40 protein-coding genes are annotated in these 53,252 nt (G+C 70.1%); 21 read left to right on the top strand and 19 right to left on the bottom strand.

All coding sequences use genetic code 11. The features are described 5' to 3' along the window. Positions 1 to 233, top strand: a 233-nt coding sequence (locus tag Q0066_RS11285) for a hypothetical protein (protein WP_298132945.1), incomplete at its 5' end; no start/stop codon positions are given. A 16-nt stretch (positions 234 to 249) separates the two neighbouring features. Here Q0066_RS11285 and Q0066_RS11280 read toward each other — a convergent pair. From Q0066_RS11280 to Q0066_RS11260, 5 genes are all read right to left on the bottom strand, one after another. After that, positions 250 to 585, bottom strand: coding sequence for a hypothetical protein (locus Q0066_RS11280; protein WP_298132950.1), 336 nt, complete (start codon positions 583 to 585; stop codon positions 250 to 252). Beyond that, the gene (mobF, locus tag Q0066_RS11275; protein ID WP_298132943.1) at positions 497 to 1,375 is read right to left on the bottom strand and encodes a MobF family relaxase; all 879 of its coding nucleotides are present in this window, start codon (positions 1,373 to 1,375) and stop codon (positions 497 to 499) included. The genes Q0066_RS11280 and mobF overlap by 89 nt, the downstream gene beginning before the upstream one ends. Before the next feature lie 9 nt (positions 1,376 to 1,384). Further along, positions 1,385 to 2,509 carry a fatty acid desaturase gene (locus tag Q0066_RS11270; RefSeq protein WP_298132941.1) on the bottom strand — a complete coding sequence of 375 codons (1,125 nt, stop codon included), beginning with the start codon at positions 2,507 to 2,509 and terminating at the stop codon, positions 1,385 to 1,387. A gap of 493 nt (positions 2,510 to 3,002) precedes the next feature. Then, positions 3,003 to 3,533, bottom strand: coding sequence for a hypothetical protein (locus Q0066_RS11265; protein WP_298132939.1), 531 nt, complete (start codon positions 3,531 to 3,533; stop codon positions 3,003 to 3,005). A gap of 429 nt (positions 3,534 to 3,962) precedes the next feature. Further along, complete coding sequence (locus Q0066_RS11260) at positions 3,963 to 4,289, bottom strand: Lsr2 family protein (protein ID WP_298132937.1); 327 nt, start codon at positions 4,287 to 4,289, stop codon at positions 3,963 to 3,965. Positions 4,290 to 4,607: 318 nt separating this feature from the next. On the opposite strand from Q0066_RS11260, the gene Q0066_RS11255 reads away from it, so the two are divergent. The 4 genes from Q0066_RS11255 to Q0066_RS11240 all read left to right on the top strand — a co-directional run bounded on the left by Q0066_RS11255 (position 4,608) and on the right by Q0066_RS11240 (position 10,099). Next, positions 4,608 to 5,420, top strand: coding sequence for an alpha/beta hydrolase (locus tag Q0066_RS11255; protein WP_298132935.1), 813 nt, complete (start codon positions 4,608 to 4,610; stop codon positions 5,418 to 5,420). A 172-nt stretch (positions 5,421 to 5,592) separates the two neighbouring features. After that, positions 5,593 to 6,639 carry a GNAT family N-acetyltransferase gene (locus Q0066_RS11250; protein ID WP_298132933.1) on the top strand — a complete coding sequence of 349 codons (1,047 nt, stop codon included), beginning with the start codon at positions 5,593 to 5,595 and terminating at the stop codon, positions 6,637 to 6,639. A 50-nt stretch (positions 6,640 to 6,689) separates the two neighbouring features. Continuing rightward, positions 6,690 to 7,310 carry a TetR/AcrR family transcriptional regulator gene (locus Q0066_RS11245; protein ID WP_298132931.1) on the top strand — a complete coding sequence of 207 codons (621 nt, stop codon included), beginning with the start codon at positions 6,690 to 6,692 and terminating at the stop codon, positions 7,308 to 7,310. 122 nt (positions 7,311 to 7,432) lie between these two features. Continuing rightward, on the top strand, positions 7,433 to 10,099 hold the full coding sequence (locus Q0066_RS11240) for a LuxR family transcriptional regulator (protein ID WP_298132929.1): 2,667 nt from the start codon (positions 7,433 to 7,435) through the stop codon (positions 10,097 to 10,099). Here Q0066_RS11240 and Q0066_RS11235 read toward each other — a convergent pair. Further along, the gene (locus Q0066_RS11235) at positions 10,056 to 11,315 is read right to left on the bottom strand and encodes a dipeptidyl aminopeptidase (RefSeq protein WP_298132927.1); all 1,260 of its coding nucleotides are present in this window, start codon (positions 11,313 to 11,315) and stop codon (positions 10,056 to 10,058) included. The genes Q0066_RS11240 and Q0066_RS11235 overlap by 44 nt on opposite strands. A 276-nt stretch (positions 11,316 to 11,591) precedes the next feature. Here Q0066_RS11235 and Q0066_RS11230 point away from each other — a divergent pair, with 276 nt between their 5' ends. Both Q0066_RS11230 and Q0066_RS11225 read left to right on the top strand, forming a co-directional pair. Next, a complete protein-coding gene (locus tag Q0066_RS11230) occupies positions 11,592 to 12,812 on the top strand; it encodes a hypothetical protein (protein WP_298132948.1) in 1,221 nt (406 codons plus the stop codon). Next, positions 12,809 to 16,543, top strand: a complete 3,735-nt coding sequence (locus Q0066_RS11225) for a hypothetical protein (protein WP_298132925.1) — start codon at positions 12,809 to 12,811, stop codon at positions 16,541 to 16,543. Before Q0066_RS11230 ends, Q0066_RS11225 begins: the two co-directional genes overlap by 4 nt. A gap of 26 nt (positions 16,544 to 16,569) precedes the next feature. Here the strand turns inward: Q0066_RS11225 and Q0066_RS11220 are convergent, their stop codons facing one another. Both Q0066_RS11220 and Q0066_RS11215 read right to left on the bottom strand, forming a co-directional pair. Beyond that, on the bottom strand, positions 16,570 to 17,466 hold the full coding sequence (locus Q0066_RS11220; protein ID WP_298132923.1) for a hypothetical protein: 897 nt from the start codon (positions 17,464 to 17,466) through the stop codon (positions 16,570 to 16,572). 230 nt (positions 17,467 to 17,696) lie between these two features. Further along, the gene (locus Q0066_RS11215) at positions 17,697 to 18,326 is read right to left on the bottom strand and encodes a hypothetical protein (RefSeq protein ID WP_298132922.1); all 630 of its coding nucleotides are present in this window, start codon (positions 18,324 to 18,326) and stop codon (positions 17,697 to 17,699) included. A gap of 178 nt (positions 18,327 to 18,504) precedes the next feature. Between Q0066_RS11215 and Q0066_RS11210 the strand changes: the two genes are divergently transcribed. From Q0066_RS11210 to Q0066_RS11200, 3 genes are all read left to right on the top strand, one after another. Beyond that, on the top strand, positions 18,505 to 20,559 hold the full coding sequence (locus tag Q0066_RS11210; RefSeq protein WP_298132921.1) for a sensor histidine kinase: 2,055 nt from the start codon (positions 18,505 to 18,507) through the stop codon (positions 20,557 to 20,559). Beyond that, a complete protein-coding gene (locus Q0066_RS11205; protein ID WP_366521518.1) occupies positions 20,559 to 21,218 on the top strand; it encodes a response regulator transcription factor in 660 nt (219 codons plus the stop codon). Before Q0066_RS11210 ends, Q0066_RS11205 begins: the two co-directional genes overlap by 1 nt. Before the next feature lie 170 nt (positions 21,219 to 21,388). After that, entirely contained in the window at positions 21,389 to 22,498 is a 1,110-nt protein-coding gene (locus tag Q0066_RS11200; protein WP_298132919.1) for a hypothetical protein, read from the top strand. An 84-nt stretch (positions 22,499 to 22,582) separates the two neighbouring features. On the opposite strand, the gene Q0066_RS11195 is transcribed toward Q0066_RS11200, so the two are convergent. After that, positions 22,583 to 22,849 carry a DUF4342 domain-containing protein gene (locus Q0066_RS11195; RefSeq protein ID WP_298132918.1) on the bottom strand — a complete coding sequence of 89 codons (267 nt, stop codon included), beginning with the start codon at positions 22,847 to 22,849 and terminating at the stop codon, positions 22,583 to 22,585. A 199-nt stretch (positions 22,850 to 23,048) separates the two neighbouring features. Between Q0066_RS11195 and Q0066_RS11190 the strand changes: the two genes are divergently transcribed. Further along, positions 23,049 to 23,711: a response regulator transcription factor gene (locus Q0066_RS11190; protein ID WP_298132916.1), complete on the top strand. Its 663-nt coding sequence runs from the start codon at positions 23,049 to 23,051 to the stop codon at positions 23,709 to 23,711. Between the two features lie 10 nt (positions 23,712 to 23,721). On the opposite strand, the gene Q0066_RS11185 is transcribed toward Q0066_RS11190, so the two are convergent. Next, positions 23,722 to 24,162 carry a universal stress protein gene (locus tag Q0066_RS11185; RefSeq protein ID WP_298132914.1) on the bottom strand — a complete coding sequence of 147 codons (441 nt, stop codon included), beginning with the start codon at positions 24,160 to 24,162 and terminating at the stop codon, positions 23,722 to 23,724. 198 nt (positions 24,163 to 24,360) lie between these two features. Here Q0066_RS11185 and Q0066_RS11180 point away from each other — a divergent pair, with 198 nt between their 5' ends. Beyond that, complete coding sequence (locus Q0066_RS11180) at positions 24,361 to 25,722, top strand: sn-glycerol-1-phosphate dehydrogenase (protein WP_298132912.1); 1,362 nt, start codon at positions 24,361 to 24,363, stop codon at positions 25,720 to 25,722. Here the strand turns inward: Q0066_RS11180 and Q0066_RS11175 are convergent. Continuing rightward, a complete protein-coding gene (locus Q0066_RS11175; protein ID WP_298132910.1) occupies positions 25,706 to 26,656 on the bottom strand; it encodes an NAD(P)-dependent oxidoreductase in 951 nt (316 codons plus the stop codon). The genes Q0066_RS11180 and Q0066_RS11175 overlap by 17 nt on opposite strands. A gap of 415 nt (positions 26,657 to 27,071) precedes the next feature. On the opposite strand from Q0066_RS11175, the gene Q0066_RS11170 reads away from it, so the two are divergent. From Q0066_RS11170 to Q0066_RS11155, 4 genes are all read left to right on the top strand, one after another. Beyond that, positions 27,072 to 27,611, top strand: coding sequence for a sigma-70 family RNA polymerase sigma factor (locus Q0066_RS11170; protein ID WP_298132908.1), 540 nt, complete (start codon positions 27,072 to 27,074; stop codon positions 27,609 to 27,611). Beyond that, positions 27,604 to 29,016, top strand: a complete 1,413-nt coding sequence (locus tag Q0066_RS11165) for a hypothetical protein (protein WP_298132906.1) — start codon at positions 27,604 to 27,606, stop codon at positions 29,014 to 29,016. The genes Q0066_RS11170 and Q0066_RS11165 overlap by 8 nt, the downstream gene beginning before the upstream one ends. Before the next feature lie 7 nt (positions 29,017 to 29,023). Continuing rightward, a complete protein-coding gene (locus tag Q0066_RS11160) occupies positions 29,024 to 30,529 on the top strand; it encodes a glycosyltransferase family 39 protein (protein WP_298132905.1) in 1,506 nt (501 codons plus the stop codon). Between the two features lie 106 nt (positions 30,530 to 30,635). Further along, positions 30,636 to 32,978, top strand: coding sequence for a FlgD immunoglobulin-like domain containing protein (locus Q0066_RS11155; RefSeq protein WP_298132903.1), 2,343 nt, complete (start codon positions 30,636 to 30,638; stop codon positions 32,976 to 32,978). 12 nt (positions 32,979 to 32,990) lie between these two features. Here the strand turns inward: Q0066_RS11155 and recD are convergent, their stop codons facing one another. From recD to Q0066_RS11135, 4 genes are read right to left on the bottom strand one after another with little or no spacing between them, the layout of a single operon-like run. After that, positions 32,991 to 34,745 carry an exodeoxyribonuclease V subunit alpha gene (gene recD / locus Q0066_RS11150; RefSeq protein ID WP_298132901.1) on the bottom strand — a complete coding sequence of 585 codons (1,755 nt, stop codon included), beginning with the start codon at positions 34,743 to 34,745 and terminating at the stop codon, positions 32,991 to 32,993. Further along, entirely contained in the window at positions 34,742 to 37,948 is a 3,207-nt protein-coding gene (locus tag Q0066_RS11145) for a UvrD-helicase domain-containing protein (protein WP_298132899.1), read from the bottom strand. Before Q0066_RS11145 ends, recD begins: the two co-directional genes overlap by 4 nt. Further along, entirely contained in the window at positions 37,945 to 41,046 is a 3,102-nt protein-coding gene (locus tag Q0066_RS11140) for an exodeoxyribonuclease V subunit gamma (RefSeq protein ID WP_298132897.1), read from the bottom strand. Before Q0066_RS11140 ends, Q0066_RS11145 begins: the two co-directional genes overlap by 4 nt. Before the next feature lie 47 nt (positions 41,047 to 41,093). After that, on the bottom strand, positions 41,094 to 41,363 hold the full coding sequence (locus Q0066_RS11135; RefSeq protein ID WP_298132895.1) for a hypothetical protein: 270 nt from the start codon (positions 41,361 to 41,363) through the stop codon (positions 41,094 to 41,096). Between the two features lie 227 nt (positions 41,364 to 41,590). On the opposite strand from Q0066_RS11135, the gene Q0066_RS11130 reads away from it, so the two are divergent. Beyond that, a complete protein-coding gene (locus Q0066_RS11130; RefSeq protein WP_298132892.1) occupies positions 41,591 to 43,654 on the top strand; it encodes an ATP-dependent DNA helicase UvrD2 in 2,064 nt (687 codons plus the stop codon). A 1-nt stretch (position 43,655) separates the two neighbouring features. Here the strand turns inward: Q0066_RS11130 and Q0066_RS11125 are convergent, their stop codons facing one another. From Q0066_RS11125 to Q0066_RS11115, 3 genes are all read right to left on the bottom strand, one after another. Further along, on the bottom strand, positions 43,656 to 44,981 hold the full coding sequence (locus tag Q0066_RS11125) for an AarF/ABC1/UbiB kinase family protein (RefSeq protein WP_298132890.1): 1,326 nt from the start codon (positions 44,979 to 44,981) through the stop codon (positions 43,656 to 43,658). A 34-nt stretch (positions 44,982 to 45,015) separates the two neighbouring features. Next, positions 45,016 to 45,891, bottom strand: coding sequence for a hypothetical protein (locus Q0066_RS11120; protein ID WP_298132888.1), 876 nt, complete (start codon positions 45,889 to 45,891; stop codon positions 45,016 to 45,018). A gap of 268 nt (positions 45,892 to 46,159) precedes the next feature. Continuing rightward, positions 46,160 to 46,321 carry a DUF5679 domain-containing protein gene (locus Q0066_RS11115; RefSeq protein WP_298132887.1) on the bottom strand — a complete coding sequence of 54 codons (162 nt, stop codon included), beginning with the start codon at positions 46,319 to 46,321 and terminating at the stop codon, positions 46,160 to 46,162. A gap of 281 nt (positions 46,322 to 46,602) precedes the next feature. Here Q0066_RS11115 and Q0066_RS11110 point away from each other — a divergent pair, with 281 nt between their 5' ends. Then, complete coding sequence (locus tag Q0066_RS11110; protein WP_298132885.1) at positions 46,603 to 47,133, top strand: M48 family metallopeptidase; 531 nt, start codon at positions 46,603 to 46,605, stop codon at positions 47,131 to 47,133. A gap of 105 nt (positions 47,134 to 47,238) precedes the next feature. Here Q0066_RS11110 and Q0066_RS11105 read toward each other — a convergent pair whose 3' ends face one another. Next, entirely contained in the window at positions 47,239 to 48,582 is a 1,344-nt protein-coding gene (locus tag Q0066_RS11105) for a zinc-dependent metalloprotease (protein ID WP_298132883.1), read from the bottom strand. 128 nt (positions 48,583 to 48,710) lie between these two features. Here Q0066_RS11105 and Q0066_RS11100 point away from each other — a divergent pair, with 128 nt between their 5' ends. From Q0066_RS11100 to Q0066_RS11090, 3 genes are read left to right on the top strand one after another with little or no spacing between them, the layout of a single operon-like run. Then, positions 48,711 to 49,760, top strand: a complete 1,050-nt coding sequence (locus Q0066_RS11100; protein ID WP_298132881.1) for a S16 family serine protease — start codon at positions 48,711 to 48,713, stop codon at positions 49,758 to 49,760. Further along, the gene (locus Q0066_RS11095; RefSeq protein WP_298132879.1) at positions 49,757 to 50,266 is read left to right on the top strand and encodes a PPA1309 family protein; all 510 of its coding nucleotides are present in this window, start codon (positions 49,757 to 49,759) and stop codon (positions 50,264 to 50,266) included. Before Q0066_RS11100 ends, Q0066_RS11095 begins: the two co-directional genes overlap by 4 nt. Positions 50,267 to 50,287: 21 nt before the next feature. Continuing rightward, positions 50,288 to 53,131 (top strand): UPF0182 family protein, encoded by a 2,844-nt coding sequence (locus Q0066_RS11090; protein ID WP_298132877.1) that lies wholly within the window; start codon positions 50,288 to 50,290, stop codon positions 53,129 to 53,131. Positions 53,132 to 53,252: the final 121 nt, after the last annotated feature.

Genomic DNA, 53,252 nt, shown 5'->3' with positions numbered 1-53,252 from the left:
TCGGATTCGTGCTTTCGGCAGCTCGCATCATGTCATCCTCGATGTGGCCGGCAGCTTGGGCACACGCGCTCATGAACTCAACTCTCGTCTTTGCTGAGTCCAACCTGACCACCCCGGCCCGGGAGCTTGCCAACGGTCCCTTCTGGGCCATGCAAGCCCTCACTTGGGCGGTAGTCGCCCTGGCAGCAGCAGCAACCATGACGCTCGCGACAAAGGTGAAACGTGACCAGTAACCGTGGCCACAACCGGTCAACGCCGCAGCTTGCTGAGATGAAGAGGAAGATCGGAGAGGGTGCGTCGTCGCTCGTCGAGCGGAAGAAGATATCCCGAGGCCTCGCAATCGCATACTCGCCTCGCGCTTGATTCCGCATGCGCGGGCACCTCGGCATTGCTGATCACGGTGGCGGCCAGCCGGCCGTACCAGGCGTCGTCGAGGGTCCGCGCGGCCAGGCGTTGCTGGTCGAACACACGGCGATACACGGCCTGCAGCTCGCGTTCACCGAGCAGGCCAACGGCTTGCTGCCACCAGACGGCTCGCTGCTCGCTGCGGGATCGCGGCTCGTGCTTGGCCTCTCGGGTCTCCAAGGTGGCCTGCTGGTACAGCTCCTGCCGCTCCGCCGGGGTTGGGCGGCCGGCCGTGCTCGTTGTGGAAGGTGTTGCCCAGTTCGCCGGCCCGGGCGCTGATCTCCCGACGTCGGGTCGACCACAGCTGGACCAGACCGGGATCGACACCGGCGATCTCGCGGACCCGCCGTCGGCCGTCCATCCCGAGCACGTCGACGAACCGCACCCCCAGCGCCGCGCCGAGATGGGCTTCCAAGGCGGTGCTGGACGTCTCCGAGGCGGCCGTGATCGCCTTGTGCATCGCCCTACCGTCAATCGCCCGCCACTGTGCGTCGGCGAGCGTCTGTACCTTGTTCGCGACCGCGACGTGGGTGTGCAGATCCGGATCGCCGGCCCGGTTGTCACGGTGGTGAACGCGGCGGCCACCAGTCCGGTGACGTCGACCTGTTCGACCCCGGCGCGGCCCTTGCGGGTCTTCAGCACCTCGGCCTCGATGAACCGCAAGTGCGTCGGTGACCGCCGCACAGTGCGCCCTCTCGATCAGGGCCGCCGTCTGTCGGTCCGCGATGGCCCACAGTGACGACACCGACTTCACCGGCGAGAGAGTGAGGTCATACCCGGCCACCGAGGTCGCTGGCGGTCGGGACATGCGGGTGATGAACCCCGACAGTTCGCGAGTGTTCGGCGCGGGACGCTCCATGGCCGTGAACCACTCCGCAGCCAGGTCGGTGCGCAGCCTTGCGCGGACCTGATCCCCGCCTTCGTCCGAGAAGCGCCCACTCCAGCGCCTGCATACCGCCCAGTGAGCCACCCAGCGCGATCAACAGTCGGTCGACGCCGAGGTGGAGTCCCCGCGGCGGTCATCTTCGTGAGCCACACTGCCGACGGGATGCTCACCGGGCAGGGGACGCGGAGCCCGCCATAGTTCGATGACCGCGGCGATGAGCCCGGAACTTTCGGTAAGGCGGTAGGCGGAGTTGGCAGGAAGCACGGCGGTCAGGCGCCTGTGCGCCTCCGCGAACGCGTGGTAGGGCAGCGCCGGAACGAGGTGGTGTAGTGCATGCATGCGCAGCCCGACCGGCCCCCAGAAGAATCCGGCGATCGGCGCCGACGGATAGTTGATGGTGTCGATCATCTGGAGGACGATGCTCGCGTCGGAATCATGGCCGAGGTAGCGGTGTGCTCCCAATAGCCGCATGGTGTCCAAGGACGAGACCCCGGCGAACATCAGGTACCAACAGACCAGGAGAACCCACGGCAGGGCTCCGACGCCGACCGCGATGCCAACAGTCCATACGATGACGAAACAGGCGAACTCCTGGACGAACCACGGCAGGCGCTGCGATGGCCGTGGCGGGTGACCCACGTATTCCAGGTCAAGCTTGATCGAGGAAGCGCGCGCGTAAACCCAGTTTCGAGTTGCCGGCACGCACCAGGAAACGGGGGCGAGGATTCCGAACCGGATCGGGCCGAACAGCGGAAGCAACAAGGCCGACGCGCCGACCTTCACTATTTCCCACCGCGAGAGTCGCGCAAAGGGGATGTACTCACCGTCGAGGGCGGTGCCGTAAACGCGGCGACTGTGATGCTCGGCGTGTCCCTCGTACATGAAGTAGGGGATGAGTAGCCAGACTCCGACGAGTGCGTTCCAGCCGCGGCCGAACGTGCGGGTGTGTGCCCTGCTGCGAAAATGCACCACCTCGTGGATGAAGAGCGCACCGCGATAGAGCGCCACCACGGCGACGATCAGCCCCACGATCCCGAGTGGGTGGAGAGGGGTGAGGACGACCGACAGCGCGAACCCGCTCCAGCCGATCACGGCAGTGATCAACAGATCGGTCCAGTAGATACTCAGCCGCGGTACCAGCAGATCCTTCACCGTTGCGTGGGCGAGCCTGACGTCGAACGTTTGTGCCGCCACCCATCGGTCACGGTAGGTCGTCACGGGTTCTCTCCGCGGTCGATACTCCTCGCCTGCGGCAGCGTAAGTGGGGCGTCCGGCTGGGGGAGTCTGCTCGTTCGGGTCAACATGGGATCCTCGGGGGTGTGGCTATCGTGTTCGCAACTCGGCAGCCCTGGACCTGGGTGTGTGGGTCGATGTTGGGCGACCGCGGGATGGTTCGGAAGGATATCAGGCACCTCGCGCGCCTTGAATCTCCGATATGTGATCTCGAGGCGTGCGGAGCGGAATCCGACTCCGATCTCCGCTAGCAGTCTGGACTGCTTCTGCACGCGATCCATCTACGCGCACATAGCCGCTACCTCTGCTTGCCGATGGGCGAGGTTGGACGAATCTAAGCTGAATCGCGAAAGGCGCACGAGTGCGCGGCCTCATCTTAAGAACCTCGCTCTGGTTCAATCACGAATATGTCTGGGACTCCAACGCCGGCATGATCCCACCCTGCTGCCAACGTGGCGCGACGACGACGATCATCCGGTCACGCGGAGGATGGGGTCTCCCACCAGATCCAGCCGCCGGAGGCCAGCCGCTCGCCGAGCATCCGGTAGAAGTGCGTCATGGAGACGCGGGTTCTCTCGTCGTCGACCGGCCACGAGTCGTACCCGACTGGGAGGTAGTCGGTGCCGTCGAGTCCGATGACGAGCACGGTGCGTGCCGAGGCGGACGCGACGGTGCTGCGGATCGTGACGCTGCCCGACGAGGTCTCCGACCGGAGCGCTCGTGAGCGCAGTCCGGCTCCTGGTGCGCCCGGCTGTGGAGGCGGGCAAGGGGACGCGATGACACGGTGATCCGCCTCGCCATAGCCTCGATCGGCGACGACGGCGCCGTCCGCTACGACGACGACCGGGCCGCCGTCGTAGCGGCGAGTGGCGGCCGCGCTCAGCAACGCCGGGATCACCGTGGCGTCCGGCACGACGCTCGACATCGTGGCCCACTCGATGGGCAGGCTGGTCAGCCGGTGGATGATCGAGCGGGTGCCTTCGTCGCCGCCGGTCGCACGGCTGGTCACCGCGGGTACCCCCAACGGCGGATCGCCCTGGCCGACGTGGCAGAACTGGGCCCACAGTCGTTCTGACCTTGGGGCTCAACCGGCAGCGGGCATGCGGTCCCCGCCGGGCGCAACCCTGCCCCGGTGATCCCAGCACCCGTCGCGTGCGATCACCTCACCTACTTCAGCAGGCACGCCGGCAGCCAGGCCCTGCAATTGGCGCTGGGCAGCCCAGCGAACCCGAGTGTCTGAGCCGCCGGCCGACCTGGTCCGTTCGTCGGTGGTGGCGGAGTGGGTCGGTACCTCGGGAGTTCACCTGAGTACCTGGCCGCGAAGGCGTTCGATGCGCATGCTGGACGGGTCGAGGAGGTGATCGCTCGGGAGAAGCGGATCGCGCCTCCGGTGGAGCCCGAGGGGCGACCCTGGCAGCGTCGTCATCACATCCTCAAACTATCGGGCGGTGTTGTATGCCTCTCGGACGGCTTTGCTGATGCGGCCGCGATCGGAGACCTCGAAGCCGTTCTCACGCGCCCAGCGACGCATGGCGTCGAGTTGTTCCTTGTCCGTTCGGGCAGGTCCGCTGCCGTGTGGCCTGATCTGCCCGCCTACGCGACGGCCGCCACTGATATAGGTGCTGAGCGCTCCACGGAGAGCCGCCGCGTTAGCCGAGCTGAGATCGATCTCGTAACTGACCCCGTCGACTGCAAAATTCACCGCTTCATCGGCAACGGTGCCGTCGAGGTCGTCAATCTGGGTTACCACTGTCGTGCGCGCCATGCGTGAAGCTCCTGTCCCTGGTTGCTGGCTTGGCGAACTAGTCGGTAGACGAGCCTACGGGACTGCCTCCGTGGATTCCCCGGCGTGCGTCGCGTGCTCAGAGTGGCCAGGGGCAGGCGAGCCGCGTTCTCCGGCACAGCCCTTTGCTCGAGCGGTCACCGTGGGTAGCCTGACGGTGGACTGTGACTTCAGAAGGAGGTGAGACCCATGAAACGACGGATTGATGTGGGTGCTCCCTCGTCGTCACGGTCGGGCGATTGACGTAGGGGTCGCCGGGAGCGCTGCGAACAACGAAGCACTCCTTGAAAGGCATGACCTATGCACACCTTGAAGTTCCTTGCCGAGGTATCTGCGAACGGTGTCGTCGAGCGCGACTTCATCGTCGACGGAGTCCCCGGCGTGATCTGGTCGCCCACCTCCGGCGCTGAACAGGCGGCCGTTGTGCTGCTCGGCCACGGCGGCGGCCTGCACAAGAAGACGCCGGCGCAGGTGGCACGGGCACACCAGTATGTGACTGGCTGCGGTTATCACGTCGTGGCCATCGATGCTCCGGGACACGGTGATCGTCCGCGCTCGGCGGCCGACGAGCAGGCCCGTGCCGAACTCCGCCAGGCGATGCTGGCCGGCGACACCGAGCAGGTTTCCGCCGTCAGCCGTCGCTATGGCGCCTCGCTCGCCGAACGTGCCGTCCCGGAATGGCGGGCGACTCTGGATGCCCTGCAGGAACTGCCGGAGATCGGCCACGAGGCGCCGATCGGCTATGGCGGCGGCATCACCCTCGGGACCGGGATCGGAATCCCGTTGACGGCGGTCGAACCTCGGATCAGGGCCGCGATCTTCGGTGGTGGTTTCGCCGTGGACGACGCGCTGATTGAGGCCGCCCGGAGGATCTCCGTCCCGGTGCAGTTTCTGCTTCCGTGGGACGACGAGCACGTCGACCGCCAATCGTCGCTGGCGTTGTTCGATGCCTTCGCGTCCGAGGAGAAGACACTGCATGCCAATCCGGGCGATCACCGGACCATCCGTTGGTTCGGTCTCGACACCGAGTTCCTGCCTCGTCACCTGGGGCGACCATCAGTTGACGCCTCGTCCCTCCTGGTGAACGCGGACGAACAGGGTCCCCGGGTCTAACCCCGGCAGCCGTAGGGATCAATGCCGAGCACGACGGGGCCAGGTGGTGTCGTTGCCGGCCTCAGGCTGGCGGAAGGCCGTCCGCATGTACCCGGGGGCCTGGACGGCGGTGCGAAGATGACCGCATGACCGCCATCGAGCAGCCGGACTCGCGGACCGTCCGGCCAGTGTCGTGACGAGCGGGGGATTCCTGCTCCGCGCCGCCGAGCCGGATGACCTTGATGAGGTGGAGGCGCTCGGAGCCCTGAGCGCCGACGGCGGGGCGGTGGCATTCCGGATCCACACCCATGTCCGCGCGGAGGGGCCGGGGCTCACCCGTTCCGTCGGCGTCGTCGCGGTGGACGAGGGGGACGGCACCCTGGTCGGCTCCGCACGGATGACCCTCGGCAGGTGCTGGTACGAGGGAGCGGAACGGTCCTACGCCGTGCTGGGGTCGCTCGTCGTGCACCCCGAGCAGCGCCGCCGTGGCATCGGAGCGGCGCTCGGCCGCTGGCGCATCGAGCGGGCCGAGCAGCTGGTGGGGGCGGATGTCGTCGTTCTCGCCGACATCCAGAAGGGCAACGCCGGCTCACTCGCCGCTGCACGCCGCTGGGCGAGCGCCTTCGTCGGACCGTCGTCCAGCGTGCCGGTCCCGATGCGCTCTCGCCGGGTGCGCCCGCCGCGCGGACTGGAGATCCGAGCGGCGTCCCCGGAGCAGCTGCCCGAGATCGCGGACCGGGTCACCGCGGCCACCGCCGACTGCAACTTCGCGCGTGTCTGGACGCCGAGCGCATTGCGGCAATGGTTGGAATGGGCCCCGACCGGCATACCCGTCCACCACTACCGTCTCGCGATCAGCCCGTCCGGTGCCGTCCTCGCGGGCCTGGCGCTGCGACAGGAGGGGTTGCTGCGGAGCATGGAGGTGGTGCGGATGCCTCCTGCCATCCGCCTCGCGAACAGCGTGCTCCACGTCGTCCCCAGGGACGGCATTCTGCGCAACATCGGCGTCGAGCACGTCTGGTACCTCCCCGGCCAGGAACGAGCGGCTGCCGCGCTGTGGGAGGACACCCGGTGGAGCTTCCGCGATCGCGGCAGCGGCCTGCTGCTCACGGTCGATCGGCGAAGCCCGCTCCGGTCCGTCCTGGGCGTCCGCCCGTGGATGCCGGCCACCTCGATCATGACGGCGGTCCGGGCCGACCCGTCGCCGTCCCCGAAGCGGTTGATCGCTCCGCCGGAGTGACCACTCGTTCACCGAGCGTTAGTGTATCGCTGTTATGTTATTGTCGCCGCATGAGTCCTCGCATGGCCGACCCGGCGGTCCGCACCGCGCTGATTGAGGCTGCCGCCCGACTGCTGGCCGACGAGGGGCCGACGGCGTTGAGCACCCGGCGTTTGGCAACCGAGGTGGGGACATCGACCATGACCATCTACACCCACTTCGGCAGGATGAGCGAACTGCACGCGGCCGTCCGTAGGGAGGGTTTCGCGCGGCTGGCGGCAGCGATGGAGCAGTCGACCGGAGCCGATGATCCCGTCGCGAAACTGGCGGACGGGTGTGCGGCCTACCTGCGCGCCGCGGTCGGCGAGCCCGAACTGTATTGGGCGATGTTCAACCACCGGCCGCCCACCGAGGACGACGCCGGCGGCGAGGTCTTCGCGAAGCTCCGGCAGGGCGTCGACGACTGCGTCGAGGCAGGGCGATTCTCCGACCCCGGTCCGGACGGCAGCTTCCTGTGGGCGGGCGAGATCTGGGCGGCCCTGCATGGTCTGATCGTCCTCACCCTGGCGCGGACGGTGACCGACCAGACAGTGCGGTTCATGCTCGCCGACCTGCTGCTGCGGCTGTGTGTCGGATTCGGGGACGACGCGGCCGGTGCTCGGCGGTCGATCGACTCCGCGCACCTATCGTGACCACGCGATAGCCGACCCGCTTCACACGCCAGGACGATCCAGCGCTGCCGGAAGACGATCTGGGTATTTCGCCGAGGCTGCCGCGTGGCCGTGACAGACTCTGGCCAAAGCTGGAGGAGCCGATGCCACCATTGCGGGACGCCCACCGCCTGCTGTTGGACGCCGCGGTGACCGATGCGCGGGCCGGGACCCCGTCGGTGCTTCTGGTCGAGGGCGAGCCGGGCAGCGGCAAGACGACCTTCTTGGCGCATTGTCGGAGGCATGCGTCCGATTTCGTCGTGGTCGCCCCGGACGTGTTGGAGCCGGAGATCGCGGCCGCGCCCTATTCGGTGTTGCGGGACCTGGGGGTCGATCTGGGAGCGGCGGTCCCACCCGCTGCGCTGGCCGCTCAGGCGTTCGCCGAGTGGGTGGACGAGCACACCCGCTCAGGTCCGCTGCTGCTGTGCCTGGACGACGTCCAGTGGGCCGATGAACAGTCGATCCAAGCGCTTCGCTTCGTGCTGCACCGGCTGGAGGGCACAGCGATCCTGGTCGCGCTCGGCCGCCGCTCCGGCGGCCCGGCGAGCACGCTGCCGCTGGACGAGTTGGCGCGCTCCCGCTCACGGCTGCACCGGATCAGCCTCGGCGGGCTGTCCATCGAGGAGACCTCCGACCTGGTGCGCGACCGGCGTCCCGAGATTCCGGACGGCACGATTCCGGAACTGTGGCGCCACACCGGCGGCAATCCGCTCTACCTGACCTCGCTGCTGGAGGAACTCAGCGCGTCCGAACTGGAGGATCTGGCCGGCAGTTGGCCGGTTCCGCGGGCGTTCTCTTCGTCGGTGGAGCGCCGGGTGCAACGACTCAGTCCCGCGACTCGGGCCGTCGTCGAAGCCGTGGTCGTGCTGAGCCCGGGCTATTCCACTCTGCCCGACATCGTTGCGGTCTCCGGATGTGCAGAGCCGCACCAGGCACTCCAGGAGTTGGTCGACGCCGACCTGGTGCAGGTCAGTCAGGCCGGACTGCTGACGGCGCGGCCGACCCATGCGCTGACCCGTGCCGCTGTGCTGGAACTGATCCCGGTGCCACGCCGGCGTGAACTGCACCGGATGGCAGCGACCCTGAGCAGCGGCCAGGACGCCCTGGACCACCGGCTGGCGGCGCTCGCTTCCACCGACGACGACCTGGCTGCCGACCTTGCCGAGCGCGCCGCGGTGCTGCATGGCGACAGCGCCTATCGCCAGGCCGCGCACTACTACCGTGCCGCGGCCGGCATCACAGCCTCCCCGGACGAGCGGCGACGCCGCCGGCTGGAGAGCTTGTGGGACGCGGCACTGGCCGGATCTCGCCGGGCCTTGGACGTGACCGCGCCCGAGTCCGCGGCGGAAGCTGCGACGGTCGCACTGACCCGATTCCGGGCCGGTGAGATCGCGGCGGCACTGGAGTTGCTGGAGAGCGTCCCGGCGCCACAGTGGGCCGATTCCGATCCGGTGGTCCGCCTGCGGGTGGCCATCCTGCGGGCGTATCTGCGGATGCTGACCGGGCAGGCCACCGAACGCATCGAGGAACAGCTCGCCCTCGCAGACGCCGCCGAGGCGTCCGACCCGGCGCTGCGCGGGATCGACTCGCCGACCCGCGGCTTCGTGGCCAGCCGGCGCTCGACCAGCGACGCCGAACTCGTCGGATTCTTCTCGTCGCTGCCGGACGTCCCCACCACCGTGCCCGAGGAACTGCTCGGCCTGCTGGGGTGGCGTGCGGTCTACCGGCTCTACGCCCTCCACGTGCGCGAGGCGGCACGCGACTTCGAGACGCTGGTGGGCCGGCTCGGGCGGTACCGCGACGTGTCGGCCTTCCGCACCCAACTGGGCCTCGCCCAGTGGCTGGCGGGCGAGTGGCCGTTGGCCAGGGTCGCCGCCGGCCTTGCTGCCGACGCGTCCGAGCCGTTGCGCTGGGCGCCCGATTTCGGTCCCGCGCTGGTCGATTCCGGCCTGGGCCGCTTCGCCGACGCGGACCGGCACCTCGGCGTGGCGATCGCCATGTCACGAAAGGCGCCCTGGCCGGAAGGCCGGCTGATGCTGCTGGTGGCGCGGGTGGTGCGCGTCCACAGCGCCGGTGAACTGCCCCACGAAGTGGCTGATCTGGTGGCCGACTATCGCGATCTGGACGCACTCATCGAGCTCGTCACCAACCCGTCGGACGGGCTGCTGCTCCTGCACGCAGGCCTGCTGGCGCTCTGGGCCGGCAAGCCGGAGGTGACCCGGCGGTGCGTCGAGATCATGGCGGACACCAGCCTGCCGGCCCCGTCCAGCCCCGCCGTCCTGGCCTGGTTGCGGGGGTTGCTGGCGAAGCGCGAGGGCGACCTCGCGGTCGCCCGGGAACTGCTCAGCCAGGCCGCCCACGATGACCGCAACGAACTGCTGCTGTATCGGGCGCACATGTGGGCCGACCTGGCCGCAGTCTCCGAAGTCGCCGATCAGCAATCGCTCGCCGAGGCGAGGGCGCTGGACGGCTACCAGCGACTCGGCGCGGCCCCCTATGTGGAGCGCCTGCAGGCGGTGGCGGCCGCGTCGCCGAGCGTGGCCGGCGCGCCGACCGAGGACGAGTTTCTGCCCGAGCTCACCGATCGCGAACGGGACGTCCTGGCGCTGCTGGTCAAGGGCCTCAGCTACGCCCAGATCGCCGGTGAGCTGTTCGTCACCCGTAGCGCGGTCGGCTTCCACCTGTCCAACATCTACGCCAAATTCGACGTGCGTTCGCGGCACGACCTCACGGCGTATCTGCTGCGACATCCTGGGGCGCTGGCTCGCTGAGACCCAGCCGATCCTCCAGCCAGTCGAACACCCGCGCCTCGGTGAGCAGCCGGGCCAGCGGCTGGCAATGCAGCTCGGCCCCCTGCGTCGCCGTGAAGTGCGCCACTTCGGCCCCGGACACCAGGTCGGCCAATGTCGCCGACTGCCCGGGCCAGAACTGCTCACCCTCGGGGTCGGTGATCAGCAGGGGAGTGTCGATGAGGGCGGCGACTGTCGGATCGAGGCGGTACTCCATGACCGTCCGGTAGAGGTCGAACCAATCGGAGTGCCGATACGGCCGTGCCCGGTAGGTCAGCGTCCTGGCCAACCCCGGTAGGCGGACGGCAAGGGCCATCGCCCGGTTGAACGGCTTCCGCTCACCCTCCCGAAGCTGGCTGATCATGCCCTTGCTGAGGTGCTCCGTCCACGATGTCGAGACGTCCACGACCCCCGGATCGACCACGGCCGCGGCGAGCCGGTGCTCGAAGGCGAGCGCTCGCGGCAGCCAGTAGCCCGCCTGGCTGAGGCCGTAGCCCGCCAGTTGATCCGCGCGGACGTCCGGGCGGGCCAGCAGGGTGTCGACGACCGGGGTCAGCACCGCCTCCCAGTCCGGACGGAAGTAGGTCGACTGGTCGAACAGCATCGACTGCTGTCCGGGACCGTCGTAGACGAAGGCGTTCCAGCCGCGCTCCAGCGCGCCGGCAGCGATGGTCGCCCACAGGTCGCTGATCGAGGCATCGCTGCCGTTGGTGATCACCAGCGTCGGACGCGGCTCTCCGGTGGCGTCCGGACGCAGCAGGTAGCCGGGCAGCATCGTCCCCTCGTAAGGAATGCCCAGCCGGACATGGGCTCCGGCGGAGCAGTCGATGAAGCCGTCCCAGCAGCGCCGGCTGGCGTGGAACGCGGCGAGCAACGCCCCGTCGTCCGCCTCGCCGGCCAAGCCGTCCAGCACGCAGGACCAGTAGGTGGCGGCCCGCAGGAACGCGTACCGGGCGCTGACCCGGTGGCCGTCGGTCAGGGCCCGTTCGGCTTGCTGCTGGGCGGATTCCGCGGTGAGTCGCCACTGCGTCGCCCAGTCGGACGCGTGCCGCACCCGGGCGATCGTCGCCAGCACCTCCCCGATCTCGCTCGCGCCGTGCACGGCGCGGCCCAGTACCCCTCGGGTGGCGTAGTCGAGATCGGCATCGTGGAAGAAGCCACTGTCGATCACGTCATGTCCGGTTCTGCCCAGCCTCATGATGGTTCCCGTCCCTCGTCGCGGATTCCCGGAATGCGATCCGCCTCTGTGTAGGAGTCGATTCCATCGGAAACCAGAGCTGTCCTTCCTGGCCGAAACGACCAGGTTTGCGCCGGAAGCCGGGTGCGCCGTCGGTTCTGGAGATACCCGTCATTCCCGCCGGCCTGGGCGGCAGCGCCGCCGGCTGAACTGATCATTTCGTACAGGGCCGCGGACGCGAACCGGATCGAGGCTTGATCCACAACCTTCAGCTATCGAGGAGGACTCGTGGACACCATGGCGGCCGTTCGACCACTGACTGCCCTTGCCGGGCCTGCACCCGCGGCATTGAAGGCGGTGCCGCACCCCGCAGCCAAGAAGCGCGGCCTGCCCGCCTTCACCTGGGGCTACAACGCGCGGGCCGGTCTGGGTCTGGGCCACACCGCGCAGGTACTGGCGCCGACGCGCACCCGGCTGCCCTCCGGCACGGCGGACGTTCAGGGCGGGCTGAACTTCACCGTCGCGCTGACCCGCGGCGGCAAGGTCTACGCCTGGGGCGGCAACCAGCATGGCCAACTCGGGGACGGGACCACCTCGCTGCGCTGGACCCCGACCCGGGTGAAGCTGCCCAAGGGCACCAGGATCGCCGCCATCGCGGTCGGCGTCGACCACGTCGTGGCGACCACCAGATCGGGTCGCCTCTTCGCCTGGGGCCACAATCACCGCGGCCAGTTGGGTGACGGAACGGTCGTCGACCGGCACGAGCCGGTGCTGCTCCGAAAACGCATCCCCGGATCGGTGAGCGCGATCGCGGCGGGCAACGGCATCTCCGCGGCCGTCACCGCGGGCGGCGCGGTGTACCTGTGGGGACGCAACACCTTCGGCCAACTGGGACGCCGATCGAAGCACAACCCGGCACTCGGGGCGTTGCCGCAGACCCGCCCGGCACGGGCCGTCCTACCCAAGGGCAGCGCCGCCGTCGCGGTCGCCGCCGGCAACCGGCACGTCACGGTCGCGCTGCGCGACGGCCGGCTGGTGGTCTTCGGTCTGGACGCCGCGGGGCGTCCGAGCGAGGGCACGATCCGGCTCAGATCCGCCTGGGGACGGCCGATGCGGCTCGCCGCCGGCGAGGACTTCACCCTGGTGCTGACCAGTCGGCACCAGCTGCTGGCCTTCGGCGCCAACGCGTCCGGCCAACTCGGGGTGGGGGACCACGTCAACCGGTTCGAGCCGGTCGCGGTGAAGCTGCCGACCGGACAGGGCCGGGTGCGTGACCTGGTCGCGCACGCCCGTGGCGGTGCTGCGCTGACCACCAACGGCGCGGTGTTCACCTGGGGTGACGGCAACGTCGGCCAGCACGGTGCGGGGTTGGACGCCAAGGCGCTCGCCCTGCGACCCACCCCCGCGCGGGTCAAGGGCCTCGCCGGCGTCCGGGTCACCGGCCTGCACGCCGGGCAGCACCACATCGTCGCCAGGGTCGAGTCCGGTCCTGCCGCTCCGAAGGGACCACGCCGATGAACACCTCACCCGCCGACGACCGGTCGGGGCAGCCAGCTCGGGCGTTCAGCCGCCGCACCATGCTGCACGGGCTGGGCATCGCGGGGCTCACCGCGGCCCTCGCGCCGCTGCTGCTCAACCACGAGGCGACCGCGGTCGCTGCACCCAACCGCGCGGCGCGGCGGGCGATGAAGGGCCGGGCACCCCGCCGCCGGGGTGCTCCCGCGGCCGCACAGCCCACGCCCTACGTGCTGCAGGCGAGCAGCGAGTTGTCCCGGGAGTTCTTCATGACCTCTGAGGTGATGATCCAGCAGGGCGACTACGTCTACCCGTTCGTGAATCCGAAGAACGGCAACCAGGTCGAGGCGCTGGTGTTCGCCGGCGGCAACCTCTCCCACCTGCGCCGCGACGCCACCAGCCCCACCGGGTGGTCGTTCGTCGCTTTCGACCTGCAGGGACTGTTCAACTCCGTCAACGACGTCGCGGTCGCTGCGAACGGTACGGACGTCTACGTCCTGGTGTTCGGTTATCCCAGCGGTAATCCGAATGAGAACCCGAGCAACGCTCCGGCCTGGCTGACCCGGTTGACCGGTGCCGCCACCTGGGATTCCGGCATCACCGCCACCTACGAGGACCTGGGCATCGACGTCAGCGCCGAACAGGGGGTGGTCAAGGGCGGCATCTCGCGTGACGGCACGCCCTACTTCGCCACCACCTTCGTCGACGGTGGCACCACGACTCTGGGCGGCTGGGTGCCGACCGGCAATCTGGACTATGAACCGCTGATCTACCAGCAGTACCTACAGCCGACCCTTGACGGCGTGCTCACCGACTTCGCGGTGCTGTACGACGCCACCGAGAAGTCCACCACGGACGCTCCCACGGGCTTCCTGTTCACGCTCACCGACAAGGGCACGCTGACGGTGTACCCGCAGAACGGCGCGAGTTACTTCGACGCCGGCATCAGTGACGCCGGCGCCAGTGGGGTGACCGAGCTGATGTGGGCGTACGCCTCGCCGACCAGCACCACGAACTATCCCGGCTACGCCTTCCAGACCGCCAGCGGCACCGGGTTCGTCGACGAGAACGGCAACTACAACACGGTCACCGACGTCGCGCTGGCGGCGTCCAACGCGGTGTCGGTGTGGCAACAGAACGATCTGTACACAGTGAACCTGCTCGACTCCGACGGCACCCTGCAGATGATCCAGGAACTCTCCAGCGCAGGGACGGGCTCGTGGGCCACGCCGATCCCCCTGGTTCCCGACCTGCAAGCGGTGTTCGGCGTCCCGACCGACCCGAACCAGAACACGCTGTTCGCGGTCGGCCTCGACGAGACCCTGAGCGTGCTGTCCCTCGGCCCGGCCGGCTGGACCCAGACCCAGGTGCATCAGGCCGGCGAGGAACTGTACGACTTCTCCGCCTACCGGGTGCAGGGCACGGTCACCGACGCCAACGGCACGGCGGTGATGGGTGCGCAGGTCACGATCAGCACCGACCGCCCGGTGGGTGCCTGGACGCCGACCGGCAGCCTGCCGATCACCCCGGACGCCCCGCTCACCGTCACCACCGACGTGAAGGGCGAGATCACCTTCAGCATCCCCTCCGACGAGCTGGATTGCGCCATGCTCACCCTGCAGGCGCTGGACGCCAACGGCAACGCCACCGGCAGCCCGCTGCTGGTGACTGCCGACAACGACGTCCGCGCGTTCCTGGGCGGCACCGGCCCACTGGGCGATCTGGGCACCCTGTCCGGAGCGACGCTGACCACTGCGACGCAGAGCGACGGCAAGACGCTGCTGTTCAGCACGCTCACCGATGCGGACTCGGCGACCGCCTCCGCGCAGGCGCTCGGCCAGCTGATCAAGACCGGCAACGACGCCCAGAACGGCACCCGAGTGGCGCAGGCCTTCACGCTCGCGGTCAACAACGGCAAACCCACCTACACCGCCGGCGCGGGCCAGGCGAAGCTGGAGGGAACCCGGCTGACCTTCTCGTTCGGCCACCTGTTCGACACCATCGGTCACGCCATCCGGCACGGCGCGGCGAAGCTCGTCCAGGCCGTCGTCCGGGCGGCCGAGAACGCGGCCGGCTGGCTGGTCGACCTGGCCATTCAGATCGGTGAGGCCGTGGTCAACTTCACCGATCTCGCCATCGCCGACATGAAGAGCGCCTTCCATGTGATCGGCGGCTTCTTCGCCACCCTCGGCGCCGACATCAAAGAGGCCATCGACTGGCTGAAGAACAACGTGATCGAACTCGTCGAGGCCGCCAAGTCCAGCGCGGCGCAGTTCCAGACCTGGTTCGGCGACCTCGGCGCCAGCGTCACCGCCGCGCTCAACCAGGTCGAGATCGACACCGACGACTGGTTCAGCGCCAAAGAGGCCCAGGCGCATCAGGAGATCAGCAACCTCAAGAACCTGGTCGAGGGCACCCTCGGCGGACCAGCCCTGCCACCGCCGACCGACACCGGCAGCTCCTCCAACCAGAGCCACCTGGGCAAGGACCTCAGCTACCTCGGCAAGGTCATGAACGACGTTCCCGGCAAGTGGCTGATGGACAAATTCATGTCCTACCTGCCGGCCACCGACACCGGGCCGACGATCAGCGCCGACACGTTCCAACCGCTGCTGCAGGATCTGGCGACCGACTGGGCCGACGCGATGACCTTGTCGGACGCACTGTTCACCTTCATCTCGACCACGATGACGGACGCCTTCAGCAGCAACGGAAGCGCCGACAAGAACAAGCTGAGCAACACCCAGGTCACCGACTGGTTCACCCAGCTCGACACCGTGGTGCACGACGGGCTGCAACTGCTCGACGCGCTGGCCGACACCCTGCTCGACCTGTGCAAGGCGGGGGTGGCGTTGATCGAGGGCTACTTCACCTACCAGTACAACCTGGTCTCCAGCATGGGGATTCTCGGGCTGATCCTGGAGGAGGTCGGGGTGGACATTCACTTCAGCCTGGCCGAGATCCTGTCCTGGGTGGTGGCCTTCCCGGCCGCTCTGGTGGCCCGCTGCCGCGGCTACAGCGCGCTGTTCCCGGCCACGGTGGCCGGCTTCCCGCGCGGGCAGTTGGGCGCCAATCCACCGGACGGCTGGCAGGTGGGGCTGGGCATCACCGGCGCGGTCGCCCAGGGGGTGTGGGGGATGGCGGACCTGGTCGGCGACGCGCAGCAGTTCTACGACAGCGACACCGGGAAGCGTGGTGAGCCGTCCGGCCTGATCGACTACTTCGACATCCTGTGCCCGCTGGTCGAAACGGTCGCGCTATGGCCGAGCGAGCCGAACAGCGACGGCAGCGCGTCCTACCCGTTCCACGGTGGCATCGCCACCAGTACCGAGGACTTCGAGCTGCTGCCGTTCATCGTCTGGTCGGCGGTGCTGCCGTCGGTGTTCGGAGCGGTGGCGAAGGCCGGCTGGACGAAGGATCTGAGCAACTCGGGCTTCCCCAGCGGGGTGCAGGACGTCGCCAAGGACTACATGGCGCCGTTCGTGCAGATGATCGCCGGCACCGCGAACACCATCATGGGCGGCGTCTACAGCGGCAAGAACAATGCCGGCTGGGTCGCCATCCTCGGCACCGTGCTGGGCAACCTGAGCTTCGTCGGCGCGCCGCTCGCGACCAAAGTCATGTTGAACACCACCGACGACATCTCCGGCCTGGTCAAGCTGCTGGTCGACGCGGGCGGCAACATCGGGGCCGCCGTGTGCATCGCGGAGGCCACCAGCCTGCCGACGCCGTGAGGCCTGGGTGGCGCCGCACGTCCCGGTCAGGAACTCTCGTAGCGGCCCGGATCGGTCCACACGCAGAGCCGCTTGCTGGAGTTCCCTCCGGCCGGCCACACCACGGCGAGCTTCATCGGTTCCGCCCCGTTGGTCAGCGGATGGGCGTGTGCCCAGATCAGGTACATCCGCTCGCCGTCGATGGTCAACGGCGCGGCGTTGGTAGGAGCCACCGCACCCCACACCTTGACCCGTCCGGTCTCGGTGCGCGGGACGGTGGGGCAGACCCCGCCGTAGCCGCGGCGGTCCTTCAGGTTGACCAGGGCCACCGTGTCGCCGGCCCTCTCCACGCCGACCTGGCGGGTGGAGGTGAAGGTGCCCGGACTGGAACAGGGCAGGTAGTCGTCGATGATCGGCTCGCGCAGCCGTTCCTTGACCTGGAATCCGCCCTTGACCGCGGTCACCTTGGTGGTCGCGTCCCCGCACCGGGCAGTCAGGCCGATCGGGATCATCACCTGATCGGCGCCACCGGTGGCGGTGGCCAGCCAGATGTGCCAATGCTGGCGGTAGCCGTTGCCGTCCAGTTGGGCGATCGGCACGGCCATGTCCTCCAGGCCGTCGCCGTCGGCGTCCGAATAGACCGGCTTGCCGAGGCTGTAGGTGCGTCCGTGCTTGTCCGGCTTGGTCAGATCGACCTTGATGGAGCGCGAATGGTCCTCGAACCATCGCCAATCCAACGACTTCGGGTCCAGGGCGCGGATGGCGTCCGTCGCGGGTCCGGACGGCGTCGGTGCGGCCGCCGAGGTGGCGGTCGCCGCCCCGCCAGGCTCTGCGCCACCGGGCTGGCTACCGCTTTCAGCCGTGCCGGAGGTACAGCCGGCGAGCAGTGCCGCGAGCGCGACACCGCAGGCGAGCCGGGTGAAACGGGGGAGTGTGCGGTCCATCGGTGCTCCTCGGCGGCTTTGGTGAACTGAGTTCACGATCGGTCGGTGCGGGGAGGGTGGTGGCCCTAACTGTGGCGGACCCCGGTGACAAGCCGCAAGGGTGCGTGGGGGATCAGCGCATGCTCGGCGAGGTGTCTGGACAAGCTCGACCGGTGGCGGCCGGCTCCCTTGCGGGTTCAGCTTGCCGAAAACCCATGGTCCGGGGTCTCGGCAAGCTCAACCAACGAGGATCAGTGAGGCTTGGTGGCCACCAGGACACCGAGGACGGCGTAGCCGACCAGCAGGTGCAGCGGTGCGACAACCTGGGCGACGATCGGGCCGAAGACGATCAGGGTCGGAATGGTCACCACGGCCCAGCTCTCGGCGACCATCGGCCAGAACCGGCGGACGCCCCGCCACTGACCGGCGACCGCGATCCTGATGCCGATCAGGAACATGCCGAACATCGAGAACGGCCAGAAGGCGTCCAGCAGCGCCCAGCCGGGCTGGTTCAGGTCGCTGATCCCGACCCCGTCGGCGATCGTCGAGCCGATGGCCAGGGTGACCAGCACCGTCTCGATGCCGAGCGCGGTCTTCGCCACCTTGCCGGTGCCGAGGGCGTCGGTCTTCCAGAGCACCCAGAGCAGGGCGAGCAGCCCGGTCTGGAACAACCCGGAGCCGAACGCGTAGCCGATCTCGCCGACCCGCGAGGTGGGGTCGAGGTCGAACAGCACCATGGTGGCGGCCCAGACGGTGCTGCCGATGGTGAGCAGAAAGCCGTGCCGCCGGAACGGGTAGCGAACGGCGGGTGTGGCGGCGGCGTCCGAGGCGGCGACCGCGAGGTCGGAGCGGGCCGGCGCCGGCTGTTGTGACACAGACATCAGTGGTTCTCCCTTTGTCGTCGGCCGACCGTGCTGCCGGCCCGATGACCCAACCGTGCTGGGCGGGGCGACCCGCGCCCCAGGGTGCGCCGTCCCTTCCCCACCGGGCGGAAACGTCCCGTGACGAGGGGACGCCGGTCCCGCGCGGACGGGACGCCGAGCCCGCGATAATGCCGGAGTGCCCCTGCGGATGCCCCGGCTGCGGCCGCTCCCGATCGCCTGGTTGAGCCTCGCCCTGGCGCTGGCGGCATTCACCGTGATCTGCCAGGTGATCCGGCTGCGGGCCGGCGGCACGGTCGATCTGGCGTCACCGACCGCACCGCTCGGCGTGGTGATGACCGGCTGCGGCGCGGTCATCCTGTCCCGGCGTCCGGGCCACGCCATCGGCGGCATCCTGGTCGGCTTCGGACTGCTCTGGGCGGTGGACGGCGCGCTGGAGGCCTGGTACGGGCTGGGCATCACGCCACCGTTCGGCACCCTGCCCGACGACCTGCTGCCCGGCACCGGGTTCGCCTACTGGTTCGTCGCCCGGGCCGGGGCCTTCCTGCTGGTCGGGCTGCCGCTGGTGCTGGTGCTCTACCCGACCGGACGGCTGCTGGCCGGCGGCTGGCGATGGCTCGGAGTCGTCACCCTGGCGGCGTCCGCGGCGCTGCCGGTGACCCTGCTGGTGATGCCGGCCGCCGTGCTCGAACTCGGCGTGCCGGAGCCGCCGGTGGCCGACCCCGACCTGCTCAGCCTGCCGATCCCGGCCGAGGTCGGCTATCCGCTGATGGTGGTCACCCGGCTGGTCACCCTGGCCTCGGTGATCCCGGCGCTGGCCCTGGTGGTCGTGCGGCACCGCTCGGCGGCCGGCCTCGAGCGGCGCCGGCTGCGCTGGCTGCTCTGGGCCGGCATCGTCTGCGGCTTCCTCGCGGTGATCAGCCTGCTGGCGCCGTCGGGGCTGCTGGCCAGCTACGCGCTGTTCGCGGCGGTCGTCGCGACCTCGGTCTCGGTGACGATCGGCATCTGCGCGCCCGACCGCTACGACGTGGACGGCCTGGTCGCCGACACCGTCGCCTGGGGTGCGGTCGGTGCCATCGTGATCGGTCTCGACCTGGCCTTGGTCGCGCTGATCAGCCGGACGGTGGGCGACCACCTCGACCAGCGCGACGTCACGTTGGTGGTGCTGCTGCTGACCGTGCTGCTCTACGCACCGCTGCGCAGCCTGCTCTGGGTGCGGATCCGGCGGCGGCTGCTGGGCCGGCGCGGCGACCGCTACCAGGTGGTCGCCGGTCTGGCCGCCCGGCTGGAGGCCAGCGGTTCGGTGGCCGACCAACTGCCGGCCCTGGTGGCGTCCGTGGCGGACTCGTTCCGGGTGCCGTACGTCGGCGTCGAGGTGTTCGCCTCCGACGGCGGACGGCTGCTCGCCGAACACGGACGCCGTCCGAACCAGGTCAACGAGCTGCCGATCGCCTACTCCGGCCAGCGGGTCGGACGGCTGATCCTGCCGGTCCGCGGTGGGCTGCGGGCGGTGCTCACCCGAGCGGACCAGGCGCTGCTGATGGACGTGGTCCGGCAGGCCGCGATCGCCGTCCGGCTGACCCGGCTGACCGAGGAGCTGCAGGCCAGCCGGGAACGGCTGGTGCTGGCCCGTGAGGACGACCGGCGCCGGATCCGTCGCGACCTGCACGACGGGCTGGGGCCGGCGCTGGGCGGCGTCGGGCTGCGGCTGGCCGCGGCCGAGCAGGCGGTGGACTCCGACCCGTCCCGGGCCAAGGACCTGATCGGAGCCTCACGGACCGACCTGCGGGACGCGGTCGCGGAGGTGCGCCGGCTGGTGCACGGGCTGCGTCCGCCGGCGCTGGACGACCTCGGCCTGCTGGCCGCCGTCGAGCAGCAGGCCGATCGGCTGCGCGCATCCGGGCCGGTGGTGGCCGTCGAAGCCGAGGGCCTGGACGGGCTGCCCGCGGCGGTCGAGGTGGCCGCCTACCGGATCGTGGCCGAGTCGCTGACCAACGTGGCCCGGCATGCGCAGGCCGGGCTGGTGCGCGTCCGGCTGGTACGGGAAACGGGTGCCCTCACCGTGGAGGTCGCCGATGACGGCATCGGGATATCGTCGGAGCGGACGGCCGGGGTGGGTCTGCTCTCGGTCCGGGAACGGGCCGCCGAACTCGGCGGCGAGGCCATGGTCGAATGCCCGGACGGCGGCGGCACCACCGTCCGCGCCGTCCTGCCGCTGACCGGAGGTGCCTGATGACCGAACCGATCACCGTGCTGATCGCCGACGATCACCCGATCTATCGCGACGGGCTGGCCTCGCTGCTTGAGCCGCTGCCCGACATCGAGGTGGTCGGACGCGCCGCGGACGGCATCGAAGCCGTCGAGCAGGCCCGGGAGAGCCGCCCCGACGTGGTGATCATGGACCTGCAGATGCCCCGGCTGAACGGCATCGAAGCCACCCGGCAGGTGCTTGCCGAACTGCCGGAGACCGGGGTGCTGGTGATCACCATGGGCGAGGACGAGAGCACCGTCTTCAGCGCGATCACCGCCGGCGCCCGCGGCTACCTGTTGAAGGGCGCGGACGCCGACGAGCTCGTCCAGGCGATCCGGACTGTGCACGGCGGCGGCGTGGTGTTCGGCGCCTCACTGGCCCAGCGGATCGCCCGCGTGTTCGCCGCCGGACCGGCCACGGCAGCGCCACCCGCCGTGTTCCCGGAACTGACCGAGCGCGAACGGGAGATCCTCGATCTGGTCGCCACCGGGTTGCCGAACGGCGAGATCGCCACCCAGCTGTACCTGTCGCCGAAGACCGTGCGGAACAACGTCTCGGCGATCCTGATGAAGCTGCGGGCCCGGGACCGGTCGGCAGCGATCGTCGCCGCCCGCGAAGCCGGCCTGGGCCGTCGTCCCTGACCGCCGCCGCGTCCGCCGCCGGCTTGGGGAAACCTCAAGGGGCGCTGAACTCGACCTTGATCATCTCTTGATTGCCGCTCCATCGCCGGCCGACGAGGCCTTGCGGTCGGCGGATCAGTCTGCTCCTACGACAGCGAGGTACCCAGCCTCCACAGCCCCAAGGAGCAGACATGAAGAAGGTCATCGGAGCCCTGGCCGCCGCAGCGATCGCGGGAGGCGCCCTCCTCATTTCCACGCCGGTCACGGCATCGGCGCAAGAGGCCAACACCTGCTACGCGACGTCGATCATTCATGAATCCCGCTACCAGAAGGTCATCGCGGGCAAGCAGGAGACGACGACCACCGAGTACCGGTTCCGCAGCCGGGTCGAGCTCTACGGCTCCAAGGAGATCAAGTCGGTCGAGGGCTGGGACTTCGTCGACGGCGGCACCACGAAGGTGAACGGCCAGGTCGTCGCCGGCCATTGGGTGAAGTCGCCCGGGTTCCATCAGATCCCCGATGTGATCATCAACATCGTCTGGGGCAAGAACGGCGTTCCCGAGCAGTACCTGGGCACCGGCTCCGTCTCGCTCAGCAGCTACGGCGGCCCGCGCGAGACCGTCAAGTACAAGGCCGAGAAGGTGCTGACCGACGAGGGGTTCACCGACTGGGGACCGTGGTCCGACTGGTCGACCGACAACCCCGGTGGCGAAACCGACACCCGCGACGTCGACAGCCGCAAGGTCGGCAACGGCGACGGGACGCCGGACCGGACGGTCTACTACCTGCCCGGTGGCGGCAGCTCCAGCGTCCTGGGCGAGGCGAACTGGACCACCGACGTCCCGGACGAATCCTGGACGTTCATCGACAAGCGCGATCGTGAGACCAAGACGCCGATCGACTGCCCGCCGCCGGTCGCAGAGAAGGTCACCCTCAAGGTGCAGGTCGACAAGTACTCGACCGCGACCAGGAAGCTTCGCTCGAAGGCGGTCGGCTACGACAATGACGGCCTGCTGCGCAAGGGCGAGGACAAGCCGCACTACGGCAAGTCCAGCTGGGAGATCGTCACCGTCACCGGCACCACCGAGACCACCAAGGCCGAGTGGCTGAGCAAGATCAACCAGGCCACCAGGAAGATGCCCAACCTGACCTCGACGGGCAAGTGGTCGGCGAAGGCGGCCGAGGGACGCAAGTCGATCACGGTGGCCTGGGTCATCAGCGGTGACGGCAACCCGACCGCGTGGTACTACAAGCACACCAAGACCGACGTCGCGCAGCGGTTCCTCGCCAGCAACCGCTGATCCGTGACCCGAAGGGCTGCCGTCGGACTTACGACGGCAGCCCTTCGGCATGCCACGGGGCGGCCGCGCGTCGAGCGACGCGGGTCACTCGGCTTTCGACGGCCGTTCCACCACCACGGTCACCTTGGTGACCACGGCCGCGAGCGCGCCCACCCCCAGCAGCAGCGGGGCGACCAGCGCGGTGACCGCGCCCACGGTGAGGCCCGCGTTCAGCGGCACCTCCAGCAACGTCTTGCCACCGCGCCGCAGGGTGATCCGGCGCACGTTGCCCTCGCGGATCAACTCCATGATCTTTCCGACGACGTTGCCGAGTGTCACCTCGAACTGCTCGGTGTTGCCCTTCTCGGTCATGCTCGCTCACTCCAACGACGGTCAGGGGCCGGTGTTCCGGCCGATGCACCCATTGTTTCCACGCCGGGCAAACCGGTGGCTGTTCAGCCGATCGGGCACGGCTGCGGAACGGCGCCGGTAGCCTGAGGAGTAAGCAAAGGACGCCGCGACGCGGTTCGCCCGGACCACGTCGGAGTGGATGCACTCGGTGGTGATTGAGATGGCTCGGATCTTCCTCGTCGACGATCACGAACTGGTGCGCCGCGGGATCGTCAGTGTTCTGGACACCCAACCCGATCTCGCCGTCGTCGGCGAAGCCTCGTCGTGTCACGAGGCGGTCGTCCGGATCGCGGCGACACGGCCCGACGTCGCCGTACTCGACGCCGGTCTACCGGACGGCAGCGGCATCGACCTGTGCGGCTACCTCAGGCGCCTGCATCCGAGCCTCGGCTGCCTGATCCTGAGCCCGGAGCCGGACGACGACACGATGCTCGCGGCGCTGCTGGCCGACGCGTCCGGCTGCCTGCGGAAGTCGGTGCGAGCCGCCGAACTGGTGCGGGCGGTGCGTGCCGTCTCGGCCGGACGGCGACTGCTCACCCCGCTGGCGACCCGGCCGATCACCGGCCCGCGCCGGCGGAACGAGGATCCGCGGTTCGCCTCGCTCAGCGCCCGCGAGCGACAGATCCTCGCACTGATCGCGGACGCCCTGACCAACCGGCAGATCGCCGACCGGCTCGGCCTGGCCGAGAAGACGGTCAAGAACCACGTGTCCAGCCTGCTGTGCAAGCTCGGCTTCGAGCACCGCACCCAGGCGGCGGTGTTCGAGATCGAACGGGTCAGCGAGCAGGCCCGGCTGCGCTCGATGGCCGCCGGCTGGCGTTAGTGGCCGGGGACTAGTCGTCCGCTCCCGATCGGACGATGAGCACCGGGCAGTGCGCGTGGGCGGCGCACGCGGAACTCACCGAGCCCAGCAGCATGCCGACGAAGCCGCCATGGCCGCGACTGCCGAGCACGAGGGTGTCGCAGTGCCGGCTGAGGCCGATCAGGGTGCGGGCCGCCGGGCCGGGCAGCACCGTCCGGGTCAGCTGCTCGGGCGGGGAGTCGCCGAAGGCGTCGGCGATCGCGGCGTCCAGCACCTGTTCGGCGTCCTGTTCCGGCGTCCACTCGACGACCAGGTAGGGGTCGGTGAACGCAGGTGGCGACCAGATGGTCACCGCCTCCAGCGGAGCCTGGAAAGCGGTGGCGATCCTCGCCGCATAGCGGAGCGCCGCGACGGAGGGCCTTGACCCGTCCACCCCGACGACCACTCGATCCTTGGTGATGTTGTCGGTCATACCTCGACTGTGGCCGGTGAACGCCGCCGTGCCCGGGACGAAAGTCCCACCGCACGGCTGGAGCTCCCCGGAGACGCCTATGTTGCGGCGGTGCATCGGTACGGCAAGCTGGACCCGCCGGGGGCACGAATCCCGTGGCACCGACCCACCGCGACGGTGGACGTTCAAGCGCGCGAGCGACGAAACGGAGGACAGACGGTGAACGCAGCGATCGAGAAGGGCCTTTCGCACGCCGACCAGACCAAGGTGGTCGAGGTGGGCCGGGGTGTGCTCGCCCGGGTCGGTGAGATCGTCCGGGACTCGATGGACGTCGGCGAGGCGTCGGTGCTGGTGGTCGCCGACGAACGCACCTGGGCTGCCGCCGGCGAAGCCGTGGACGCCTCGCTGCGCGCCGCCGGGTTGCGGGTCGAGGACGCGCTGATCTTCCCCGGCACTCCCGCCCTGTACGCGGCCTACGAGCACTGCGAGACGATCCGTGAGCGGCTGCGTGAGACCGGTTCGCTCGGCGTGGCGGTGGGTGCCGGCACCCTGAACGACCTGGTCAAGCTGGCGTCCGGCGAGCTGGAGCAGCCCTACACGGTGGTCGGCACCGCGGCCTCGATGGACGGCTACACCGGCTTCGGCGCCCCGATGACCCGCGACGGCGTGAAGGTGACCATGCCCTGCCCGGCACCGCAGGTGGTGATCTTCGACCTGGACGTCGCCGCCGCGGCACCGCCGAACATGGTCGGTTCGGGCTACGGCGACCTGTCGGCGAAGATTCCCGGCGGTGCCGACTGGCTGCTGTCGGACGCGGTGGGCTGGGAGCCGCTGCATCCGCTGGCCTGGGAACTCGTCCAGGGTGGCGTGGCCGAGGCGCTGGCCCGGCCGGCCGACCTGGCGGCCGGTGACCCGGACGCCTACGCCGGCCTGGTGAACGGGCTGATCCTCTCCGGGCTGTCGATGCAGGTCTACGGCGGCACCCGTCCGGCTTCGGGCGCCGAGCACTACTTCAGTCATCTGTGGGAGCTTGATCACCTCGGCCAGGACTGGGAGCCGCCGCTGTCGCACGGCTTCAAGGTGGCCATCGGCACGCTGGCGATGAGCGCCTTCTACGAGCGCTTCTTCCTCCGCGACGTCACAGCCGAGGCCGTCGAGAAGGCGATCGTGGGATGGCCGGCGTGGGAGACGATCGAGGCCGACATCCGGAGCCGGCTGTCGGGGACGCTCGCCGACCACTGCGCCAAGGAGACCCGGGCCAAGTACATCGAGGCCCCGGCCCTGCGGGAGCGGCTGACCCAAGTGCTCGACAGCTGGGGAACGCTCAAGCCGCAACTGGAGAAGCAGTTGATCCCGGCCCGCGAGTTGCAGGCGATGTTGAAGGCGGCCGGCGCACCGAGCGTCCCCGAGGACATCGGGATCACCGCCGCCACGGTGAAGGACACCTTCCTCAGCGCCGCCTACTACCGGTCGCGCTACAGCGTCCTCGATCTGGCCCGTGAACTGGGCTGGTTCGACGAGTTGGTGGACGAGGTGTTCGCGCCCGGCGGTCTGTGGAGCGAGCTCAGTCCACTCGATTGATCGGATGTCCCTCGCGGAACGCGCGAATGTTGTCTCCGATCATCGACACCAAGCGTTGTCTGGTCTCCAGGCCCCGCCATCCCATGTGCGGGGTGATGATCACGTTGTCCATCGTGAAGAGCGGGCTTGCGTCATCGAGCGGTTCGACCTCCTGTACATCCAGGCCGGCACCCGCGATCACACCCGTGCGCAGTGCTTCGATCAACGCCGCCTCGTCGATCAGTGCGCCCCGTGCGGTATTGATCACATAGGCGGTGGGTTTCATCATGGCCAGCGTCTGCTGATTGACCAGGTGCCTGGTCGCCGCGTTGAGCGGGCAATGGAGCGAGATGAAATCACTTCGCTCGAAGACCTCGTCGTTGGTCGTGAAGTGAATCCCGTCCACGTCGGGTCGTGAGGTCCTGGTGGCGACCAGGATGTTCATTCCCAGTGCCTGGGCGACCTTGATCGTTTCTCGTGCGATATTCCCGTATCCGATGAGACCCAATGTCTTACCGTTCACCTCGACGTGATCGACCATCAGGTGGTGGTGGAAGTTGCTCCGATCTCCCCTGGCCAGCATCCGGATCTGCTGCTGCAGCGAGCTGGCCAGGCTGAGGATCAGGAGAATCGCGGTGTGAGCCACGCGGGCGGTGCTGTAGGCGGGAATGTTGCACACCACGATGCCCCGATCGCGCGCTGCGTCCAGGTCGATGTTGTTGTAGCCGGTGCCGGCTTCGCAGATCAGCTTCACGCTGTCCGGGAATTTGCGGATGATGTCGCCGGCGACCTGCATTTCCTTCGTGACGACGATGTCGAATCCTGCCACGCGTTCGAGGATCTGATCCTCCGATGTGTCGTCGTGAATCACCACCTCAGAGGCGATCTGGTGATAGTCGACCTTTCCGTCGTAATCCACCAGCCCGGCGTTCAGCACCACCGTCTTGTCATCCACGGTCTCATCTCCTTCGATCCGGCCGGTTGAAGATCCGGCCGGTTGAATACGTGCCTCTGCCCTTGAGCCCAGTCGAATCTACGCCCGGCGACCGTTCGACTCTATCCAAACCCCTTCGGCTCCCGACCTGTCGCGGGTGACGGCGCTGCCCCCAGGGACGGAGGTCGACCACGCGGCCTTCCTCGACGAACACGGCACCGCGGTGGGCCGCCTACCCGACGACGGCGGACGCCCACCGGCGTCGCCTCCCGCGGATCGCTCTGGCCTGCGACAGCGTGACCACGACACACACCCGTGGTGGAAGGGGTGCGCGCCGTCGTCTCGGGCTTGCCCGGGATCTCCGATGCCGGGCGTCGTCCGAAGAGAATTCCGCGGTGGGGTGCCACGAAGTGGGGGACTGCTGCGTAGGTTGACCGTGACCAGTTCGCTCGCGACGTGGGAGGCAGTGGTGGCCGACGCCGACCCGACGCCGGCCGGCGAGCTCGACTTCGAACGATTCGTCCAGGAGCACTCGGTCGGGTTGCAGCAGTTCGCGTACCTGGTGATCGGCAATCCCGAGGACGCCCGCGACGCGGTGCAGGACGCGCTGCTCGGCGCCATGCGGCAATGGCACACGATCCGCGGCACCGGCAACCCGGCAGGCTATCTGCGGCGCAGCATCGTCAACGCCAACGTCTCCCGCTGGCGCAAACGCCGGCGCGAGGTCGTGGTCGCCGAAGTGCGTGACGAGGCCGTGCCCAGCGACAGCCGGGTGTTCGACTCGATGTACCTCGGCGCGCTCACCGGCCGGCTGACCGGCCGGCGCCGGGCCGCACTGGTGCTGCGCTACTGGGAAGAGTGCAGCTACGCCGAGATCGGCGAGGTCCTGGACTGCACCGAGGCCAGTGCACGGTCTCTGGTGCATCGAGCGCTCGGCGATCTGCGCCGCGAGGCCGAGAGGGGGAGCGATGGCTGACGACGATCCCTTCACCGGCCGGAGCGAGCTGGAGGAGGCACTGCGGCGCCACTTCCGCGACGAGGTGGCCCGGACCGACTTCCAGCCCTTTCGGCTGGACGAACTGCAGCAACCCCGGCCCGCACCGGTCCGCCCCCGTCGGAACCGATGGCTGCTGGCTGCGGCGGCCGGTGTCGCCGTGGTGGTGGGGGCGACCCAACTGATCATCGGGCAGCTGACCCAGGGGCCGGTGACCGCGATCCCGGCCAGTGCGACGCCGTCCGCAGGCCCGGTGCAGGCGTCCACCGCGCCGTTGTGGACGCCGCGACTGCCGGCTCCGGTGGACGTGGAGCGGTACGCACAGGTGGGCCTGAACGGTTCGGTCTACCTGCTCGCCGGCCGGAGCACGGACGGGACCTGCCGGCTGGACGGCTACCGCTACCAACCCGGGGCCGATCTGTGGCAGCAGCTCGCCGACGGTCCGGCGCGCGGCCGCCAATGTGCGGCGAGCTACGCGTTCGCCTCCGGCAGCCGGATCTACGTGATGATCGACGCCGGCGCGAAGGCCACCGGCGACCGAATGGAGCTGTACGCCTACGACACCGTCGACAACGCCTGGACCACCTTCCACGACGCCGGATTGCCCGACGACAGCGGCTGCACCCCGGTCGGCCTCGATGAGGGCATCTTCTGCCTCGACCAGAGCGACGAGGCGTCCGGGGCCCCGATCGGCTACCACCGCTTCAGCTTCGCCGATCGGCGCTGGACCTCCGCAGCGGTCCAGCCGGGCGGGGGCCGCACCAGGCTGTCGGTCGCACCGCTCCGGGTGAACCTGGCCGTCGGTGAGCGGGTGCTGCTGGACACCCGGCTGCCGAGCGGCGGCATCGTGCTGACCGACTGGGATCCGGCGACCGGACGATTCGCCGAGCTGACCGAGCATGCCGGCACGGGTGCCGAACTGGGTGCCGCGCAGCTCACCGCGGACGGCACCGCCTACTTCAATCCACCCGCCGACCCCGCGGGCCAGGGCATCCCGGCCAGCGACCCGCGGGCCACCACCGGCCTGGCCGTGGAACTCGGCCAGGCTCGCTGGCAGAGCGTGGTGGTGCCGCATCCCGGAGGACCGCTGATCAGCCAGACGCCCAGCGACGCGGGGTGGGCGTTGCGCTACTACGGCGCGCAGGCGTCCGGCTATGTGAACGCCAACGGCTATCTGTACCGGCCCGACCGGCGGAGCTGGCTGGCGATCGCGCCGCTGCCGGCGCCCGAAGCGGGCAACGGCCGGGTGGGCTGGGTCGGTAGCGCGCTGCAGTGCCAGCGCGCCGCGCCGCGCAACTGCTGGGGGCTGTCCGCCCGGCCGCTCGCCGAACTGGCCACACCACTCGATCAGGCGGCCATCGAGGCCAGCAACGCCCGGGTCGGCTGAGGTCTCGATGAGGGCAGCAGGCGTCAGCACACGGGTCCGGTCGGGTCTGGTCGGCAGCGGTACCTGGCTCGGGCGGCACTGGCCGATGCTGGTGATCGCCGGGCTTGCCTTCGCCGTCCGGCTGGTCCCGGTGCTGCGCGGCGGCGGACTCACCGGGCGCGGCAACTACGATCCGTTCGTCTACTACGGGGCCGCGGCCGCCCTCAGTACCGGGAAACTGCCCTATCGGGACTTCCTGCTGCTGCACCCGCCCGGCGTGCTGCTGGCGCTGTTCCCGTTCACCGAACTCGGGGAGCTGGCCGGGGACCCGATCGGAATGGCGGCGGCACGGCTGGCGTGGATGGCGATGGGCGCGGTCAACGCAGCGCTGATCTACCTGATCCTGTACCGCCGCGGCCGGACGGCGGCGCTGGTCGGTGCCGGGCTGTACGCCGGTTGGTACCCGGCCTGGTACGTCGAGCACGACGTCCGGCTGGAAGGACTGGCGACACTGCTGCTCCTGATCGCGTTGCTGCTGCTGGGACGGATCGGTGCGCGTCGCGAGCCGCTGGGCTGGGTGGTGCTGGCGGGCGCACTGCTCGGCTATGGCGCCCTGGTGAAGCTGTGGGGCCTGGTGCCGCTGGCCGTGGTACTGGTGTGGCTGCTGGTGAGTCACGGCGTCCGGCTGGCTGCCGGTGCGCTGGCCGGCGCCGCCGGTGTCATCGGGCTGGTGATGACACCGTTCGCGATCGCGGCCCCGAACTGGTTGCAGCTCATCGTCTTCGCCCAGCTCGGCCGTCCGCGCGACGATGACGACTGGCAGTTCCGGTTGCGCTCGCTGCTCGGGATGGCTCCGGTCACCGGGACGGTGGGCACCGTTGCCATGGTGGTCGCGGCGCTGCTCACCGTGGCCGCGATCGTCGTCGCCTGCCGGACGCCGACCGGACGGTTGCACGCCGCCCTCGCCGTCGCCGGGACGGCTGTGCTGCTGGCCGGACCGCTCTGGTACCCGCACTACGCGGCGTTCGTCGCAGCCCCGCTGTGCCTGCTCTACGGCAACGCTGCCGGCGTGTTCTTGCGACGCATGACTGCCCGCTGGCTACGGGTGATGGTGGCGGCCGGATTCGCCGCGGTACTGCTCGCCGGAGTCCTGGCGCTGCTCGGTTCCACCACCGGGACGCGGTTCCCGGCGGCACGGCTGACGGCACTGCTGGACGGACGGCCGGGCTGCGTGACCACCGACCGGACCGCCGTGCTGGTGCTGACGAACACGCTGCGTCGCAACATCGCCCGCGGCTGCCCGGTCGTGGTCGACTCGCTGGGCTACCGCTTCGCCGGCCAGGGGACGGACGCCTCGCCGGCCGCCACCCGGCATCGCTACCAGCGGGAGCTGGTCGACTATCTGGCGAGCGGGCACAGCGCCGTCCTGGTCTCCCGATCGCCGAAGAGCTTCGAGCCGGAGCTACGGGCGCGAATCGAATCGTGGCCGGTGATCGGCGGCGTGGGGCGCTACCAGGTGCGGGAGCCGTCGTGAACGCCAGTGCGGTCGAGCCTCGCGCGGCGGGTGAAGGTTGGTGGCCGGGGGACGAGTGCCGGGGGCACTAGATTCGGATCAGGCCCGGCACGATAAGGAGCATTGCGTGTCCTCACACCCCCCTCGGCCCACCTTCCGCCGGCCGGTGGCGGCACTAGCGGCGCTGCTGCTGACCGCCGTGCTGACCGGCTGCGGGTTCGAGCCGTCCGCACCGCACTCCACGCCCGCGCCGCCGGCGGGAGGGAATGGCCCGGGGGTACCGACGCTGGGACCGGTCAGTTCCGTGCCCGACCTGCATGTCCCGGGCCGGCTCCAGGTCGTTGCCGGGACGGCGGACCGGTTCATCATCGCCGGCGACCAGACCCCCGGACGGTACTCGGCCGACAACGGGCGAAGCTGGCAGGAACTCCCCGCCGAGATGGTCGTCCGCGCCGACCTGCAGCGGGGCGGTGGGCCGTCCTTCGGCTCCTACATCGGCTACCAGGGGACGTTCGCCGGCCTGGTCCCGGCTGAGGAGGGCAGCGGCTACCGAGGTCTGCAGCGGTGGGATCCCGACACCGGTCAGCTGACCTTCTACCCCTTCGACCTGCCGGCGATGGTGCCGGGCGGTGAGGCCGAGCCGCTCTATCCCGTCGACTACGTGGGCACCACGATGGTGCTCAGCGACGGCCGGATCCTCCGTTTCGGCGACGGACGGGTCGAGCAGCTGACGCCGAACTTCGCCGCCACGCCACGGCTGGACGGACTCCGGACAGCGCTGACCAAGGATGGTGCGACCGCCGTCCGGCTGGGCTATTCGACGACCGGCAACTACGGCTACCTGAACATCGCACCGACCACCGGCGGCGCCGCCGGCAAGGCGTATCGCATTCCCGGGCTGCTCGCGATGGACGTCAGCGCCTTCACCGTTCACTATCTGGTGGGCACTGGGACCACCTTGCGGGCCTGCCGGGCGAACGCCGACACTCCGCGGAACGCGACGTGCACGAAGCTGGCCGACGGCGACTATCGCCGCTCTCGGTACGACGCCCGGCTGACCACCTCGATCGGCGCGACGCAGGCCTATCTGGTGCGGCGCTCCGGGGGCGGCACGCGGCAGTGGCTGGTCCGTGAGGGCCGGGCGAGCGCGGTCGGCGCCCCCGGCCAACGCTGGCAGTGGCTGCCGTTGCGGGACAGCGGGCAGCCGATGGCGCTGGTCACCGACCGGGCGGGCGTGACGATGGCGGCCGAGGTGAACCGCAACGGCACCCCGAGCCCGCTGTTCAGTGCCCCCGCGGTCGCCGCCCACGCCCTGGACGGGATACTCGCCACCGGCCGCATCACCTATCAGCAGGACGCCTTCAGCAACCCGGCGGGTGTTCGGCGGTCGGTGTGGACCCGGATGCTCGGCGCGCACGGCCTCGGGTCGGCCCAACCGCTCACCGACCGCCGGGTGGTGGCGGTGCGCGCCTCCGCGGCCCGGACGGTGGCGCAACGCGGCCGGCCCGGACGTCGGGGCACCACCAGGATCGACTGCTACGACGGCGGAAAGCGGACCGGCAGCTTCCCGGCCGGCCGCGGTTCCTGGCTGCGGACGCTCAACGGGCCGTACGCCCTGGTCGGCGACCGGGTGGTGCGGGTGGACGGTAAGCGCTACGACAGCGGCCCGGTGCTGGCGCTGTTCGGCAGTCAGGTCGTCGAGGCGTCCGGAGCCGAAGATTCCGCCTCGCGCAGGTTCCAGATCCGCGACCTGGAACGCCCGGACGCCGAACCGGTGCCCTTGGAGCTGCCGCAGCCGGAGGGTCGTGTCTATCGCGACGACGGTTGGCTGGCCTGGAAGGACTGGGTGGTGGCCGGCTACCGGGAGGGCGGTGGCTACGACCAGCTGATCTACGACCGCCGGACCGGGGCCGGCATCACGGTGACCGGTGATGACGAGGTGACCGCGCTCGGCGACGGATGGGCGGCGGTGACCACCGCGACGACGACGGAGATCCGGGTCTTGGACGGCTCGGGCACGCTGCCGCTGACCCAGGCCGGTCGCGGTGCGGTCAGCACCGACGGCGGGCGCACCGTGGCCTGGACCGACGAATCCGGCGTCCGGGTGGCCGAACTGAGCGGCCTGCCGGTGTCGGCGCCACGCCTGCTGGGCGTGATCGCTCCACCCACTTTCGCTGGTGGTGCGGTGTGGCGTCCGCAGTTCGACCTGACCCAGGCGGTGCGAGCCGGCAGCATCGAGATCCGGCGGACCGACGGCACGCTGGTCCGAACGTTGCCCACCCGGGCCTCCGCGCAGGGCTCGATCCGCGGCCCGGCCTGGGACGGAACGGACACCTCCGGCAAGAGGGTGCCGCCCGGCCGGTACGGCTGGACATTGGTGGTCGAAGGCGCCGACGGCAGCGGTGCGGCGACCGCCGTGGACGGCAGCGGCCCGGCGACAGGCACCGTCACGGTCACCGCCGCCGGCTGAACTCAACGGCTGCTACAGCCGTTCCCGCAGGCCGGACGCGCGGCGTGCGGTCCGCTCGACGGCGGCGCTCAGCGCCTCCGGCGTCCCGATCAGGTGGACGGCATCACGGGCCCGGGTGACGGCGGTGTAGAGCAACTCGCGGGTGAGCAGCGGCGACTGCACGTCGGGCAGCACCAGGGTCACCGCCGAGAACTGGCTGCCCTGGGACTTGTGCACGGTGAGGGCGTCCACCGACTGGATCGGGCCCAGCAACTCCGGGCTGAGTGGCCGGGCGCCGCCGGCGAAGTGCACCAGGGGGCGTCCGGTCCCGGTGAGCACAACGCCGGTGTCACCGTTGTACAGGCCCCAGTCGGGCTGGTTGGTGGTGACCAGCACCGGACGCCCGGCGTACCAGTCGCCCTCGGCGCCGAACCCGGCCACCGAGGCACGCAGCCAGAACTCCGCCTGCCGCGCCCAGGTCGTGGCGCCGTGCGGGCCATGCCGATGCGCGCACAGCAGCCGGTGCCGGTCGAGCAGCCGCAGCGCCGTCGTCGCATCGCCGGCGAGCGCCGCGCGGTGGATGTCACGGCCGAGGTACACCACCCGGGCACGCAGTTCGTCCTGCGGCTGGTCGGGCGCGGTGAGGGTGAGTTGCGGATGCCCCGCGGTGGCCAGCGCCAGCACGGTGCCGGCGTCGCCGGAGCGGACCGCCTCGGCGAGTTCACCCAGCACTCCGGTGAAGCGATAGTTGCGCCGCAGCCGGACCACCGGGCTGTGACCCTCGGTGCCGCGCCAGGCCGCCTGGGTGAGGTCGCTGAGCACCGCGCCGGCACCCACCGAGCTGAGCTGGTCGGGGTCGCCGACCAGCACCAGCCGGGTCCGGTCGCCGAGTGCTTCGGTGAGCCGGGCCATCATCGTCAGCGAGACCATCGACAGCTCGTCCACGATCACCACGTCGTGCGGCAGCGGGTTGTCGCTGTTGTGCCGGAAGGCCGGACGCCGATGCGGCTGGGCGCCCAGCAGCCGGTGCAGGGTGCTGGCGGCCAATCCACCCACCCGGTCGGCGACATCGGCCGGCAGGGCATCGGCCGCCTGCCGCAGGGCTTCGTCCATCCGGGCCGCCGCCTTGCCGGTCGGCGCGGTGAGCGCCACCCGTTGCACCCCCTGCCGGAACAGCAGGGCCAGGATGCGGGCGATGGTGGTGGTCTTGCCGGTGCCGGGGCCGCCGGCCAGCACGGTGACACCCGAGGTCGCCACCTGGGCGGCGGCGCGGCGCTGGTCGGGGTCGGCGTCCGGTGGCGGGAAGAGTTCGTCGAGCCAGGCGTCGAGGAGGGCGGGATCGACCTCGGCCGGGCGCATCAGGGTGCGTCGCTGCAGGCTGAGCCTGACCTGCTCCTCCTGTTCCCAGTAGCGGGTCAGGTACAGCTTGTGGTCGATCAGTCGCAGCGGCCGGGTGACGTCGCCGTCGCTGCCGTGCGCCACCGCGGGGCTGTGCCGCAGGGCGGCGAGCCAGCCGTGGGGGTCGGGCCAGAGCTCGTCCGGGATCTCGACCAGCTCGTCGTCGCGTCCGGTGACGCCGTTGCGCACCCGGTCGAGTTCGAGGCACACCGAGCCGGCCCGCAGGGCACGGACGGTGAACGCGGTCGCCAGTTGCACCCGTTCGTCGCTCTCCCGGTACAGCCGGGTGATCTGCCGGGCCGGATGCAGGTCGGCCCAGTCCAGGACGCCGAGGGCGTGGAACTCGCCGACCAGCCCGGACGCGGCGATCGACAATGCCGGATCGGTCACTTCTGGACACCTCCCAACCGTCGGGACAGTTCTTCCACCAGGGACGCCGGCGGCTGCCAGGCGAACACCCCGGTGTCCGGCCCTGAGGCCGGTCCACCCATGCCGCGCACGAACAGGTAGAGCACGCCGCCCAGGTGCACCTCGGGTCGATAGCCGTGGAGGCGTCCGGCCAGGAAGCGGTGCAGCGCGACGCAGTACAGCAGCGCCTGCAACGGGTAGTGGGAGGCGCACATGGCGGCGACCATCGGCCCCTGCGCATAGTGACCCAGGGTCAGTTCCTCACCGCCCAGCCGGTTGGTCTTGTAGTCGACGACCACGAACCGCGGCCCGGCCGGCGCACCCACCCGGAACACGGCGTCGATGCTGCCGGTCAGGAACCCCTTCAACGGCTGGACGGCCAGCGCCGGGTCGGCGAGCAATGCCGGGTAGCCGACCAGCGGGTCGTCGGGGGACAGGTGGGCCCGCATCAACTCGGCCAGATCGCCCAGGGTGAAGGTGGTGCTGGGCACCATCGGCAGGTCGAAGTTGAGCTCTGCCAGCCGGTCGCCGACCGGTAGCTGGGCGAGGCTGCGGTCGTCGGTCAACGGCCCCAGCGGGGTCATGAAGGCCGGCACCAGGGCGTCCGCCAGCTCGGCGGGGGTGACGCCGGGCAACGGGAAGCGGGGTAGCCACTCCGCGGCGGCCGCACGGAGCCTGGCTCGCAGGGCGTCTTCGTTGGGTCCCGGATCGACCTGCTCGAACAGGGCGTGCACCAGGGTGCCGAACTGGGTGCCGCCCGGCAGATCGCTCATCGGCGAAGGTGCGGTGTCGAACGCCGACGGCACGATCGATTCGGTCTGCTCCGGTTCGTCGGCCAGCAGCGGCGCCTCGGCATGCACCCCGGCGGTCAACCCCGAATACGAGGTTCGGCGCCAGTCCGGGTCGATGGTGCGGTCGAAGCTCAGCGCGCGCAGCATCGGGACCGAGCCGGTGTCGGCGCGAAGCGATGCGGGCGCGCCGGGTTCGACCGACTGCACCGCCACCGCCCGCGCCGCGCGCATCCATGGCAGGTCGGCGGGGGAGAGGCTGCCCGGTGTGCGATCGAGCGGGTAGCCGGACGCCGGCGCGGCCGGCAGCCGCTCGCGGTCCCGGTACAGCACCCGCTGCAGCGCGGAGCGCGGAGTGTGCGGGGTGCGCGCCCACCAGGCGATCACCTGGGACCGGGCGCGGGTGAACGCGACATACAGCAGCCGCAACGCCTCTTCGGCATCCTCGGTCTGGCTTCGTCGCCAGCGCTGACTGCGGCCGGAGGCGTCCCGGCCGCCCAGGTCGAGCACGGCGCGTCCGCCCTCGTGCAGCAGCAGACCGCGGCCGTCGTCGTCGCCGCCCGGGCTGGTCCACAGGTCGGGCAGCAGCACGATCGGGTACTGCAGCCCCTTCGCGCCGTGCACGGTCTTCACCTGGACCGCCTCGGCGTCGGTCTCCAGCCGCCGGGTGCGTTCGTCGTCGACTGTCTTCGTCCGCTCGTTCTGCAGCCATTCCGCCAGCCAGGCCGCGCTGGGCCGGGTGTGTCCGGACGCCTCGTGCAGCACCTCGGCGAGATGCCGGAAATCGGTCATCAGGCGTTCGCCGTCGGGCCGGGAGAGCACCCGTTCGATGAACGTGGTCTCGGCACTGATCGAGGCGAACAGGGCGGCCACCCCGGCCCGGTTCAGGGTGCGGTCCCATTGCCTCAGCATCGCCGTCCAGTCGGCGAGCTGACCGTCGTCGGCGCTCGCCAGGTCGCCCAGGGTGAGACCGAAGAAGGCGCTGATCAGCGCGTGGCGCACCTCGTTGCGGCGCTGCGAGGCGAGCGCCTGCAGCAGCACCAGCCAGTCGTCGGCGGCCGGTGAGCCGTAGATGCTGTCCGAGCCGCTCAACGCGACCGGGACGCCGGCGGCGCGCAGCGCGGCTGCGATCCGGGCGGCGCCTCTGTTGGTGCGTACCAGGATGGCGATGTCGCCCGGTTGCACCGCGCGCCAGCCGCCGCCGTCGGCGAGCTCCTCGTGGTCGAGGAGGCGGCGCACCTGCGCCACCAGGTCGGCCCGGATGCGTTCGTGCCCTTGCCAGGGCCGGATCTCCTGATCCAGCGTGCGCAGCACGACAGGGGAGATCGCGCCGCCTGCGGTGCGGACACCGCAGCCGGGTCGATGCGCCGTCACCGGATGCACCTCGATCGACTCGCCCAGCTGGAGGCCCTCGAACAGCTCGCCGAGACCCTGCACCAGGGCGGCGTCGCTGCGGTGGTTCACCCCCAGCGAGAAGCGGTCGGCCGCGGTGGTCACCGCCGTGGTGTACGCGGCGATGTCGGCGCCCCGGAAGGTGTAGATGGCCTGCTTCGGATCGCCGATCAGCACCATTCGGCGATGGCCGTCGAAGAGGCGCTGCAGAATCTCCCACTGCACCGGGTCGGTGTCCTGGAACTCGTCGACCAGGACGGCGTCGAAGCGGCTGCGGAGCCGTTCGCAGCTGGTCTCGCCGGTCTTCTCGTCGGCCAGGGTGTCGCGCAGCCGCACCAGTTGGTCGTCGAAGGTGAGCACGCCGAGCTGCCGGCGTCGCTCGGCGGCAACCTTCCGGACGCGTTGCGCGAAGCCGACACGTTCGGCGACCACCCCGTCGGCGTCGGTCGGCACGATCGGCCGCAACACGTGCGACACCGCGTCGCCGGCGAGACTCATCGCACCACGGATCTGCACCCCGTTGCGTTTCTCGTCGGCGAGCGGGAACGGCGGCTGCCGGGAGTCGAACGCGTACCGGTTCAGGTAGAGGTCGTGGGCCACCTCACGCACCAACGGACCCAGATCGGGGACGACCCGTCCGGACGGATCGGCGGAGGCCAGGATGCCGAGTTGGGCGTACATGGCCGCGCAGAACTCGTGGATGGTCATCACCCGGGCCCCGTCGAAGGTGGCGAGCGCGGCGGACAGCCGCTCCCGCGGTTCACCCGGCTCGAGTTCGGCCACGGTCTCCAGCAGGTGGCTGCGGATCCTGGCCCGCAGCTCGCGGGTCGCGTTGCGTCCGAAGGTGACCATCAGCAGCCGGTCGAGGCTGGTCGCACCCTCGGCCAGCAGCCGGACGGCGAGCGTCGCCACGGCATGGGTCTTGCCGGTGCCGGCGGACGCCTCCAGCACGGTGGTGCCTTCGGGCAGCGGAGCCTCGGGATCGAATTCGGCGTAGCCGTTCATCGCACCGGCACCGCCTCGTAGCTGGCGATCGGCTCCCAGATCAGCCGGGCGGCGGCACTGGCCAGCACCGACTCGCCGGGCTGGTCGAGATCGTCGGTGGTGGTCGGCACCGCCAGCAGGTCCTCGGCCTCGGCATAGAACTGTTGCCATTGCGGGTTGCGGTCGTCGCGGTAGGCGAACTGCAGCTCGCGCAGCTCGGCGAACGGATCCTTGCCGTCGGCCAGCATGGCGGCCAGCTTGGCGCCGAACCGCAACGGCAACGGCAGCGGGGCGTCCAGGCCGAGGCGATAGAGCCGCACCCAGCGGCAGAGCAGTTCGTGGGCGGACGTCGGGTCGGGGCCGCGCCACACTCGCCGGCCGCCGCGTCCGACCAGCATGGCCTGCCACGGACCGTCGGCGGACGCGGAGAGGGCCAGCAACTGCAGCCAGAGCCCGACCGAGCGGGATTCCGAAGGCCGGGAGAAGGTGGCCTGCAGCACCAGATCACGCTGGCTGGCGACCCGGCCGGTGAGCCGGACGGGGCCGCAGTCCACCGCGATGTCGTGGTGCCGGACCGGCGCACCGGCAGCCTCCGGAAGCGATTCGACGATCGGCCGCAGCTGGCCGGCCACCCCGTCGAGAACCCGGGTGCCGAGCGCGCCCGGCGGCACCGCACCGCGCAGCCATTCGGCACGCACCGCCTCATCGAGCGAGCGCCCCGACCGGACCAAGCCCAACAGTCGTTCGCCGACCTTCCAGCGGTCGATGAAGCCGAGCTCGATCGGGATCTCGTCGGACACCGGGTCGGCCTGCCAGTAACTCAGCCCGCAGCGTTCCCGCAGGAAGTGCCGGACCGGATCGCGGACGAAGGAGACCAGGTCGTCCAGGCCGAGTTCGGTGAGCGGCGCGGCGGGCGGGATCGGCCTACCCGGATCGGGCAGCCGGCGCGGACCGGTCACCGCGAGGGCGCCCCGCAGGCCGGCCGGGTCGTAGCTGCGCGGCTGGTCGCCGGCGAACAGGGTGGGGCTGAACGGCTGCAACGGGTGCGGCTGTTCGGCGACGCCCGCCTGCCGCACCAGGTCGATCAGGTCGGCCAGCGCCGCCGGCGGCGGGATCTCTTCGTTGGTCTGTGCCGAGCGTGCCTGATGCACCACGACGACGGTGTCGCCGGCGGCCATGATCGCCTCGGCCAGCGCCTGGCGGTCTTCAGCGGGCGGATCGGGCTCACCGGCGCGTGGCGTGCGCAGCATCAGATTGTCGCCGTCGCGCTCAGCGGCGCGGGGGAACACCCCGTCGTCCAGCCCCAGCAGGCAGACCACCCGGTAGGGGACGCCGCGCAGCGACCGCAACGAGCACACGGTGAGCGATCCGTTGCCGAAGGTGGAGCGGGCGGTGCCGCGCTCGAACTCGTCGCTGATCAGGTCGATGATCTCGATCAGGCTGAGCGGCTCGTCGCCGGCACCACGCTCGGCCAGGTCGGCGACGCGCATCAGCGTGTCGGTGCGCTGCCAACTGTCGTCGCCCTCGACCAGGGCGAACGCGTCCAGGGCCCACTGCAGCCGGGTGACCCATTCGCGCAGCGGCGCCGGGGTCTCACACTCGGTGGCCAGCCGGGAAAGCCTGCTGATCAGCTCGGACGCCCCGCCCACCGCGGCCAGGTCGCCGTCCTCGACGTCGTCGAGTGGCAGCACCGTGCCGACCACGGGCAGCTCGTGCTCGCCCAGTGCGACGCCGAGCAGCATGCGTTGCAGGCCTGCCGCCCAGGTGTTCTGGGGCACGTGGTCGAGGCCGTAGCGGGCACGGTGCGGTGCCGACAGCCCCCACCGCACGCCGGACTCGCCGGCCAGCCGCGCGAGTCGTTCGACGGCGTCGGAGTCGAGGCCGAACCGCGCGGCCACCGCGGGCCGGGTGCAGAAGTCGATGACGTCGGCGGCACTGGCCCGCGAGGCGACCAGCGTCAGGGTCTGCACCAGCACCCCCACCAGGGGATTCACCTCCGCCGAGCTGCGGTCGGCCAGTTGCACCCGGAAGTCGTTGGCCGGATGCCGTCCGGGCACGCCGGTGGGCAACCGGAAGGCGGCCTGGACCAGCGGTGCGGCGGCGGTGAGGTTGGCGCAGCCGACGATGATGTGGCGCGGCTCCAACGTCGGGTCGGCGGCCAGCAGGGCGGTGATCACATCGCGCAGGATCTCCACCTGGCGTTCCAGCCCGTGCCCGCCGTGCAGCTGCACCGAGCCGTCCGGAGGTGGCGGTGCGACGGTTTCACCGCGCAGCGTGCGCTGCAGCCAGCCGAGTGTTCCGTCTCGTCCGGACGCCGCCGGCAGGTCGTGCACGGTGGCTCGCTGCAACAAGCCGGCCTGGGAGTTCCGCTCGAACCCGGTCAACCGGGCAGCCGGGCCGACCGGGTTGCCGGCGGTGACGGAGGTCTGCCGCAACGACACGTGCACGTCGTGGTGCGTGGCGAGCGCGTCGAGCAGGTCGAGCCACCACGGTGAGAGCGGATCGGGCTGGACGAACGACCAGGACGGGGGCAGCCCCGGGCTCGGCTCGCTGCGCAGCCGGGCTCGCAGGCCGGCACTCACCGCCAACGGGCTGCATTCGGCCGTCGCCAGCCGCCACAGCACTGGCTGCCAGGCGTCGAAACCCAGGTCGATGCCGCCTTCGTCGACGTTCTCACCGGCCTCCCAGCGAGCCACCATCGCCGGACGCCACTGCAGGTAGCGCTGGAACAGCCCGGCGACCCGGTACGCCACCGGGTAGGCGTTGCGCGAGCCGGCCAGATGCCGGCGCAGCTGCGCCAGCCGCGGTTCGTCGGGATGCTCGGCCAGCACCCGCAAGAGCCGCCAGGCCAACTGCCGTGGCTGCCAGAACCGCACCGGATCGCCCAGTTCGTGCAACAGCCGGCCGGGGCTGACGAACCTGATGCCCGCGCAGATGCCCTCGCCGGGGCGTCCGAGCCGATGGGCCAGCTCATTGGTGAGCCAGCGGCGCAGATGCGCGTGCGGGGTCACCACCAGGTCGAGGGCGAACGGGTCGGTGCGCGGGCCACCCAGACGGGACGCCAGTTCGGCGGCCAGTGCGGGGGCGTCGTCGCTGCGGTGAAGAAACAGTCCGGTCATGCTGGGCAACACCCTAGGGGGCGGCTCCGACAGTTTTCGTTGGCAGCTCAGCGAGCCCGTAGTGCGTCGATCAGCAAGACGCCGAAACCGACCACGACGACCCCCGATCCGAACGCAGCGTTGCCGGTCTGGACCAGGATCAGGATGCCGGCGACCACCAGAGCGACGCCGATCAGACCGATCAGCGACACGCGAATGCCGCCCGGACCGCGCCAGGTCGTAGCGCGCTTCTTCGGAGCCTCGGGCTCGTCCGGAGATTCCGGCGTGCGCCGGATTGACGTGGGCTGGTTCTCGTCGGCGTTCGGCGGTTGGCTCATGGATCTCCCGGGCGGTTGGTTGTGCCGAATGCTATTCGCGGAGGGGACGGGTCTCGACAAGCTCGACCAACGGGTGGTCTGGATCGCGCTGGGGAAGCTGAGCAACGCAACCACCGTTGGTTGAGCTTGTCGAAACCTCTCGTGCCGGCGTGCGTACGTTCAGCCCCGACAAGCTCGACCGGCGACGGTTTCAGCGAGTGTCGGAACCGCGTTCTACAGTGTCTGGCGTGCCCGATCCCGACGCTCTGCTGGCTGCCCTCGACCCCGAACAGCGGGCAGTGGCGACCACCTTCGGCGTGCCGGTCGCGGTGATCGCGGGCGCGGGAACGGGCAAGACCAGGGCGATCACCCACCGGATCGCCTACGGCTGTGCGACGGGTGCTTACGACCCGCAGGCGGTGCTCGCGGTCACCTTCACCACCCGCGCCGCCGGCGAGCTGCGCGGACGACTGCGCACTCTCGGCTTCCCGCGGGTGCAGGCCCGCACCTTCCATTCCGCGGCGCTGCGGCAGGCGCAGTACTTCTGGCCGGCGGCGATGGGTCACGAACTGCCCCGGGTCAGCGACCACCGGGCCGGAATCATGGCCGAAGCAGCCGGACGGCAGCTCGGCCATCGCGCCGAATCCGGCACCCTGCGCGACCTGCTCACCGAGATCAGCTGGGCCAAGGTGAGCAACGTCCCGCCCGCCGACTACGCCGAACTCGCCGCCGCGCAGGGGCGCGAGGTGTCCGCCGTCGATGCCACCGCGGTCGGCCGGATCTACGCCCGCTACGAGCAGCTGAAGAGCGACCGCGGGGTGATCGACTTCGACGACGTGCTGCTCTGCACGGTGGCGCTGCTCTCCGACCACGACGACGTCCGAGCCCAGGTGCGCCGCACCTACCGCCATCTGGTCGTCGACGAGTATCAGGACGTCAGCCCGCTGCAGCAGAAGCTGCTCGAGCTGTGGCAGACCGAACGGCCCGACCTGTGTGTGGTGGGCGACGCCGCCCAGACCATCCACTCCTTCGCCGGCGCCCGGTCGAGCTATCTGACCCGGTTCGCGATCCACCATCCCGAAGCGGAGATCGTCCGGCTGGTGCGCGACTACCGGTCGACCACCCAGGTGGTCGAGGTGGCCAACCGGGTGCTGCACGCGCACGGGCCGGGCGAGGGCGTCCGGCTGGTCGCCCAGGGCGGCGACGGGCCACAGCCCCAGTTCACCCAGGCCGCCACCGAGGCCGACGAGGCGGCGCAGGTGGCGCGTTGGCTGGCCGGCCTGATCGCCGACGGCGTCCCGCCGTCGGAACTGGCGGTGCTGTACCGCATCCATGCCCAGTCGCCGGCCTACGAAGCGGCCCTGTCCGGCGCCGGTGTGCCGTTCAGCCTGCGGGCCTCGGAGGGCTTCTTCCAGCGGCCCGAGGTGCGCAACGCGATCGTGGCGCTGAGGGGCCAGCTGGCCGCGGCGGTAGGTGACCTGGTCGCGACGGTGCGCGGGGTGCTGGCAGGCCAGGGTTGGACGGCGGAGCCGCCGTCGGGCCAGGGCCAGGCCCGCGAGCGCTGGGAGTCGCTGGCGGCGCTGCTGGCGCTCGCCGAGGAGTTCGCCGCCGAACACACCGGCGCCGGTCTGGCCGAGTTGCTCGCCGAGATCGACGAGCGGGCCCGGGTCGAGCATGCGCCCGCCGGTGCCGGCGTCACACTGTCCACCCTGCATGCGGCCAAGGGCCTGGAGTGGGAAGGTGTTGCGCTGGTCGGCGTCCAGGAAGGCACGCTGCCGTTCGCGCTGGCCCAGTCGCCCGAACAGGTCGCCGAGGAACGCCGGCTGCTCTACGTCGGCATCACCCGGGCCAAGCGACACCTGTGGGTGTCGTGGGCGGTCTCCCGCAACGACGGCTCGATGCGCCGCAAGCCGTCGAGGTTCCTGGACGGCGTCCGGCCTGCCACCGCTCCGGCCCGTCCGGCCCGGGGTGGTGGAAAGCAGAACCGCAGCAAGCACAGCCTGACCTGCCGGGTCTGCGGTGGTCCGCTCGCCGCCGGTGCGGAACTCAAGCTCGGACGGCACGCCGACTGCCCGTCCAGCTACGACGACCGCACCTGGGAACTGTTGCGGGAATGGCGGCGGCAAGAGGCCGAGGAGGTCGGCCTGCCGGCCTTCTGCGTGTTCACCGACGCCACGTTGATGGCCATCGCAGAAGCCCGGCCCACCGATGAGCGCGGACTGTTGGCGATCGCCGGCGTGGGCCGGTCGAAGGCGGACAAATACGCCGAAGCGGTGCTCGAGATCCTGCGGGCCGGCCCGGCCGCTGGCTGAGTCAGTCGTCCCAGCCGGGCAGGAACTCGGCCAGCACGCCGCGGAACCCGGCGGTCACGTCCAGCTGTGCCAGGACGGCTATTCCGCCTAGCCAGACCCGGTGGATCAGCGCGTACACGGGCGGAATGGTGAGTTTCATCGCCACCCCGTCCCGGTTCGAGCTGCCGCGCACGTGCAGGAACTGGGCGCGCATCCACTCCCGGTCGAAGTGGAACTCGTCATACCGGGCGGGCTCCACGAACGGCTCCAGGTAGCCGAGCAGTTCCCGGGCGTCGACGTCGCGGGCGACGAAACCCTCGTCGGCCAGTCCGGTCGCCATGGCGTCCGCGTCGTCGGCGATCGCCAGCCGGATCAGCCGGCCCATCGCGGACGGCAGCCCGTCCGGCAGCCGCGCGACCAGCCCGAAGTCGACCACGCCGAGGCGTCCGTCCGGCAGCACCAGGTAGTTCCCGGGGTGGGGGTCGGCGTGCAACAGGCCCGCCCGGGCGGGGCCGGCGAACAGGAACCGGACGTAGGACAGGCCGACCCGGTTGCGCTCGATCGCAGGGGCGTCGGCCACGCTGGAGAGCCGGCGTCCGTCCAGCCAGTCACTGATCAGCAGCCGATTCGTGGCCTCCCAGACCCGGGGCACGGCGAACTCGGAGTCACCGGCGAACGCGGTGGCCGCGCGGGACTGATTGTCGGCTTCGAGCGTGTAGTCGACCTCCTCGGAGATCCGGGCGGCCAGCTCGCGGCTCATCGTCACCACGTCCACACCGCCCGCGAGCGGAGCCACGACGGAAGCCAGCCGTTCGATCTGCCGCAGGTCGGACCGCAACGCCTGATCGGCTCCGGGGTACTGGATCTTCACCGCCACCGGCGCACCGTTGGTCAGCACCGCACGATGCACCTGGCCGATGGACGCCGCCGCAGCGGGCCGCAGGTCGAAACTGGTGAAACGTTCCCGCCAGCGCGGACCGAGTTCGTTGCGCAGCACCGCCTGTACCCGCGACGACGGCAGCGGGGGAGCGCTGTCCTGCAACTTGGCCAGATGCTGCCGGTAGGGCTTGGCGACCTCTTCGGGCAGGAACGCCTCGAACATGCTGAGCGCCTGCCCGAACTTCATCGCGCCGCCCTTGAGTTCGCCGAGCACCGCGAACAGCTGTTCCGCGGCGGCGGCGCGCATCTCGCTGTCGACCTGCTCGGAGTCGGCACCGAGCAGCCGCCGGCCCAGTCCGACCGCCTGCCGGCCTGCCGCGCCGAGCGGCAAGGACAGCATTCGCGAGGCTCGGGCCAGCGACGAGGTGGGCAGCGGACGTTCCTCGGTGGTGTGTTCCGGCCCGTCCATGGCGCCATTGTGCCAACCCGGCGAAACCCGGCCGTCAGCGGGCCGCTCCACAGCCGCAGCCCGGGTGGGCCCGCAGCGGACGCACCCGCAGTGCGCCGTCCAGGTCCAGGACCAGACCGGCGCCCAGCGAGTCGGGCACACCGCCGGCCAGCCAGGAGGTGGCGTGCAGCACGGCGACGCCGGCGGCCCAATGCAGGCCGGCCGGAGCGGCGTCCGAGCTGCGCGGCCGGCTGAGCTGGAGCAGCAGTTCCGGCCAGACCGGGTCACGCTCGAGGCGGTGCAGATCCTCGCAGCGCAGGCAGGCGGTGCGGCCGGGGACGACCAGCGGCCCCACCGAAGCGCCGAGGTCGCTGCAGGCAACGATCAGCTGCGGACCGCCGAGCTGGCGCAGCACCGCGCGGTCCGCCTCGAGCGCCCGGACACAGACCACCGACAAGCCCGACGGCGCACGGTCGGGTCCGCCGACATGGCTGCTGAACCGGATCCGATGGGGATGGCGTCGCTGCAGCTGGTCGAGTGCCGCGGGCGGAGCCGGAGCGTCGGGCCAGACGGCGTGGACCGGGCCGCGGCACGCGTCGAGCAGCAACTCGATGATCAGCAGGGTGAGCCGGTCGGTGCCGACGACGGTGACCGGTCCGGACGGCGCCGGACGTCGCAGCAGGCCGGCGCCGTCCAGGGCGGTGAGCAGGCCGGGCAGCCACCGTGCCGACGAGGCGCCGCCGATCCGGGCCAGCCGCCGCATGGTGCAGGGCTCCAGCAGCGCGTCGAGAACCTGATCCGCCGTGGGCGGGAGACGGCCGAGCAGAATGCCCGCCGGCGGCTCCAAACCCAGCTGCAGCACGCCGTCCGGACGCCGCAGCACCGGCATCGGCGCCCGCAGTTGCCAGTGCTCGCGCCGCTCGGAAACCACCCGCCCATGCTGGCCGAGGTCCGCCGTCGGGTCATCGGCCCGGGAGCGACGGACAACACCGGAGGGGCAAACGGACAACACCTCGCACCAGTTGCGCCGAGTGCCAACGGAGATCCCGGGGCAAGCCCGGGATGACCGAAACGGGTGACGTGAGGGGTTCCCGTCATCCCGGCGAACGCCGGGATCTCTGGATGCTACGAAGCGCGCGGTAGCCGTCGTGGACATGCCAAAGGCGCCGCACCAACGGTGCGGCGCCTTCAGTGCGTGCTCAGGCCTTGGGCAGGAAGCGGGTCAGATTGGTCCCACAAACGGGGCACTTGGCCTTGGCGATCCGCGTTCCCTTTGCGTTGACCGTCACGTCGCCACTGGCGTCGCGATGGTCCTTGCACTTCACGCAGTAGAACGAACCGCTGTAGGTGTCGTCGGCCACGTCATTTCCTCCTATTGATGGTGTGCGCTGGCAGTAATCACAGCGCGCTTGCCGGTTCAGCATACGGCACCGGCTGACCGTGCGGTGCGCGCGGGCATCCCTGGCGAGTCGCCCGCACGATGAAGACGAGGCCTACCGCGTCGTCCGCTTGCCTTCCCCTGCGAGCGGAGTAGCCATAGGCCTCGTCCGGAAAGACCGTAGTGGGGCATCGGGCGGCTGGTCAACACGACGACGGCCCGGTGGGACGGGAGTTGTCGGTGCCGCCGGTTAGCCTCGATTCCATGACCTCGGAACACTACGTCGTGCGGCGCAGCGCCCGGCGGCGGACGACGATGGGCATCGTGCGCGAGGCCGGCACGCTGGTCGTGCTGGTGCCCGCCCGAATGACCGCTCGGCAGGAGCGGGAACTGATTCCGGGGTTCGTGTCGCGCTTCCTGGAACAGGAAGCCGGACGCCGTCCGCCCACCGGGGACGCGGCACTGACCGCCCGGGCAGCTGAGTTGTCCGCCCGGTACCTGGCCGAGCCGGGACAGCCGATGCCCGCGTTCACCGTCAGCTGGTCGTCCCGGCAGCATCAGCGCTGGGGCTCATGCACCACGGCCACCGGCCAGATCCGGCTGTCCGACCGGCTGCAGCAGATGCCCGACTGGGTCGCCGACTACGTGCTCGTCCACGAACTCACGCACCTGCTGGAGCGCACCCATTCAGCCCGTTTCCACGCTTTGGTGGCCCGCTACCCCGAGGCCGAACGCGCGAAGGGCTTCCTGGAAGGCTGGAGCAGCGCCCAAGGGCTCGCCATGGCCGAGGACTGATTTCCGAGGGTTGAGCTTGTCGAAACCCGGTCGCACACAGGGTCTCGACAAGCTCGACCAGCGGTGACCGAAAGAACCGTCCCCCGGTCACCGGGTGGTGACTATCTACTGCCCGCCCTCCTGGTCGAGCAGCTTCTGCAACTCGGCGTCCAGCTCGTCGGGGACCACCTGGTGGCCGTGTTCGGCGTAACCCAGCGGGTCGTCGAGGTCGGACGAGGTGGGGATCAGGTCGGGGTGGTGCCAGGCCGCGTCGCGCGCCTCGGCGCCCCGGGTGGCTCGGACGGCCGCCCACAGGTTCGCGGCGTCCCGGGTGCGGCGGGGTCGCAGCTCCAGGCCGACGAGGCTCTTCAGTGCGCTCTCTGCGGGGCCACCGGCTGCCCGGCGGCGACGGACCACCTCGGTCAGTGCCTGTCCGTTGGGCATCCAGCGGGTCATGGTGTGGCCGACCACCTCGTCCACCCAGCCTTCGACCAGGGCCAGCAGCGTCTCCAACCGCTCCAGCACCTCGGCCTGTTCGGGTGTCACAGCCGGCTCGAACAGCTTGCCGGCGAGTGCCTGCCCGGCGCGTTCCAGGTCGTCGGCGCTCATCGCCGCGCTGAGCTGCTGCTCGATCGCCTGCTCGAGCGCGGAGGTGTCGATGGTGATGTCGCGGGCGTAGTGCTCCACCAGGGCATGTAGCTGCGGGCCGAGCCAGCCGACCGCGGCGAACAGCCGTTGGCGTGCCGATTCGCGCAGCGCCAGGAACAGCAGCACGTCCGAGGGCGTCACCGATTCGAGTTCGGCACCGAACGCCTCGATGTTGCTGGGCAGCAGCGCGACCTGCGGATGCGTCCCCAGCGGCAGGCCGATGTCGCTGACGCTCAGCACCTCGGCGGACAGCCGGCCCACCGACTGGCCGACCTGGGCAGCGAACATGCCGGACGCCGCCGCCCGCACCATCGGCTTCATGAACTCCTCACCCGGCCCCGCTTCGCGCGACATCAACGCGCCCATCGCCACGGACAGGCTGGTGACGATCGGGTTGCCGAGCTTGCGCCAGGTCTCGAAGGTGCCCTCCACCCAGTCGGCGCGGCTCCAGGCCACCGCGGGCGCACTGAGTCGCGGGAAGCTGATCGACTCGTCCAGCCACAGGTCGGCCAGGCCGGCCGCGTCGCGGACCTGTCCGGACTGGGCCGCGGACGGGCTCTGGTCGGCACCCAGCGATGCGGTCACCCGACGGGCGATGTCCTTGGTGAAGGTCCAGTTCATCCCGCTGCTGGCGTCGGTCGGGCCGAACCCGGCCATCTGGGTCTGGAACTGCGCCATCACCGACTGCAGACGCTGGGTGAGTGCGGCCATGTCGAACTCGCCGTCCGGGCCCGGGGTGATGCCGAACTGGGCGAGGAACTGGGCCAGCGGGTTCTCCTCGGGCGGCTGGTCGCCGGCGGGGAGGTCCGGATCGTTGGCCATGGGTGGGCTCCTGTGGTCGAGGGACTGGTTCGCCGGACCACCGGCCCGGCGCGCTACCACCCCATTGTCCCGCACCCGGCAAGGGAGTCGGCACCGGGCGCCGGGCACGAGTCCGGTAGGGTCGTCAGGTGACCAAGCAGACCTGGACGGCCGCCGTCTCGGCGCTGCTGTTCGTGGCCTTGGCTGCCGTCGTCTCGCTCACCCCGGTGCCGTTCGTCAGCTGGTCCCCGGGGACGACGGTGAACCTTTTCGAACCGGTCGATGGTCAGGCCCGCGTCGAGGTGGAGGGCATCCCCACCTATCCCACCACCGGCGAACTGCGCCTCACCACTGTCTCGGTGACCCGGGCCGACAGCCAGCTGACGCTGCCCGAGGCGCTGCTGTCGTACTGGCTCTCGGCGCGCGAGGTGCTGCCGCGCGATGCCGTGTACCCGGCGGGCGCCAGCGTCGACGAGATCCGCGCCCGCGAGGTGCAGATGATGGACAACTCGCAATCCTCGGCGGTCGCGGCGGCACTGCGCGCGGCCGGCCAGCAGGTCCGCGAATACCCGATGGTGATGGGAGTGTCGAACGGCAGCCCCGCCGACGGCAAGCTCAAGCCGGGCGACTTCATCCTGCAGATCAACGGCAAGGAGGTCAGCACCACCGACGACGTGAAGGCTGCGGTCAACAAGGTGGCCGTCGGTGAGGCGATCCTGTTCAAGATCCTGCGCGACCGCCAGGAGCTCACCCAGACGATCATCACCGCCGCCTCGAACGCGAACCCGGCGCAGCCCGTGGTGGGCATCAACCTGACCATCGGCTACTCCTACGAGCCGCGGGTGACGTTCCGGATCAGCCCCGACATCGGCGGCCCGAGCGCCGGATTGATCTTCGCTCTCGCGATCTACGACATGGTGACCTCCGGCGACCTGATCGCCGACCGGTCGGTCGCCGGAACGGGCACCATCACCGGCGACGGCAAGGTCGGCGCGATCGGCGGCATCCAGGAGAAGATCGCCGGTGCCGAGGCCGCCGGAGCCACCATCTTCCTGGTGCCCGCCGAGAACTGCGCCGACGTGCAGGGCGTGTCCACCGCGGTGCGGCTGGTCCGGGTGGCCACCCTCACCGACGCCATCGCGAGTCTGCAGGAACTGAAGGATCCGGCGAAGGCCGGCAGCGTGAGGGGTTGCGTGTGACGTCCGATGCTCTGATCGCCGCACTGATGGAGATCGAGCGGCATGTCGGGGGAGTCGGCTGGGATCAGCCCGCCCGGCTGTTCGCGCTGGTGCCCACCGCCGACCTGGTCGCGGCCGAGCCGCAACTCGCCGAACACCTCACCGGCGGTCTCGAACCCCAACCGGGCCACCTGTCCGCCATCGAACAGGACGGCTTCGCCGGCGGTGCCGACCTGGGCGAGGCGCTGGCCAGAATCGCCTGGCCGGACACCGTCGCCGGCGTCGCGCTGAGCTTGGAGCGGTTCTTCCTGCCCGGGGCCGCGGACGCCGGACTGGGTGAGGGCGCCGCGGCGTCCGAACAGGTCCGGAGCAACCCCGAACGCCAGGAGATCCGGGTCGTGGTGGGTGCGACCAGGGCCGGCGATTCCTACGGCGTGGCCCGGATCCGCAGCCATCCCGACGAGTTGTTGTCGAGTACTGATCTGGTTCCCGGGCTGGCCGCCGCGCTGGCACGTACATTGGACTGACACCGAACAAGGAGACCCCGCGTGAGCCTGCCTGCAAGTGTCCACCGACGATCGCCACTACTACTGACCTTCGGCATAGCTGCCGTGCTGGTCATCCTGTTCGCGGTCTTCACCCAGGTGTGGACCGACAAGCTCTGGTTCGATTCGATCGACTTCGGGGTGGTGTTCTCCACCCAGCTGTGGACCCGGACGTTGCTGTTCCTCGGCGTCGGGCTGCTGATGGCCGTCCTGGTCGGCGGCAACATGTGGCTCGCCATCCGGCTCGCGCCTCCGGCGCAGAAGCGCGGCGACAGCGCCGTGCTGGACGCCTATCGCAAGCTGCTCGAGCACAACGCGAAGTTCGCCGTCGCCATCCCGGCGCTCGCCCTCGGCGTGCTGGCCGGCATGTCGGCGGTCACCGAGGCCCTTCCGGTGCTCAGCTGGATCAACGCGGTCCCGTTCGGCCAGGTCGACCCGATGTTCGGCCTCGACTACAAGTTCTACGTCTTCGAACTGCCGATCTGGCAGGCCTTCCTGTCGTTCCTGCTGACCGCGGTCGCGTTCAGCCTGATCGGTGCCGTGGTGGTGCACTTCACCACCGGCGGGCTGCGTGCGGTGCGCGCGACGGGGCGTCCGCAGTTGACCCAGGCGGCCCGGGTGCACCTGTCGGTGCTGGCCGGTGTGCTGCTGGTGCTGTACGGCCTGCAGTGCCTGCTCGATCGCTACGCGATGCTGCTCACCCAGGGCACGCTGTTCACCGGCGTCCACTACACCGACGACCACGCCAGGCTGGGGGCCAAGCTGGTGATGGCGGTGATCTCGTTCCTGGTGGCCGGCCTGTTCTTCGCCAACCCGATCCTCAAGCGCGGCATCTATCCCGCAGCGGCGCTGGTGCTGATGGTGATTTCGGGGCTGATCCTGACCCTGATCTACCCGGCGATCGTGCAGTCGTTCGTGGTGGCGCCGAACCAGCCTGACAAAGAGAACCCGTACATGCGGCAGCACATCGACATGACGCGGCAGGCGTTCGGGATCGCCGACACCGAGATCACCTCCTATGACGCTGTCACCCAGGTGCGGGCCGGGCAGTTGAAGGCGGACGCCGAAGCGCTGCCGGGCATCCGGCTGATGGACCCGGCCGTGATCGGGCCGACCTTCGAACAGTTGCAGCAGGTGCGTGGCTACTACACGTTCCCCGAGGCCCTGGACGTCGACCGCTACATCATCGACGGCAAGGAGACCGATGTGGTGGTCGCCGCCCGCGAGATGAACCTCGGCGGACTGCCCGACCAGAACTGGAACAACATCCACACCGTCTACACCCACGGCTACGGCCTGGTGATCGCCTACGGCAACCGCCGGCAGAGTGACGGTCAGCCCGAGTGGATCGTCCGTGACATTCCGCCGCAGGGCAAGCTGCCCGACCACGAATCGCGGATCTACTTCGGTGAACAGTCCACCCAGTACGCGATCGTCGGACGCGAGCAGGGCCAGGAGCCGATCGAGCTCGACACGCCCAACGGCAAGTCCAACGTGTATTCCGGCAAGGGCGGCGTGCCGATCGGCGACGCCTTCACCCGTGCCCTCTACGCCGCCAAGTTCATGGACTTCAACCTGCTGCTGACCGACCGGGTGAACAGCCAGTCGCGAATCCTGTACAACCGGACCCCGAAAGAACGGGTGCAGGAGGTCGCGCCCTGGCTGACCCTCGACTCGAACATCTACCCGGCGGTCGTCGACGGTCGCACGGTGTGGATCGTGGACGGCTACACCACCTCGAGCAGCTACCCGAACAGCGAGCTGGTCAACCTGCGGAACTCGGCGGCCGACACCCAGTCGCGCGCCGTCGGCACCCAGGTGGACGCCAACATCAACTACATCCGGAACTCGGTGAAAGCGGTGGTGGACGCCTACGACGGCACGGTGGCGCTGTACGCCTGGGACGAGGCCGACCCCATCCTGCAGGCGTATTCGCGAGCCTTCCCCGGTACCGTGCAGCCGAAGAGCGCGATCAGTTCCGACCTGCTCAGCCATCTGCGCTACCCGGAGGACCTGTTCAAGGTGCAGCGCGAGATCCTCGGCCGCTATCACATGACCGACCCGTACACCTGGTACGCGCAATCGGATCTCTGGCAGGTGCCGAACGATCCGGTCAAGGCCAGCACCGACGCCAAGGAGCCGCCCTACTACCTCAGCATCAAGTGGCCCGAGGACAAGAGTCCGGTGTTCAGCCAGACCACCGTTTTCGTGCCGAAGAACCGCTCCAACCTGGCCAGCTACATGTCGGTGATTGCCGAGGCCACCAGCCCCGACTACGGCAAGCTGCGGGTGCTGCGGATGTCCGACACCCATCAGATCGACGGACCCGGCCAGACCTTCAACGCGATCAACACCGACCCGAAGGTCGCCGAGAAGCTGCGACCGTTCCTCAACCAGGGTGCGGCCTCAGCCACCTACGGCAACCTGTTGACGCTGCCGATGGGCAACGGCCTGCTCTATGTGGCGCCGATCTACACGATGCGTCAGGGCAACACCGGCTCGTACCCGGCGCTGGCCTTCGTGGTCGTGCGGTTCGGTGCGCACGTGGGCATCGGCAACACCCTGCAGCAGGCGCTCGACGAAGTGTTCGATGGCAGTGCCGGTGCCACCACCGGTGAGCAGCCGAGTGCCTCGCCCTCGCCGTCCGGGACGGGTAGCCCCGCCCCGCAGCCGTCCGGATCGACGCAGCCCGCCGGACCGGCCGCGATGGCCAAGCTCGACCAGGCGCAGAACGCCTTCGTGGCGGCTGATGCCGCACTCCGCAAGGGCGATCTGGCGACCTACCAGTCGAAGGTGAACGAGGCCAAGACGGCACTCGCCGAGGCGCTCAAGCTGATGGGCCGCTGAGCAGGCCGGTCACCTCTGTGGCTACCCGGTATAGCCCTCCCTAACTATCTCTGCCCTCCCACATGCGGGAGGGCAGAGATAGTTAGGGAGGGCTTTGCGGGTCAGGGGGTTGGGGCGGACG

The organism is Micropruina sp., assembly GCF_027492755.1.
Lineage (GTDB): Bacteria > Actinomycetota > Actinomycetes > Propionibacteriales > Propionibacteriaceae > Micropruina.
This window is presented reverse-complemented; position numbering and strand designations above follow the sequence as displayed.

Coding starts and splice junctions, on each gene's coding strand:
- Q0066_RS11105 (WP_298132883.1), bottom strand. CDS start 48,582: ATGGCCAACGATCCGGACCTCCCCGCCGGCGACCAGCCGCCCGAGGAG.
- Q0066_RS11195 (WP_298132918.1), bottom strand. CDS start 22,849: ATGACCGAGAAGGGCAACACCGAGCAGTTCGAGGTGACACTCGGCAAC.
- Q0066_RS11190 (WP_298132916.1), top strand. CDS start 23,049: ATGGCTCGGATCTTCCTCGTCGACGATCACGAACTGGTGCGCCGCGGG.
- Q0066_RS11220 (WP_298132923.1), bottom strand. CDS start 17,466: ATGGACCGCACACTCCCCCGTTTCACCCGGCTCGCCTGCGGTGTCGCG.
- Q0066_RS11215 (WP_298132922.1), bottom strand. CDS start 18,326: ATGTCTGTGTCACAACAGCCGGCGCCGGCCCGCTCCGACCTCGCGGTC.
- Q0066_RS11160 (WP_298132905.1), top strand. CDS start 29,024: ATGAGGGCAGCAGGCGTCAGCACACGGGTCCGGTCGGGTCTGGTCGGC.
- Q0066_RS11165 (WP_298132906.1), top strand. CDS start 27,604: ATGGCTGACGACGATCCCTTCACCGGCCGGAGCGAGCTGGAGGAGGCA.
- Q0066_RS11140 (WP_298132897.1), bottom strand. CDS start 41,046: ATGACCGGACTGTTTCTTCACCGCAGCGACGACGCCCCCGCACTGGCC.
- Q0066_RS11200 (WP_298132919.1), top strand. CDS start 21,389: ATGAAGAAGGTCATCGGAGCCCTGGCCGCCGCAGCGATCGCGGGAGGC.
- Q0066_RS11225 (WP_298132925.1), top strand. CDS start 12,809: ATGAACACCTCACCCGCCGACGACCGGTCGGGGCAGCCAGCTCGGGCG.
- Q0066_RS11110 (WP_298132885.1), top strand. CDS start 46,603: ATGACCTCGGAACACTACGTCGTGCGGCGCAGCGCCCGGCGGCGGACG.
- Q0066_RS11205 (WP_366521518.1), top strand. CDS start 20,559: ATGACCGAACCGATCACCGTGCTGATCGCCGACGATCACCCGATCTAT.
- Q0066_RS11135 (WP_298132895.1), bottom strand. CDS start 41,363: ATGAGCCAACCGCCGAACGCCGACGAGAACCAGCCCACGTCAATCCGG.
- Q0066_RS11245 (WP_298132931.1), top strand. CDS start 6,690: ATGAGTCCTCGCATGGCCGACCCGGCGGTCCGCACCGCGCTGATTGAG.
- Q0066_RS11185 (WP_298132914.1), bottom strand. CDS start 24,162: ATGACCGACAACATCACCAAGGATCGAGTGGTCGTCGGGGTGGACGGG.
- Q0066_RS11235 (WP_298132927.1), bottom strand. CDS start 11,315: ATGAGGCTGGGCAGAACCGGACATGACGTGATCGACAGTGGCTTCTTC.
- Q0066_RS11125 (WP_298132890.1), bottom strand. CDS start 44,981: ATGGACGGGCCGGAACACACCACCGAGGAACGTCCGCTGCCCACCTCG.
- Q0066_RS11240 (WP_298132929.1), top strand. CDS start 7,433: ATGCCACCATTGCGGGACGCCCACCGCCTGCTGTTGGACGCCGCGGTG.
- Q0066_RS11230 (WP_298132948.1), top strand. CDS start 11,592: ATGGCGGCCGTTCGACCACTGACTGCCCTTGCCGGGCCTGCACCCGCG.
- Q0066_RS11255 (WP_298132935.1), top strand. CDS start 4,608: ATGCACACCTTGAAGTTCCTTGCCGAGGTATCTGCGAACGGTGTCGTC.
- Q0066_RS11260 (WP_298132937.1), bottom strand. CDS start 4,289: ATGGCGCGCACGACAGTGGTAACCCAGATTGACGACCTCGACGGCACC.
- Q0066_RS11145 (WP_298132899.1), bottom strand. CDS start 37,948: ATGAACGGCTACGCCGAATTCGATCCCGAGGCTCCGCTGCCCGAAGGC.